This window comes from Kribbella amoyensis (assembly GCF_007828865.1).
GTDB classification, from domain to species: Bacteria; Actinomycetota; Actinomycetes; order Propionibacteriales; family Kribbellaceae; genus Kribbella; species Kribbella amoyensis.
Genome location: NZ_VIVK01000001.1, coordinates 1,581,913 through 1,637,225, shown reverse-complemented (window position 1 = coordinate 1,637,225; position 55,313 = coordinate 1,581,913). Strand labels below are relative to the sequence as shown.

The window sequence follows — 55,313 nt, the reverse complement described above, 5'->3', positions numbered from 1 at the left end:
TCGGGTCGTCCTCCAGACCACCGGCGACCGCCACCGCCGGCGCCAGGGCGAGCCCGACGGCCAGCACGCCGGCCACCACCCACCGAGCGACCGGCGCGGCGAGTACGCCCCGCGCTGCCTGGTGGCGCCGTCCAGTACTGGTCACTTCTTGTCCAAGGCGTAGAGGACCGAGCCGTGCACGACGATCGCGTGGTTGCCGGCGACGCCCCACGGCCGGGCGGTCTGCTCGGCCAGAGCGGTCGGCTTGCCGCCCGGTACCACGGCCGCCAGGCGATCGTTGAGCGTGCCGAAGATCGTCGTTCCGGTGATCGACAACGGCGAGAAGTCCTTCAGCGACGAGGTCTTCCGGCCGGTGAAGTCGATCAGGCACTCGCCGTACGCCGCGACCTTGCCGGCCTGGTCGGGCAGCCATTTGTAGTTCTGCGCCAGCCGGCCCTCGACCGCCGGGCAGGCGGCCACCACGGTCCCGTCGGCCGTGGACGTCACGGCGGGGATCACCTGGTCGGCCGTCTTGGTGTTCCAGAGGACCACGGCGCGGCCACGGCTGGCCAGCGCGATGTGGTTGATGCTGGTCCCACCCGCCGGCGGCTTCGGCGACAGGACGGCGAGCTTCTTGTCCTTCTGGCTCCAGTACAGCGGGCCGGCGTACCGGGCCAGCAGCGTCCGGTCGCCCTCGGCCAGCAGCAGCGTGGACAGCCGCGGCTGGTCCGTGACGGTGTGCAGCACGCCGCCGCTGATCACGCTGGCGCCGGCCTCACCACCGTTGAGCAGGATCAGCGGGGAGCCGCCGAAGAACTGGACCTCCGAGCCGTCCGGCAGCTCCAGCTCGGTCGGCTCGACGCCGTCGCCCGGCCAGTAGTACAGGCTCTTCGGCGCGGCGATCGCGAGCACCGGCTTCGAATCGATGGTGGTGTAGACCGGTGACAGCGAGTCCCTCGGCACCTTGTCCTGCCAACGCACCTTGCCCTCGCTGTCCAGCACCACCAGCTTGTCGTCCGGCGTGATGGCCGCGACCTCGCTGCCGTCCGGGGAGACCGCGGGGGCGGTGTCCTCCTTGATGTCGACGGTCCAGGTCGCGTTCGCCGACCAGCCCGGCGGGACCGGCCGGGCGACGAACTGGTCCGGCCCGATCTTCGGCGCGGGCAGTTCCGGCAACTTCCGGACGGTCGTCTTGGGCGGGTCCTTGGGACCGGTGTCGCGCAGGACCAGCAGATACAGCCCGGTGCCGAACACCAGCACGATCGCCACCCCGGCCGCCACGATGATCGGCCAGATCGGCTTCTGCTCCTTGGCCCTGACCTCGACGGCCTCGACCTGCCCGTCCGGGTGGATCACCAGCGGCCAGGAGCTGCCGTCCTCCTCGACCGCGGTCGCCTTCACCGCGCGGCCCAGCTGGCCCGCGCGCTCGGCAACCAGCGCGATCGCCGCCTGCCGGGGGTCGTGGTGGTTCACCGGGTGACTGCGCCCGGCGATCTTCACTTCGGCGTTGTGGTCGTCGTAGAGCCGGATCGTGACCTTCGGCCAGGACGGGATGCTTTTGTCAGCCACGGTCAGCCCCTCATCCCTGCCACGGAACTCCCTCGATCGACGGCCGGTCGGCCTCTCGTTCTAGCATGTCCTCGCCCGAAGCCATGCTGCCGCCCGGATGCATGCCAGTCCGCGAGCCGGGCACGGCTCGTCTGACCCCGACAAGGGGGTAGAAACATCCTCGCCTGTGGATGGGTCACGCCAGTACACCCGGATAGCGAGAGAATACTGAGGGCGACCGCCCGTGACACGCCGCGAGAGGAGGGCCGATGACGCAACCGCAGCAGAATCCGTGGACCCGGCAGCAGCAGCCGCAGAGTTCCGGACAGACACCGCAGCAGCCGCAGGCGGGCCCTCCTGGGCCGCCCGACGGCCCGCCGCGCGGTCCGTCGGCCCCACAGCACGGCGTCCCGGCTCCGGCCGAGGACCAGCGACTGCCCAAGTTCGCCATTCCCGCGGCCGACACCCTCTGGTGGGTGGGCGTGCACGGCGGGGCCGGCGAGACGACGATGTCGCAGTTGCTGCCCGGGACCAGGGCGGCCAACCACCGGTGGCCGATCCCGCCACCGCCGGTGCCGACGCCGATCGTGCTGGTCGCCAGGACCCACGGGTCCGGACTGCGGGCGGCGCAACGGGCCGCGATCGAGTGGGCCTCCGGTGTCGTCCAGGGCGTCGCGGTGCTGGGTCTCGTCCTGATCGCGGACGCTCCGGGCCGGCTGCCCCGGGTGCTCGACGACTTCGCCGACATCGTCGGCGGTGGGGTGCCCCGGGTCTGGGACATCCCGTGGATCGAGGAGTGGCGAAGGGGGGAGGACCCCACGCCCGAGAACACGCCCGACGAGGTGTTCGAAGTACTTGAATCCATCTACGCCCTGCGCGCGTCAAACCCCGCGGATCACCCCGCCCCATACTGAAAGGCACGAAAGTGTTCATGACCGCAAAACTCACCCACCTGATGGTCCCGCTGGCCTCCTTGCCACCCGAGGTGGACCGCAAGATCAGCACCGTGGTCGACTGGGTGACGCTCATCGCGATCTCCATCTGCATCCTCGGCGTCATCATCGCCGGCGCCATGATGGCGATCGGCCAGCGCCGCGGTGAGGGTGGCGAGCACGCTGCCCGGCTCGGCTGGGTGATGGCGGGCTGCATCGTCATCGGTACCGCCTCGGCCGTCGTCAACGCGCTGGTCTGATGCCCCGTGGCCTGGTTCAGTGGCCGGGACTCCTCCGCCGACGAGGGCGGTGACGACTCGGCAGAATCGCCGTGGCAGAGCCGCGGCTTCGTGGCGTCGGCGATCATCGTCGGCGCCGTGGTCGCCTGCCTGGCGATCTGGTTCGCGATCGGGCGGGGGGACGGGAACGATCCGTCCACCCGGCCGTCGGCGAGCCCCAGCGTCGTCGAACCGACCGACCCTCCCTCCGACGACCCCACTGAACCACCGGCCACGCCGGACCAGCCGACCACGCCGCCGTCCACCCGGCCACCCAGCAACAACAGCGCCGGCGGCTGCAAGGCGAAGAACCCGGACCAGCGGATCCCGCGGGTCGCGCCGCCGGCCGTCAGCTGGGACTTCGAGACCGACATGATGATCCCGCGCCAGGCCGTCGGCGGCCCGGCGATCACCGACGGCAGCGGGCTGCGGCACTGTTTCGCGCACTCGCCGACCGGCGCCGTGCTGGCCGCGATGGTCACGCTCGGTCAGATCCGCAACCCCGACCTGACCGAGACCGTGCTGCGGAACCGGATCGTCCCGGGCCCCGGCCGGACCAGAGCGCTGGCGGAGACGCGGTCGTCGCCGACCCCCCGTAACAGCCAGGAGAGCTCGCAGTTCACCGGATTCAAGGTGATCGACTATCTGCCGAACCGCGCGATCGTCTCGGTCGCCGTCAAGATCGACAGCGGCATCAAGGTGGCCGCGCTGCCGATCACGCTGCTGTGGACCGGCGGTGACTGGAAGCTTGTCCTGCAGAGCGACGGCAGCTTCAACGGCGAGGTCGCCCCGGACATCCTGCAGTCGCTCGAGGGCTACGTCCGGTTCGGGGGCGCGTGATGATCGTCCTCGGCTGTTCCTGGGCCCCGTGGGACTGGGGCGACTGCATCACCGAGTTCCTGGGCAAGGCGCTCAACGCCGTGACGGGCGGCATCTTCGGCTTCATCTTCGACGCCATCAAGTCGGTCGTGATCGCGGCCGTCGAGGCGGTGATGAAGGCGGTCGGCACGCTCTGGATCGACGTCGACACCCCGGGGTTCGGCGCCAACAGCGGGGTGATGTTCATCCAGCAGCACACCCTCTGGATCCTGATCTTCGTCGGCACCATCTCGGTGATCATCGGCGGCATCCGGATGGCCATCTCGCAGCGTGGCGAGCCCGCGCGCGACCTGCTGCGGAGCCTGATCACGATGGTCGTGGTGAGCGGTATGGCCGTCGCCTTCGCGTCCACCTTGATCGAGATCGCCGACATCTTCTCGGAATGGATCATCGACGCCGCCATCGGTGAGTCGAACTTCAGCGATCGGATCGGCTCGATCCTGGTCAACCCGCTGCGCACCGAGGGCGTCGGTCTGATGCTGGTGATCGTCATCGGCATCCTGATCGTGATCAGTTCGCTGGTCCAGCTGGCGCTGATGGTGATCCGGTACTCCATGCTCATCCTGCTGGTGGGCGTGCTGCCGCTGACCGCGGCCGCGACCAACACCGAGGCCGGGATGACCTGGTTCAAGCGGGCGGTGGCCTGGCTGGCCGGGTTCATCCTCTACAAACCCGTGGCGGCGCTGATCTGGGCCACCGCGATCAAGATGATCGGCACGCCGGAAAGCGCCGAGGGCGCGACGCTCGCGGTCATCACCGGTGTGGCGATGATGCTGCTCTCACTGGTCGCGTTGCCGGCGATCCTGCGCTTCGTGTCACCCAAGACGGGAGGCTGACGTGGTTCCGTTCCTGTGCGACGACGGTTGGCTGGACTGCATCAAGGACTTCCTCCTGGCCGCCCTGACCCCAGCAGTGGAGGCGTTGATTGCCTTGATCTTCGACCCGATCTTCGATGCACTCGCCGACGCGGTCGGCTCCGTGATGGGCGTGATCGGCTCCTTCTGGGTCTTCATTCCGACCCAGGCCATCGGTGACGAGAACGGTCAGCCGGCCAGCGACACGGTCGGCTGGATCTGGCAGCACACCAGCTGGATCGCGGTCTTCGCCGCGACCATCGGCGTGATCGTGGCCGGCGCGAACATGGCCTGGTCGCAGCGCGGCGAATCCGCCCGGGACCTGCTCCGCTCGCTGCTCACCCTGGCCGTCGCCGCCACCCTGGGGATCGCGGTCGCCCAGGTGCTGATCTCGGTCGGCGACATCTTCTCGTCCTGCATCGTCATCACGGCGATGGACCAGGACAGCGGAAGTGGCTGGACGGACGGCTGCCAGAACATCACGGGCGCGCAGAACGCCAACTCCGAAGCTTTCGGCCGGGCCATGCTCGCGATGCTGGCCCTGTCCGCCAGCGCGGGACCGATGGGCATCGGGCTGATGATCACCATCGCGATCCTGGCGCTGCTGGCCGGGGTGATCCAAGTGGTCCTGATGGTGGTGCGGACGGCCATGCTCATCCTGTTGATGGGCGTGCTGCCGATCGCCGCCTCGGCGACCAACACCGAGATGGGCAAGGACTGGTTCAAGCGGGTCGTCGGCTGGCTGGTCGCCTTCATCCTGTACAAACCGGTCGCCGCGCTGATCTACGCGACCGGGATCCGGCTCACCGGCGCGGCCTGGGAGGACGACCAGAGGGACGTCCCGCTGAACTGGACCGGCGGGTCGGAGGAGCCGGGCTGGCAGATCATGAACATGGTCACCGGGATCACCCTGCTCGTCCTCGCGTTGTTCGCGATGCCGGCGTTGATGCGGTTCATCACGCCGCTGGTCGCAGCGACCGCCGGGTCGGCCGGCGCCGGTGCGCTCGCCGCCAAGATGGTCGGCGCGGACAAGATCGCGGACAAGGTGAGCGACTCGGCCGAGAGCCAGAGCGACGGCCCGTCCGGCTCCCGCAACGTCCCCAGACCCTCGCAGAGCTCCAGCCCGAGTGGCTCCCAAGGCAGCAACCAGCCCACCGGTAGCGGCCCCGCAGGAGGTGGCGGAGGCAGTGGCGGCGCCGGCGGTGGAGCTGGCGGCGGTGCCGGTGGTGGCGCTGGTGGCGGTGCCGGCGCAGGAGCCGGAGCAGGCGCTGGTGGAGGCGGAGCTGCGGCCGGTGGTGCGGCGGCCGGTGGTGGAGCTGCCGCGGGCGGCGGAGCCGCAGCTGGCGGTGCGGCGGCCGGTGGTGGTGCGGCGGCCGGTGGTGGTGCCGTGGCCGCTGGTTCCGCTGCGGGACCGGTCGGACTCGCCGTGGTGGGCACCGCCATGGCCATCAAGAAGGGTGTCGACCTGACCAAGGACGCCGCGGCCGCCGGCGCCTCCGAGACGGTCGACAACGACGAGATGGATAAGGGACCAAGTGGCAGCAACTGACGGGGTACGGAGCGCACCCAGGACCTACGGCAACTGGCGGGCCCCGGCGTCGGCCGGCATCGCCGGGATGGGGACGCTGGGGACCGCCATCATGATGGGTGGTCTCGTGATCACCCTGATCGCGACGCTGGTCAGCGGACCGCTGGGCGCGCTCGTGTCGCTGCTCATCGTCGGTGGCTGCCTGTTGCTGCTGATGACCAAGGACAAGCACGGACACTCGTCCCTGCAGAGGCTCTCGACCCGGATTGGATGGCAGCGAGCGAAGATGGCCAAGCACAACATCTATCGGTCCGGCCCGCTCGGACGCACGGCGTGGGGCAAGTTCCAGCTGCCCGGCATGCTGGCCGCGTCGCAGCTGAGCGAGTTCCAGGACTCGTACGGCCGGCCGTTCGCGCTGTTGTTCTACCCGAGCACCCGGCACTTCACCGTCGTCATCAACGCGGAGCCGGACGGCGCCTCGCTGGTCGACGAGGACCAGGTGGACGTGTGGGTGGCGCACTGGGGTCAGTGGCTCGCCTCGCTCGGCCACGAGCCCGGCATCATCGCCGCCTCGGTGACGGTCGAGACCGCGCCCGACACCGGCATCCGGCTTCGCCGCGAGGTCGGCCAGAACATGCAGGACGGGACCCCGCCGATCGCCCGGGCGATGCTGTCCGAGGTGATCCAGACGTACCCGGAGGGCTCGGCGCTGGTGTCCGCCCGGGTCGCGCTCACCTTCCGCGGCGTCGACCGGAACGGCAAGCGGCGCAAGGAGGAGGACATGGGCCGCGAGCTCGCCTCCCGGCTGCCGGCGCTGACCCAGAGCCTGAACTCCACCGGTGCGGGCGCCGCCCGGCCGGTCACCGCGCAGGAGCTGTGCGAGTCGGTCCGGATCGCGTACGACCCGGCCGCCGCGGTGCTGATCGACGAGGCCCGGGGCCAGGGCATGCCGCCCGAGCTGCAGTGGACCGACGTCGGCCCGTCCGCGGCCCAGGCGTTCTGGGACAAGTACCGGCACGACAGCGCGTGGTCGATGACCTGGCAGATGACCCAGGCGCCGCGCGGTGAGGTGTTCTCGTCGGTGCTGTCCCAGCTGGTCGGCCCGCACCCGGACATCGACCGGAAGCGGGTCACGCTGCTGTACCGCCCGCTGGACGCGGCCACCGCGGCCCGGATGGTGGAGTCCGACAAGCGCAACGCGTCGTTCCGCGCGACCGCCTCGACCCGGCCGTCGGCGCGCTCGATGGCCGAGGCCCGCGCGGCCGACCGGACCGCGCAGGAGGAGGCCCGCGGCGCCGGTCTGGTGAACTTCGGCATGGTGGTCACCGGCACGGTGATGACCGCCGAGCAGCTGCCCGACATGGTCGCCGCGATCGACAACCTGGGCGCCACCGCCCGCGTACTGCTCCGCCCGGCCTACGGATCCCAGGACTCGGCCTTCGCCGCCGCGCTGCCGCTCGGCATCGTGGTGCAGAGCCACCTGTCGGTTCCGGCCGGGCTCAGGGAGGCGCTGTGAGCCGGAGGGAGCCGCGATGAGCAAGAAGCAGAAGAAGCCGGTCGACACGAAGCGGGGCGGCAAGCGGCCGATGCCGCGCGGCTGGCCGGGTCCGGCCGGCGGGTACAACACCTACCTGCAGGCCCCCGCCGAGTGGCGCGGTACGACGGTCCAGGTGTGCGGCATGTGGCCGTTCGCGGCCGGGACCGGCAGCCCGATGGTGGGCGTCCCGATCGGCCGGAACATCCTCTCCGGCGCGACCATGTGCTGCGACCCGATCAGCTGGTTCATGCGGGCCAAGCTGATCTCGAACCCGTCCATGTTCGTGCTCGGCAAGCCGGGTCTGGGCAAGTCGACGATCACCCGGCGGATGGCGCTCGGCCTGGCCGGGTACGGCATCCAGCCGCTCGTCCTCGGCGACCTCAAGCCCGACTACAAGGACCTGATCGAGGCCCTCGGCGGCCAGGTGATCCAGCTCGGTCGTGGCCGTGGGCACCTGAACGTGCTCGACCCCGGCGAGTCCCGCGAGGCCGCGCTGCGGCTGACCGGGTCGGCCCGGCAGGCGATCCAGGCCGACGCGCACGGCCGTCGGCAGACGATGGTGTCGGCGCTGATCTCGATCATGCGCTCCGCGCCGCCGACGGACCGCGAGGAGACGATCATCGACGAGGCCCTCAAGGTCCTCGACGAGCGGCACGACGGGACGCCGGTCCTGCGTGACCTGCTCAAGGTGATCCAGGACGCGCCGGACCGGGTCCGCGACGTCGCCCTCGACCGCGGCAGCCTGGAGCGGTACCGGCAGATCACCGAGGGCCTGGAGGCCTCGCTGATCGGTCTGGTCGGCGGCGGCCGGCTCGGTGAGATCTTCTCCGAGCAGACCGACCAGCCGATGAAGATGGACCGCCCGGTCGTCTTCGACGTGTCCAACATCGACGACTCCGAGACGAACCTGCAGGCCGCCGTCCTGCTCGCCTGCTGGTCGTACGGGTTCGGCGCGGTCGCGGTCTCGCAGGCGCTCGCCGACGCGGGCCTGGAGCCCCGGCGGCACTACTTCGTCATCCTCGACGAGCTCTGGCGGGTCCTCCGGGCCGGCCGCGGCCTGGTCGACCGGGTCGACGCGCTGACCCGGCTGAACCGGCAACGCGGTGTCGGGATGGCGATGATCTCGCACACCATGTCCGACCTGCTGGCGCTCGAACATCCCGAGGACCGGATGAAGGCGAAGGGTTTCGTCGAGCGGTCCGGGATGGTGATCTGCGGTGGTCTGCCGCGCGCCGAGATGGAGAACCTGACCGCCGTCGTGCCGCTGTCCGGTGAGGAGCAGAACATGCTCATCGGCTGGCAGGACCCGCCGGCCTGGGACCCGGCCACCGGCGAGGAGGCCGCGCCACCCGGCCGAGGCAACTTCCTGGTCAAGGTCGGCGGCCGGCCGGGGATCCCGGTGCACGTCGGGCTGACCACGGTCGAGCGCGAGATCAACGACACCAACAAGCTCTGGAAGACCGGCGCCGACGGCCAGCCGCTCAAGGTCGAGGTCGCCGCCGACGGGACCGAGGAGGTCGTCGCGGAGTACTCCTTCGACGACCCGGCCATGCTCCCGCCGCCCGACCCGACCACGCGAGTCGTGGCCCGCACCGGAGTTGAGGACTAAGTGCACACCGGGGCCGAGGCACCGACTCCGAACGGAGGACAGTAATGGCACAAGGCAGGAAGAGCACCGGTCCGGGCGGCTTGTCCGCCGAGGCCGTGCTGGTGTTCGCCGGCATCGGGCTGATCGTCGTCGTACTCGGCGGGGTCTGGTCGTCGATGACGGTCGCCGCCGGCATCAACGACACCCGGCCGATCTCCGGCAACCCGGTCACCGCGCTGATCGACCTGATCGAGGGCACGACCTCCTGGTCCGGCGCCGCCACCGGCATGCTGATCCTGGAGCTGCTGATCGTCGGCGGCCTGGTCGCGCTCGGGTTCTTCCTGGTCCGCAAGCTGCGCGGCAAGGGCAGCCGGGTGGACAAGTCCGCCCTGTTGATGTCGAAGCGCGACGACATCTACAAGCTGACCCGCGACGGGGCCCAGCAGATCGCCAACCGGCTCGGCGCCGGCCAGGCCGGTCCGGGGGTGCTGATCGGCCGCACCGTCCGGGACAACCTCGAGGTGTTCGGGTCCTGGGAGGACATGCACGTCGACATCTGGGGCCCGCGAACCGGTAAGACCACCTCGCGCGCCGTCCCGGCCATCCTGGACGCCCCGGGCGCCGTGATCGCCACCTCGAACAAGCGCGACATCGTCGACGCGACCCGGGAGCCGCGTTCGAAGTACGGGCCGGTCTGGGTGTTCGACCCGCAGGAGGTCTGCTCCGAGGAGCCGAACTGGTGGTGGAACCCGCTCACCTACATCACCGACGAGGTGAAGGCCCGCCAGCTCGCCGAGCACTTCGTCGCCTCGCAGCGGTCCGAGAACGCCCGGACCGACGCGTTCTTCGACTCGGCCGGTACCGACCTGCTGGCCGGCCTGCTGCTCGCCGCGGCGGTCGCCAAGCGGCCGATCACCCAGGTGTACACCTGGCTCGCCGACCAGCGGAACGACGAGCCCGAGCGGATCCTGCGCAACACCCCGGGGCTGCAGCTGTCCGCGGACGCGCTGGCCGGTGTCATCAACGCGCCGGACAAGCAGCGCGCTGGTGTGTACGGCACCGCGCAGCAGAGCGCGCAGTTCCTGATCAACCGCAAGGTCACCCGCTGGGTCACCCCGCAGGGGCAGAACGACACCCGCCCGCAGTTCAACCCGCACCAGTTCGTCCGCGACGGCGGCACGCTGTACAGCCTGTCGAAGGAAGGCGCCGGTACGGCGGGCCCGCTGGTCACCGCGCTGACCGTGTCCGTCGTCGAGGCGGCCGAGGACTACGCCAAGACCTGCCCGCTCGGCCGGATGCCCAGCCCGCTCGTCGGAGTACTGGACGAGGCGGCGAACGTCTGCCGCTGGAAGGACCTGCCGGACCTCTACAGCCACTTCGGCTCCCGCGGCATCATCCTGATGACGATCCTGCAGTCCTGGGCGCAGGGGATGGAGTGCTGGGGCGAGCGCGGCATGGAGAAGCTGTGGTCCGCGGCCAACATCCGCGTGTACGGCGGCGGTGTCTCCGACGCGAACTTCCTCGAGCGGCTGAGCAAGCTGATCGGCGACTACGACATCATGTCCAACTCGGTCTCCTACAACAAAGGCGAGCGCGGGACCAGCAGGCAGACCCAGCGGCACCACATCATGGAGGTCTCCGACCTGGCCTCGATGCCGGCCGGCCGTGCTGTCGTGTTCCCGTCCGGGATCCCCGCGACCATGATCAAGACGGTGCCGTGGATGGCCCGTCCGGACGCGGCCGCGGTGAAGGCGTCGTTCGCGCGGTACGATCCCGGCGCGATGACCCAGTCCACGACACCGGCCGGTGCGAACGCCTGGGTGGCCGCGGGTCGCGGGCAGGCCCCGGCCCCGGAGCAGCCGCGGTCGCAGGTGCCGGTGTGGGAGCAGACGGAGGAGCAGCGTCGTGGATGGTGAGCAGGAGCTGTTCTACCCGCACGTCGCCGCGTTCGTCGAGGACCGGCTCGTGTACCTGTACTCCCGCCGGCTCGGCCAGCAGTTCGTCTGGTGCCCGGAGTGGTACCGGCACGCCGAGGCGCTGAGCCGGCTCGACTCGATCTGGCGGGCCTGGGAGCACCTCCGGCTCGACCCGGCGACCGGGATGTCGGTCTGGTGGCGCGACCACGCGGATCCGCACATGATGGCGTTGCTCGACCCGGACGGCCCGTTCGCCGCCTGCCGCGGTCAGCACACCGACTACCCGATCCCGCCGCTGCCGGTGGAGGAGCCGCCCGCCGGGCTGTTCTTCGACCAGCGCCAACCGAACCTGCGCGGGATCTAGGGCAGCTCCAGCACGGCCGCGAGGCGGTGGAGCTGGTGATCGAGGTGGCCCGCGAACTGGGTCACCGTGTTGGTGAACTGGCCGAACAACTCCAGGCTCACCAGGCCGCACAGCGACGAGTACGCGAGCAGCCCGCGGGCGAGGACCTCGGGCGGGAGCTCGCCGGGGAGCGATCCACGGAGCCGGGCCAGCTCGCGGTGCAAGGCGGCCGTCATCGGTGGATCGTCCGGTGACGGCTTCAGTCCGGCGTCGGCGAGCAGGCGGAGCAGAAGCAGCGGTACCCGGCTCCCCGCCGCCGTGGTGCGCTCCGGCGGCGCGTGGTACCCGGGGACGGGGCTGCCGTACAACAACGTCCACTCGGCCGGGTTCGCGACGGCCCAGCGGCGGACCGCGCGACCGAAGCTGAGCCAGCGTCGTCGGTAGTCGTCGCGCGGGCACCGGGCCTCGGCCGCCTCCACGGCGTCCGCGAAGGCGTTGTAGGACTCGGCGATCAGCAGGGTCAGCAGCTCGTCGCGACTCGGCACGTACCGGTAGATCGCGGACGACACCAGGCCGAGGTCGCGGGCGATCGCCCGGAGCGACAGGCCCGCACTGCCCTCGGTCACCAGCTGCTCGTGGGCGAGCCGGAGGATCTCGGCCATCGTCTGCTCGTGCGCGAGCTGCCGCGGAGTCGGTGCCATACGGATCACTCTAACTGATTCAGAGAGCAGTGCTCTTGCTTTGCCGTGGTGATCTGCGCATACTGGCAGCAAGAGAGAGCAGTGCTCTCGCAAATTCGGAGGAGTGAGGCGGATGTACGAGCTGTGGCGCTGGAGCAACCTCGGGCTGGCGTTCCTGCTGGAACTGGCCGGGCTCAGCATTTTCGCGTTCTGGGGCTGGCGGGTGGTGGACGGTCTGCCGGCGAAGCTGTTGCTCGCTGTCGGGCTGCCGCTCGTGGCCGCGGTGATCTGGGGATTCTTCGCCGCGCCGACCGCGACGCACGGCAACCCGGTCCTGACCGCGGTCGTGAAGGTCGCCTTCTTCGGCCTGGCCGGGCTGGCGTTGTGGAGCGTCGACCACCGGGTCCTCGGCGTCGCGTTCGTCGCGGTGGTCGCGATCAACCTGGCGATCATCCACACCGGACAGCTGGCTCCGGACCCGGCGCAGCACCACGTCGCCGAGGCCTGATCCCGGGGGGGGGGGGGGGTCGCCGGGTTCTACTCGCCGATGCCCCAGTCGCGGAGCGCCTTCGTCTTGGGCTTGCGCTGCTTGATGTTCTTGAGGTTCTTGCGAGCCTTCGGGGCCGGCTGCGGTGGGTTGCGGACCGCCTCCGCGGCCGGCGGCTGCTCCGGTACCTGGACCTGGGCCGCCTCCTGGCGCTGCTCGCGCGCGTCCGCCCCGAACGAGTCGGCGGTGGCGTCGTCGTAGTTCGCGCGGCTGGTCTCGCGTCGCGCCGAGGCCCGGTACCGATCGGCGTCGGCCCGGTCGGTGTTCGCCTGCGGGTCGTCGCGACCGGCGGCACCGGCGTCCAGCGACGCGGCCCGGCTACGGTCCTCGCGGGCGAGTCCGCGTTCGGCGTCCGCGTGCCGACGGAAGTTGTCGCGGGACAGCTCGTAGCTGTGCGCGAGCCGGAGCGCCTCGGTGACCTCGGCCTCGGCCCGGTTCACGTCGTGGCGATGACGGGTATCCTGCCGCTCCCGCGCGGACCGCGAGTCCTGCTCGAGGTCCTCACGATGACGCTGCCGGTCCCGGTCGTACTCCGCGTCCGCCTCGTCCTCGTCGTCGACGGCCAGCTCGCGGGTGTCGGTCAGGGCGGCCTGGGCCACCCACTCCTTCGCCCGGCTGTCCTCGCCGGCACCGCGGTCACCGAGCGCGTCGTCGCCTTCCGCGCGCTCGTCCGGCCCGAGGTCGGCAACCTGCTCGTCGTCGTCCGTGTCGGCCATCCGGCTCCTTCCGTCGAGCCCACCATGCCGTACCAGCAGGTCAGCCGGACAGCCCTGGCCCGGCTGGTGGTCAGCGGACGGCGCCGGTGACCATCCAGGCGTCCCGGCGTTCGCGGACCAGCAGGGTGAGGAGCCGGGCGAGCATGTACCCACCGAAGGCCCACCACAACGCGACCACGCCCCCGTCGAGCCAGAGCACGCTCAGCGCGAGCGGTACGAACAGGATCAGCGCGATGATCCCGGCCACCGCGAGGTACGGTCCGTCGCCCGCGCCGATCAGGACGCCGTCGAGCACGAACACGACCCCGTTGACCGGCTGCCAGAGCGCCGCGACGAGCAGGATCGCGGCCAGCGTCTCCCGGACCGCCGGGTCCTCGGTGAACCACGGCACGTAGATCCAGTGCAGACCCCACAGCGCGATCCCACCGACGAGCCCGGACCACAGTCCCCACCACATCATCCGCCGGGTGATCGTCCGGGTGCCCTCGACGTCACCCGCGCCCAGCGCCCGCCCGGTCAACGCCTGCGCTGCGATCGCGATCGCGTCCAGCGCCAGCGCGAGCAACGACCAGAGCGTGAACGCGACCTGGTGCGCCGCGACCGACGTCGTACCGATCGACGTCGCGACGAAGGTGGTGAGCACGATGCCGACCCGGAGCGTCAACGTGCGGACGAAGAGCGGTACGCCGGACTGCGCGGAGGCGAGGATCCCGGGCCGGTCCGGGCGGAGCTTGGCCCCGTCCCGGCGCGCCCCGCGGACCACCACGACGACCAGGGCGACCCCGGCCGCGGTCTGGGCGAGGACGGTCCCCATGGCCGAGCCGGCGATGTCGAGGTCGAGCCCGTAGACCAGGAGCAGGTTGAGCGCGATGTTGAGCAGGTTGGCCGCGATCGCGACGACCATCGGGGTCCGGGTGTCCTGCAGGCCGCGCAGTACGCCGGTCGCCGCGAGCAGCAGCAGCATCGACGGGATGCCCAGGCAGCTGATCCGCAGATACGTGGTCGCGTGGCCGGCGACATCGGGGGACGGGTCGAACGCGCCGATCGCGGCCGGCGCGAGGGCGAGACCGGCCAGGGCGAGGACGAGACCGAGCAGCAGGGCGAGCCACAGTCCGTCGATGCCCTGGGCAAGCGCTCCGCGGTGGTCGCCGGCCCCGATCCGCCGGGCCACGGCCGAGGTGGTGCCGTACGCCAGGAAGACGCAGACGCCGACGAGGGTCTGCAGGATCGTCCCGGCGACGCCGAGCGCGGCGAGCTGCGGGGTACCGAGGTGGCCGACGATGGCGGAGTCGGCGAGCAGCATCAGCGGTTCGGAGACGAGTGCGAAGAACGCGGGCACCGCCAGCCGGAGGATCTCCCGGTCCTGGTCCTTCACGCGGTGGCCGCCCTCCCGGCCGCCGGGTTCGTCCCCGGGTTTGTCCCCAGGGTTTTCCACAGCCCGGTCGATACTGGGGAAACCGCTCGGTGTCCGCTGGCCGGTGGAAAACCGTCCGGCCTGTCGGTGCGGCAGGCTGTCGACGGGGTGGTAATGGGCATGACGCTCATTGTGCCTGGCATCGGCTGTGCACAGCGCACCGGACCGAACCGTCTCGAATGTTTTTCTTCTCCACAGTTGTGAACACGAGAAACCGCAGGTCAGAGCGTGGTCGGGGAAACTTCTCCCCAGTTGTCCACAGGGATGTACCCAACCTGTGCACACCAGATCGCGGAGTTTCCCACAGGCGATCCACAGCCCCTGTGGACGGCTGGCTTCCGGCAACCGGGGTGACCGGCGTACGGTCGCGGGACCGATGTCGTCCGCCCGCAGTCTCGGGGGCGAGTCCGCCTGCGGACGGGGTCGGGAAACTGTCGGCAGCCCCGGGTATCATTCGATCAGGTGTTCGAATGGTGGGCCACGTCGGGAGGCGGGGGCGCAGGGGTCGCGGCGGACGAGGAGGTCGGACGAGTGAGCGTGGCGGAGTTCCGCGGCGGATCGGGCGGCGGGCAGGAAGAGCGCGACCCGCAGATGGGGTTCGACCGCACGCCACCGCAGGACCTGGCGGCCGAGCAGTGCGTGCTCGGCGCGATGCTGCTCAGCAAGGACGCCATCGCCGACTGCATCGAGACGGTGCGCGGTACCGACTTCTACCGGCCCGCCCACGAGGTCGTCTACGACGCCATCACCGACCTGTACGCCCGCGGTGAGCCGGCCGACGCGATCACCGTCGCCGCCGAGCTCACCCGCCGCGGCGAGATCGCCCGCCTCGGCGGCGCGCCGTACCTGCACACCCTGGTCGCCTCCGTCCCGCTCGCCGCGAACGCCGGCTACTACGCGAACATCGTCCGCGAGAAGGCGATCCTGCGCCGCCTGGTCGAGGCCGGCACCAAGATCGTCCAGCTCGGCTACGCCGGCGAGGGCGAGGTGGACGACGTCGTCGACCACGCCCAGGCCGAGATCTACCAGGTCACCGAGAAGCGCACCACCGAGGACTACGCCCCCCTGAAAGACATCATGGAGGGCGCCCTCGACGAGATCGAGGCGATCGACTCCCGCGGCGACGCCATGGTCGGCGTCCCCACCGGCTTCACCGACCTCGACGAACTCACCAACGGCCTCCACCCCGGCCAGATGATCATCGTCGCCGCCCGCCCCGCGATGGGAAAATCGACGCTGGGATTGGATTTTGCGCGGTCGGCTTCGATTCGGCATGGGTTGACTTCCTGCATCTTCTCGCTGGAGATGAGCCGGAACGAGATCACCATGCGGTTGTTGTCGGCCGAGGCGAAGGTGCCGTTGCACCACATGCGCAACGGCAAGATGACTGACGAGGACTGGGCCCGGCTGGCCCGGAAGATGGGCGAGGTGTCGGAGGCGCCGCTGTTCATCGACGACTCGCCGAACCTCACCATGATGGAGATCCGCGCCAAGGCCCGCCGGCTCAAGCAGCGTCACGATCTCCGGCTGATCGTGATCGACTACCTCCAGCTGATGACCTCGGGCAAGAAGGTCGAGTCCCGGCAGCTCGAAGTCTCCGAGTTCTCCCGCTCCATCAAGCTCCTCGCCAAGGAGCTCGAGCTCCCCGTCGTCGCGATCTGCCAGCTGAACCGAGGCTCCGAGCAACGCTCCGACAAACGCCCGATGGCCTCCGACCTCCGCGAGTCGGGCTGCCTGACCGCGGACACCCGGCTGATGCGGGCCGACACCGGCGCCGAAGTCTCGCTGGGGGAGTTGCTGGCCGAAGACGCCCGGGACATTCCGGTCTGGTCCCTCGACGACCGCCTGAAGCTCGTACCGCGGACTCTCACGCACGCCTTTCCGAGCGGGGTGAAGGAGGTGTTCCGGCTCAAGCTGGCCTCCGGCCGCGAGATCAAGGCGACCGCGAACCACCCGTTCCTCACGTACGACGGCTGGAAGCCTCTCGGTGAGCTCCGGCCGGGCGCACGGCTGGGCTCGCTCCGGCATGTCCCGCCCCCGCTGGACCTGAAGCCCTGGGACGAGGACGAGGTCGTCCTGCTGGCCCATCTCCTCGGTGACGGCTCGTTCGTGAAGCGCCAGCCGATCCGGTACGCGAGCATCGAAGAGCACAACCTGGCGGCGGTGACCGAGGCGGCCCGTCGCCGGTTCGGGATCACCGGCGTCCGGGACGACGACGACGCCGCTCGGGTCACCACCCTGCGCCTCCCCGCGCCGTACCGACTGGCGCGCGGCAAGCGGAATCCGGTCGCCGCCTGGCTGGACGGGCTCGGGTTGTTCGGTCTGCGCAGCCACGAGAAGTTCGTGCCCGCCGGCGTCTTCGGACTGCCGAAGGAGCAGGTCGGCACCTTCATCCGGCACCTGTGGGCGACGGACGGATCGGTGTGCTGGGACGAGGCGAACGGTCAGGGCCGGATCTACTACGCGTCCACCAGCCGCCGACTTGTCGACGACCTGGCCAGGTTGTTGCTGCGGTTCAACATCTTCAGCCGGATCAAGGTCGCGAAGAAGACCGGCTACCGCGACTCGTACCACCTCCACATCTACGGCGTGGAGAACCAGCTCCGCTTCTGCGACGAGATCGGCGTCCACGGCCTCCGTGGCCTCAAGGTGGTCGAGGTGGCGACCGCGCTGCGCGGCGTCCGGGCGAACACGAACGCCGACACGATCCCGAGGGAAGTGTGGTCACAGGTTCGCGCGGTGCTGACCGAGCGGAAGACGACCCACCGCGAGTTCGCCGCGGCGATGGGGACGCAGTTCTGCGGCTCCACGCTGTGGAAGCACTCGCCGAGTCGCCAGCGGCTCGCGAAGGTCGCCGACGTGCTCGACCACGCCGACCTCGAAGTGCTCGCGACCAACGACATCTTCTGGGACACCATCACCGGTATCGAGAGCCTCGGCGAGCAAGAGGTCTACGACGCCACTGTCCTCGGCACCCACAACTTCGTTGCCGAGGGCATCGCAACCCACAACTCCCTCGAACAGGACGCCGACGTTGTTCTCCTGTTGCATCGGGAGGATGCGTACGAGCGGGAGTCGACGCGGCCGGGTGAGGCGGACTTCATCGTGGCCAAGCACCGTAACGGCCCGACCGCGGACGTGGTCGTCGCCTTCCAGGGCCACTACTCGCGCTTCGTCGACATGGCCCACGACGGCTGACGTCCCGGCCCAGGGGTCAGGCCTTCTTCCACTCGGTGGCGGAGAGGGATTCTTGGGCGAGGAGGCGGAGGCTGGTGATCAGGGTTTCGCCGAGGATGGTGCCGATGACGACGCTTTCGGCGATCTGGTCGGGGGTTCGGCGGGTGGTGACGGCCTGGATCTCGAGGGCGGTGAACTTCTCGACGGCTTCCGCGTAGGCGTCGAGCAGGGGGATCAGGTGGTCCTGGCCCAGTGCTTCGAAGGCGGCGACCGTGTCGGCCAGGGTCGTGAGGGCGGGCGCGTCGGGTTCGACGGTCCAGCCGCGGGATTCGAGCAGGGCCTGGACGCGGGCGGTTGCCGCTGAGCTCGGCGCCGGGGATGCCGGTGGGGTGCGGGTGATCGCGCGGTGGGCGCGGCCGATCTGGTCGTGCAGGGGGAGGTCTTCGGAATCCAGGCCGGCGATCACGTCCTTGACCTGGGCGATCGGGACCTTGCCGAGGTCGACCAGGGCACGGATGAGCCGCAGTCGGCGGAGGTGCTGGTCGCCGTAGCTGGCCTGGTTCGGGCTGGTCCGTTCGCCCGGTGGGAGCAGGTTCTCCCGGAGGTAGTACTTGATCGTCGGGACGGGGACGCCCGACTGCCGGCTCAGTTCAGCGATGCGCATCGGCCCTTGCCCTTCCTTGACTTCGGGTGGACAGTAGCACTATCCATTAACGGATAGCTTCACTATCCACTCGAAGGAGGGGTTGTCATGATCGTCGCCGTCCTGGTGCTCGGCACGGTGATACTGCGAGGGCTCGGTGCGCTCGGCGTCCGGCGGTTCGCGAGTTGGCCGGTGAGCGCGGCGCACGGGTTGGCGTTGATGCTCGTGCTCACGGCGAGCGCGCACTTCGTCCCGGCCGGCGTCACCGTGATGCCGAACCACGCGGACATGGTCCGGATCGTGCCGCTGTTCGTGCCGTACGCCGATGCGGTCGTCTACCTGACCGGGGTCCTCGAACTGCTCGGCGCGATCGGCCTGGTCGTGTCCGCGACGCGATGGGCGGCCGGGTGGTCGCTGGCCGCGCTGTTCGTGGCGTTGCTGCCGGCCAACGTGTACGAGGCGGTCGAGCACATCGAGTTCGCCAACGGAGCACAGGCGACACCGTTGTGGCAGCGAATTCCCGAGCAGGTCCTCTACATCGCGGTGGCCGTCTGGGTCGCCCGATCGGCCGACCGTACTGCGCTCCGTCCCCGCGTCCCGGCGCGACCGACCGATGTTCCCCACCCCGCCGACCACTCCTGAAGGAGCAAGAAACTCCATGACCGCATTGAGCGACCCGTCCCGGATCATCGCGGGCGTCATCCTGTTGACCATCGTGACGATCCAGGCCGGCGGGTACTTCATGACCAAGATCGTCCGGGGTCAGGTGCCGATGACGGACTTCCAGAAGTCGTTCGCTCGAGCCGGGCACGCACATGCCGGCGTCCTGGTGATCCTGAGTCTGGTCGGGCTGTTGTACGTCGACTCGACCGGGCTGAGCGGATTCTGGGTGTGGGTCGGCCGCCTCGCGTTGCCGGTCGCGGCGATCCTGATGTCCGGCGGATTCTTCGCCTCGTCGGCCGGGAAGGACCGTACTCGGCCGAACCAGTTCCTCTGGATCCTCTGGCTCGGCGCCGCCGCCCTCGCCGTCGGCGTCCTGACCCTCGGCATCGGCCTCATCACCGCCTGAGCGTCGGGCCCAACGGACGCTCAGGGACCGCGTCGGCGGACCGGGTGATCGCGTAGGTGGCGCCGAAGCCTTCGGCGCGGATCACGATCCGGCCGTCGACCGCGTGGGCCGCGTACTCGAGGTTGTTCGCGATCACCTCGATGCTGAGGGCGTCGGCGAGAACACCTCCTCCGTCGTGGATCAGGTGGGGGAGACGTGGCCCGCAAACTGCTTGCTGGAGGCAACTGGCAGTCCGCTGGACGACGAGGCGAGTGAGCGGGCCGAGTTCGGCGGGGCGCTCGGAGACCAGGGCGATGGTCACCGGCGTCCCCGGGGGAGCCGAGCGCACCGCATCCTCGACGGCGGTCAGGCGATTGAGCCCGAGGACGACGAACAGCCCGTCCGGCATGACGCCTGGAGGTGGCACAAACACCTCGTTGGCCGGCCGGACCGGGGGAGTCGCCGGAGGCGGCTGCCACTGGTCGGGCAGATCCAGGTCGGCCAGCTCCTCGCAAGATCGGATGACGTCGAGTGGCTGGACAAACCCTGGGGCCGCGGTGACGAGCTGGTCGGCGCCGTGAAGCGTGGCGAGGACGAGCTTCGCGAGGCGTACCCGGCGGCCGGACGCGCCCGCGTCCTCCAATGCGAGGGCGAGCAGGATCGCGCTCAGCTCCAGGAGTTGGGCGTACTGCGTGCGCGTGTCCCCGTCGCCGACAAGCTGCGGGACCAGGTCGGCCGACAACCTGTCCCACCGTGAGATCGGCCGATCCAACCAGGCCGTCGCAAAGCCGCGCACCACCTCGGCCGGCCCGCCTCCCACCGGCGAGGCTCGTCGGGCCCGTCCAGGGCTGTCGGCGGCTTCCGCGAGCGCGGCGTAGTACAAGGCTCGTTTGCTCGGGAAGTTCGAGTACACCGCACCCCTGGTGAGGTCGGCGCGGGCGGCGATGCGGTCGATCTTGGCGGTGTCGTACCCATGCTCGGTGAACTCCGCCTGGGCCGCGCTCAGAAGGCGGGCACGAGTGAGCGCCTGGGCCTCGGCCCGGGTCAGCGGCATCGGTGGCCTCGCACAGGCCCAGCGTATTTCAGATGTTGCTATCATCCAAATGATCACATCATCTGAAAGGTGGATCCGTGGGGCAGTTGAAGTGCACGTTCTGCGGCAAGAGTCAGCAGCAGGTCAACAAGCTGATCGCCGGTCCCACCCCGCTGTGCATCTGCGACGGCTGCGTCGAGCTGTGCAACGAGCTGATCGCGGACGAGGACCTGGCCGACGACCTGGACGACCTCGACGAGGGGGCGCCGAAGCTGCGGAAGCCGCGGGAGATCCACGCCTTCCTGGACCAGTACGTGGTCGGCCAGGAGCAGGCGAAGAAGTCGCTGGCCGTGGCCGTCTACAACCACTACAAGCGCATCCCGGACCGGCGGCCGCGCTCCGAGCCGGTCGAGGTCGGCAAGTCGAACGTGCTGCTCATCGGCCCGACCGGGTCCGGCAAGACGTATCTCGCGCAGACCATGGCCCGGATGCTCGACGTCCCGTTCGCACTTGCGGACGCAACCGCGCTGACCGAGGCCGGGTATGTCGGCGAGGACGTCGAGAACATCCTGCTCAAGCTGATCCAGGCGGCCGACCACGACGTGAAGAAGGCCGAGCGCGGCATCGTCTACATCGACGAGATCGACAAGGTCGCCCGCAAGAGCGAGAACCCGTCGATCACCCGGGACGTCTCCGGCGAGGGCGTCCAGCAGGCGCTGCTCAAGATCCTCGAAGGGACCGTCGCGTCGGTCCCGCCGCAGGGTGGCCGCAAGCATCCGCAGCAGGAGTTCATCCAGCTCGACACCACCAACGTGCTCTTCATCCTTAGCGGTGCCTTCGACGGGCTGGACCGGATCGTCGAGCAGCGGACCCGGCCGAGCAGTGTCGGGTTCGGCGCGCGCCCTGGCGAGGTCCGGCCGCCCGAGGTGACGCCGCCGGACCTGGTGAAGTACGGATTGATCCCCGAGTTCGTCGGGCGGCTCCCGGTGCTCACCACGGTGGCTCCGCTGGACCGGGACGCGTTGATCAGCATTCTGACCGAGCCGCGGAACGCCCTCGTCAAGCAGTACAGAAAACTGCTCGAACTGGACGGAGTCGAGCTGGAGTTCACCGACGACGCGGTCGCCGCGATCGCGGAGCTGGCGCTGATGCGGCAGACCGGTGCCCGGGGTCTGCGGGCGATCCTCGAGGAGATCCTGCAGACGCTGATGTACGAGGTCCCGAGTCGCGACGACGTGAGCCGCGTGGTGATCGACGAGCCCACCGTCCGCGAGAACGTGAACCCGACCCTCGTACCGCGAGGCCGCCGGCGCGCCGAACCAGAGGGCAGGTCCGCGTGATCAGAGTGCGACGGTGACGTCGATCTCGACGAGCTGGCCCGGGAAGCCGAGCTGGGCGACCCCGAGCAAGGTACTGGCGGTGCTGAAGGCCAGGCCGAGCGACGAGTCGTTCAGCTGGGTCCAGACCGCGGCCAGGTCGTCGCGGTCGGCGCTCGCCACGTAGATCACCGTCCGCACGACGTCGTCGGGTTTCGCGTTCACCGAGGCGAGGGCGAGCAGGATGTTGTCGATCACCTGCGCGGTCTGCCCGGAGAGCCCGCCGGGCGCGAGCTCGCCCGATTCCTGCAGCGGGCACTGGCCGGCCAGGAAGACGAGCTGCCCGGCTTCGACCTTGGTCACGTGGTGGTAGCCCGGCGTCGCGTGCAGCCCGGCCGGATTGCTCCGTTCGATCGTCACACCCTGAGCCAACGGCACAACGCCACCGCCGGTCAATCGGATTTGAACCGCCGCACGAACCGTTTCTGCCAGGGCGTCTCCACCGCGTGCCGGTCGTAGTGCTCGCGAACGTATGCGACAGCCCGCTCAGCCGGTACGCCGTCGAGCACCGCCAAGCACGCCAACGCCGTACCGGTCCGCCCGCGCCCACCACCGCAGGCGAACTCGACCCGCTCGGACCCCGCCCGCTCCAGCGCCTCCGCGAAGACCACGCGCGCCGCCGAACCGTCAGCGGGCAACCGGAAGTCGGGCCACCGCACCCACGTACTCTCCCAGCTGACCGCGGGTGGTTCCTTACCGAGCAGATAGACCCCGTACTCCGGATCCGGTCCCGTCGGCAGCGGATTGCGCAGGCCTCGCCCCCGGATCCGCCGGCCCGACGGCAACTCCAGTACGCCGGGATCCCCGGAACTCCACGTCACCCGGATCACCCTAAGGCCCCGGACAGAGGGATCCGTCCGGGGCCGGGTGCGTAGTACGTGTCGAGCCGAGTGGCCGTACTACGGGTTCAGCCGCTCCTCGGTCGAGGAGGAGAAGACGTGCAGCTTGTCGGGCTGGGGAGCGAGGTGCAGGATCTCGCCCTTGTCGCCGTGGGTGCGGGTGGTGATCCGGGCGATCACCTGGTCGTCGGTGTGGTCCGCCGTGCCGTAGAGGTATGCGTCGGAGCCGAGTTCCTCGATCACGGAGACCCGGACCGGCAGGCCGTCGTCGGCGAGGTGGAACGCCTCCGGGCGGATGCCGAGCGTCAGGGTCTCGTCGTCACCCGCCTTCGCCAGCAGGCTGCGCTCGATCGGGACCAGGTAGTCGCCGATCTTGGCGCCGCCGTCGACGATCCGCGCCTCGATCAGGTTCATCGCGGGGGAGCCGATGAACCCGGCGACGAACTTGTTCCGTGGGGCGTCGTAGAGGTTCAGCGGGGTGTCGACCTGCTGGAGCTGCCCGTCCTTGAGGACCGCGACCCGGTCGCCCATCGTCATTGCCTCGATCTGGTCGTGGGTGACGTACACCGTGGTCACGCCGAGCCGGTGCTGCAGTTCGGCGATCTGGGTGCGGGTCTGGACCCGGAGCTTGGCGTCGAGGTTCGACAGCGGTTCGTCCATCAGGAACACGTGCGGGTTGCGGACGATCGCGCGGCCCATCGCGACGCGCTGGCGCTGACCGCCGGACAAGGCCTTCGGCTTGCGTTCGAGATACTCCTCCAGGCCGAGCAGCTTGGCCGCTTCCTGGACGCGCTGGTTCCGCTCGTCCTTGGACAGGCCCTGCATCTTCAGCGCGAAGCCCATGTTGTCGGCGACCGACATGTGCGGGTAGAGCGCGTAGTTCTGGAACACCATCGCGATGTCGCGGTCCTTCGGCGGCCGGTCGGTCACGTCCCGGTCGCCGATGAAGATCGCGCCGTCGTTGACCTCCTCGAGGCCGGCCAGCATGCGCAACGCGGTGGACTTGCCGGAGCCGGACGGGCCGACGAGCACCATGAACTCGCCGTCCTCGATGTCCAGGTCCAGCCGGTCCACAGCGGGGAGCTCGGTCCCGGGGTAGATCCGGGTCGCGCCCTTGTAGGAAACAGTCGCCATCTCGCGTCCTTCCGTCCTTCGCCGGCAGGTACGTGCCGGACGATCCGTAGCAAAGGCCCCCAGGGATGTGGGTGTCTGCGAGTTTTGGTGATCCATCACCAAAGCCGACCGACACAACGCCGCCGACCCCTCCCGCATTCCGGCGCGAGATTCCGGGCGAGAACTTAGAAGTACGTCCCACCCGGGCGGATCGCGTCCGCGACCAGGTCGAGCAGTGCGGCGACGGCGCGGCTCGGCGGCCGTCCGCTCGACGTCACCGTCGACAACGTCCAGCTCAGGTTCCCGTCGGCCAGCGGCAGCCTGGTCACGCCGGCGACGGACTGCCGCTCCAGCTCCGGGACGACGGCGACGCCCAGCCCGGCCCGGACGTACTCGGGCACCGTGGTCAGGTCCGGCACCTCGACCTGGACCCGCCGGGGATGACCGGCCAGGTCGAACGCCCGGTCCACCGTGGTCCGGTTGCCGAATCCGTGCAGCATGTCGACGAACCGCTCACCCGCCAGCTCAGCCAGCTCGACCGACTCCCGGGTCGCGAGCCGATGCGTCGACGGCACCAGGGCGACGAACGGTACCGTCGCCAGCTCGCGCGCGGTGAGGCCGGCCATCTCCGCCCGGCCGAGCCCGACCAGCGCGACGTCCAGGCGGCCGTGCCGGACGTCGTCGGCGAGCCCGCTGGACCCGGTCGGCGAGGTGGTGACCTGGACGTCGACGAGCGGATACCGCTGGTGGAACGCGCCGAGCAGGGCGGCCAGGTCGACCAGGCCGAGCCGGGTCATCGTCCCGATCCGCAGACTGCCGCGCAGACCGGTCGACGCCTCCTCGACGACGGACCGAGCTCGGTCCAGCGCCTCCAGGGCCGCCTTGGCCTCTGGGAGCAACGCCTGTCCGGCCGCGGTCAGCGTGACCCGCCGGGTCGACCGGTCGAACAACGTCGTCTTCAGGTCCGCCTCCAGCGTGCGGATCGCGGCCGAGACGGTGGACTGGACCGTGACGAGCCGCTGGGCCGCGCGGGTGAAGCTCAGCTCCTCGGCGACCGCGACGAAGTACTCCAGCTGTCTCGAGTCCACGGGACGAATTATCGCGATCGGCGATCAGAGCGTGCAAGAAGATTCGTTGGACTCGATAGATCTCCGGGGTCACCCTGGCCTTATGACAACACTGACCGACCCCGGTGAGGCGACCGTGACCGGGAGAAGGATGCGGTTCGCCCACGGCACCGGCTTCTGGGTGATCGCCGCCGCGTTCCTGATCACGATGGCGTTCTCCACCGTGCCGACCCCGCTCTACGCGCTGTACCAGCGGCGCGACGGGTTCCCGACCTTCCTCATCACGGTGATCTTCGCGGCGTACGCGGTCGGGGTGATGGCGAGTCTGTACCTGGCCGGTCACGTCAGCGACTGGCTCGGGCGGCGCCGGGTCGCGCTGCTCGCCGTCCTGGCCGAGGTCCTTGCCGCCGTGATCTTCCTGCTCTGGTCCGCGGTCCCCGGGCTGCTGCTCGCGCGGTTCATCTGCGGTGTCGGTGTCGGCGTGCTCACCGCGACCGCGACCGCGCATCTGTCCGAGCTGCGGCAGATCGCCCGGCCCGAGGAGGACGGCAGCCGGTCGGCGTTGATCTCCAGCATGGTCAACCTCGGCGGTCTCGCCTTCGGTCCGCTGATCGGCGGGCTGCTCGCCGAGTACGGGACGCGGCCGCTCGAACGGCCGTACGAGGTGTTCCTGGTGTTGTTGCTGCTCAGTGCCGTCGGGATCGCGCTGGTGCCGGAGACCGTGGAGCGGTGGGAGACGCGTCCGGCGTACCGGCCGCAGCGGGTGGCGTTGCCGGCCGACGCGAAGCCGTTGTTCTTCGCCTCGGCGATCGGCGCGTTCGCGGCGTTCGCGATCTTCGGGCTGTTCACGTCGCTCGCCCCGACCTTCCTGGCCGGGGTCCTGCACCACTCGTCCCGGTTGCTGGCCGGTGTCGTCACCTTCGCGGTGTTCGTCGCGGGCGCGCTCAGCCAGGCCGTCTTCGTCCGGCTCACCCGGCGGCACCAGCTCCGGATCGGCCTGGCCGCGATGTCGCTCGGCCTGGCCGGGATCGCGGTCGGCGGACTGATCCCGAGCCTGCCGCTGTTCGTCGCCGGTGGTGTCGTGGCCGGGGCCGGCGTGGGCCTCGTCTTCCGGGCCGCCGTCGCGACCGCGGCTCAGCTCGCCGACCCGGGGTCCCGCGGCGAGGTCCTGGCCGCGCTGTTCCTGATCGCGTACGCCGGGCTGGTGATCCCGGTCCTGCTGATCGGTCTGGGGATCGCGTTGTTGCCGGCCGAGGTGGCGCTGCTGATCTTCTCCGCGCTGATCCTGGTCCTGGTGAACGTGGCCGGAGTCCGCATGGTCCGCGCGAACACCGCCGGATAGCGTGCGGGCATGACCTTTGTGACGGTGGGCGGACTGCGGACGTACCAGGCGCGACCCACTACCGGCCGGGGCGGGCACGGGATGTTGCTGCTGCCGATGATCACCGGGATCGGCGAGCAACTGCGGGCCTGGGCCGACGAGCTGGCTGAGCGGGGGATCACCGCGCTGGTGTGGGACCCGTTCGACGGGCGCAGTACGGACAACTCGTCCCGCGAGGAGCTGTCCGAGCTGCTGCGCGGGCTCGACGACGACGAGGTGTTGCGGGACCAGACGACGCTGCTCGACCACCTGTTCGGCGAGCTCGAGTGCGGCAGCGCGGGCGTGATCGGCTGGTGTCTCGGTGGCCGGTTCGCCTTGTTGCTCGCGGCAAGGGAGCACCGGCTCGCGAGCGTCACCGCGTTCCACCCGACGGTGCCGTCCCGGCTCGCCGCCAACCACTCGTACGACGCGATCGCCGACGCGGCCGCGATCACGGCGCCGGTGATGGTGGTCTACCCGAGTGCCGACACGGTCGTCCCGGTGGCGGACTTCGAGGCGTTGCAGACGTCGCTGCAGTCCCGGCCGACGGGGGCCACGATCAGCCAGTTCTTCCCCGGCGCGGACCACGGGTTCTCGGACCGGTCGCGGCACGACAAGGAGGTCAACGCGGACGCGTTCCGGTTGTCCTGGCCGGTCGCGCTCGCGTTCGTCGAGGCGTCAGGCGGCTGACGTCCGCCGGTGTGCGGTGGGACTGAGACCGCGGATCCGCTTGAAGGCGACCGAGAGCGCGAAGGAGTTCGCGTACCCGACCTTGTGCGCGATCGTCTCGACCGTGTCGTTGGTCTCCCGCAGCAGGTCGGCGGCCAGCGTGATCCGCCAGCCGGTCAGGTACGCCATCGGGGCCTCGCCGACGAGCGCGGTGAACCGGCGGGCCAGGCTCGCCCGCGAGATGCCGGTCCTGTTCGCCAGCTCAACGACGCTCCACGGGTACGCCGGTTCGTCGTGCAGCATCCGCAGGGCGGGCCCCACGACCGGGTCGCTCTGTGCCTGGTACCACCCGGGCGCGTGCGACTCCGGCCGGGCGAACCACGCCCGCAACGTGGTGATCAGGGCCAGGTCGAGCCAGCGGTCGAGCACGCTCTGCTGCCCTGGCTGGTCGCGCTGGATCTCCCCGAGGACCAGGTCCATCACGTGTCCGGCGACGTCGGCCGCGGGGACGACGAGGACGGGCGGGAGCGCGGCCAGCAACCGGCGGCTGACGTCGCCGGCGAGCTGATAGGTGCCGCTGACCACCATCACCTCGCCCTCGGGCCGCCCGCCGTGGGTCCGGACGCCGAGCCGGGCGCTGTAGTCGACAGGGGCCCCGGGCAACGGTTCGCACAGGCCGCCGGGGTGGATCCGCAGGTTCGGCACGGTCTCCGGCGTGTCCGCGACGACGTACGGCTGGGGGCCGCGGAAGACAGCGACGTCCCGCTCCGCCAGCCGGACCGGCTCGGCGCCGGCCTGCATGATCCAGCCCGAACCACGGACCAGCGTGGCCAGCGCGAGCGGCGATTCGTCGACGATCTCCAGCCCCCAGGGCGGGTCCAGGATGGTCAGGTTGAACACCCCGCCGCGGGCCCGGGTGCCGGCCAGCAGATCGTCGAGCACGTCCATGACCCTGATCCTACGCTGAGACGGAGAAACATGAAGGTGTGCCGTACAACCATGGTTAGTCTCACCCGTCCGCGATGAACTGAAGCCATGACGAACACAGAGATTCTCATCCTGGGTGGTAAGGGCAAGACCGGGCGCCGCGTGGCCGAGCAGCTTCAGGCCCGTGACGTCGCGGTCCGGCTGGCTTCGCGATCGAGCGAGCAGCGCTTCGACTGGTACGACGAGAGCACTTGGTCCGGCGCCGTCGCCGGGATCGACACGGCGTATCTCGCGCCGCCGGTCGGTCCGACCGGGTTGGAGCAGGCCGGCCGCTTCGTGAAGCAGGCGGCGACCGAGGGACTGCGGCGCCTGGTGCTGCTGTCCGGCCGCGGCGTCGGCAGCCCGGGCCGCGAGTTCGCGGTCTACGACAGCGGCCTCGAACTGGAGCAGGCCGTGCAGAGCAGCGGCGTCGACTGGACGATCGTGCGGCCGGCCTGGTTCATGCAGAACTTCAGCGAGGACTTCATGTACGACTACGTGGCGGCGGGCGAGCTCCGGGTCTCCGCGGGCACCGGCTCGGAGGCGTGGATCGACACCGACGACATCGGCGACGTGGTGGTCGCCACGTTGCTGGACGAGCGTCACACCGGCGAGACGTACTCGCTGTCCGGCCCGGCCCTGCTCACCATGGCCGACATCGCGGCCGAGCTGTCCACCGTGCTCGACCGGCCGATCAGCTACGTCGACCTCGACCCGGAGGAGCACGTCGCCGAGCTGGTCCAGTTCGGCCTTCCGCAGGAGGACGCGGAGTCGGTCCGCGACCTGTTCGCGGTGATCCGCAACCACCGGTCCGAGTACCTCTCCGACGGAGTCGAGCAGGTCCTCGGCCGGGCGCCCCGTAACTTCGGCGACTGGCTCCGGACCACGGCCGCGGCGGGGGTGTGGGCGTGACGCTCACCCGGATCCTCACCTTCGCCGGGCTGACCGGGACGGCGTTGATGGGCGGCCTGTTCTTCGCCTTCGGTACCTCGGTGATGAGCTCGCTCGAACGCCTCCCGGCCGGTCAGGGCGCGACCGCGATGAACCTGATCAACGTCCGGATCCAGAACCCGCTGTTCCTGCTGATCTTCATGGGCACCGCGCTGGTCTGCCTGGTGCTCGGGATCGTCGCCCTGGTCCAGGACACCCCGGGCAAATGGTGGCTGGTCGCGGGCTCGGCGCTGTACCTGGTCGGCGTGATCGTGCTCAGCTTCGCCGTCAACATCCCCCTGAACGACCAGCTCGCCGCCGTGGACCCGGCCACGGCGGCGGGGGCCACCGAGTGGTCGAACTACCTGGCCAAGTGGAACCCGGCCAACAACCTCCGCGCGATCGCCTGCACGCTGGGCGTGGTCGCCTTCGGGCTGGGGTTGCTGTCCGGCGGTTCGGTCGAAGCGGTGCCGCCGCCGCAGGGGAACCACTACGGTGGTGCTCTTCCGACCGGTGGAGCGACGCCATGGAACAACTCCTGAAGGTGGGTCACATCGACCTCTGCCTCGAAACGTTCGGTGCGCCGGACGCCCCGCCGATCCTGCTGATCCACGGGGCGTCCGCCGCGATGGACTTCTGGGAGACCGAGTTCTGCGAGCGCCTCGCCGCCGGTCCGCGGTACGTGGTCCGTTACGACCACCGCGACACGGGGCGCTCGGTGCACTATCCCGCTGGCCAACCCGGGTACACCGGCCCGGACCTGGTCCACGATCCGCTCGGGATCCTGGACGCGCTCGGGATCGAGAAGGCGCACGTGGTCGGTCTGTCGATGGGCGGCGGGATCGCCCAGCGGCTCGCGGCCGACCACGCCGACCGGCTCCGGACCGTCACCCTGATCGCCACCAGCCCGCTCGGCGACGACCTGCCGGCACCGGCCGACCGGATCCGGGCAGCCTTCGCCGCGGATGCGCCGCCCACCGACTGGTCCGACCCGGCGGCGGCGTTGGATGCGCTCGTCGCGGAAGAACGGCTCTACGGTGGCACCCACCCGTACGACGAACCCGCCCGCCGCGTGTTGCTCCAGCACATGCTGGACCGCACCCACGACGTCGAGGCGGCGATGACGAACCACTGGATCCTCGAGGACGACAGCGCCCCGCTCCGTCCGCAGCTCCCCGGGATCACCGTGCCGACGCTGGTCCTGCACGGCACCGAGGACCCGCTGCTCCCGCCGGCCCACGGCGAGGCGCTGGCCCGGGAGATCCCCGGGGCTCGGCTGGTCCTGCTCGAAAGCGCCGGGCACGAACTGCCCCGGCCGGTCTGGGACGTGGCGGTTCCGGCGATCCTGGAGCACACACGGAACTGATACAAAACTTGTGCGCCGGGTACCGTCGAGAGCGTGATCACCATCGAGCGAGCAGTCACCGTGGACCGGCCGGTCGACACCGTCTTCCGCTATCTGTCCGACTTCGAGACCGCGGTCGAGTGGGACCCCGGTACCGTGTCGATGGCCCGGCTGGAGGGCGACGGCGGACCCGGGACCCGGTACCGGAACGTCTCGTCGTTCAACGGCCGGGAGACCGAGCTGGAGTACGTCGTCCAGCAGCTGGAGCCGGGCCGGGTGTTCCAGGTCCGCGGGTCCAACAAGACCGTCGTCGCGCTCGACACGATGACGTTCCGGCAGGTCGAGGGCGGCACTGAGGTCACCTATCGCGCCGAGTTCCAGTTCAAGGGCGTGGCCCGCTTGGTGGAGCCGCTGTTCAAGGGGCAGTTCACCAAGCTCGGTGACGAGGCCGAGCAGGGCCTGAAGGAGAACCTCGGCAAGTTGTAGGTAGAGCTGGCTCCACCACCAGGCCGGGCCTGGGCGGGATGGTCCGGGATGGCCGCTCCGGAAAGGGTTGAGGGACTACGTCACCCGTACCGGAGGTTCCCCGATGAAGCGTCTGTTGTCCGCCCTGCTGGTCGCCGCGTTGTTGCCCATCACAACGGCAACGGCAACCGCAACGGCAACCGCAACCGCGACCGCCGCCCCGACGAAGGCGCCACCCGATCCGGTGCCGGTCCTGAACCGGGCCGCGGTCCCGCTCAGGACGACCGAGCCGGGTGGGAGCCTGCGCGACCTGCGTCCGTTGAGCGCGATGGTCGGTGGTGCGCGGGTCGTCGGGGTGGGCGAGGCGACCCACAGTTCGCACGAGTTCTTCACGCTCAAGCACCGGGTGTTCCGCGCGCTGGTCGAGCAGAAGGGGTTCACCACCTTCGCTCTCGAGGCCAGCTGGAGCACCGGGCTGCTGCTCGACCGGTACGTGGTGACCGGGACCGGTGATCCGCGCGAGATCATGCGCCGCGAGTTCCAGGACGCGTACCGGTTCTGGAACGTCGAGGAGTACCTGGACCTGATCGAGTGGATGCGCTCGTACAACCGCACCCACACCCGCAAACTCCGTTTCGTCGGCGACGACCTCGGCTACGTCGGCCCGGCCACGATCGACCGCGTCACCGCGTACGCGGCAAAGACCCGCCCGGCTGTCGTCCCAGAGCTCGAGCGCCTGTACGCGGGGATCCCCGCCGACGCGGAGGTCGCTCGCTGGACCGCGCAGTACTGGGCGAAGTCGCAGGCCGAGCGGCAGCGGATCGCGACCGACGCCGCGCGCGCCGCGGACCTGGTGAGGACGTTGCCGGCTGGTCCCGAGCGGGTCTGGGCCGAGCAGCACGCGCAGGTGGTGTGGCAGGTGGCGAAGTTCTTCTCGTTCGACGTCGAGGACCCGGCCGTACTGCCGCAGGCGATGCGGTTCCGCGACGAGACGATGGCGGCGAACGTCGCCTGGTGGACCCGGACCACGGGCGGCAAGGTCGTCCTGTCCGCGCACAACGGCCACATCGCGTACAAGTCGTCGGTGCCGGCCGAGTACCCGAAGCTGCAGGGCGAGTTCCTGCGCGAGACGCTCGGTCGTGGCTACGTGAACGTCGGGCTCAGCTTCGACCACGGGTCGTTCAACGCGATCGACACGGCCGACGGCAAGATGCGGACGTTCACCGTCCCGAGCGCCCCGGCCGGCAACACCGAGCACACCCTCGACCGGGTCCGCCACGACGACTACCTGCTCGACCTCAGAAACTTGCCGCACGCAACGAAGTCCTGGCTCGAGGTGGCCCGGCCCACGCGTGACATCGGCACCGCGTACCCCTGGCCGGACAGCCAGGTCGCACTCGGCGACTCGTACGACCTGCTCATCCACCTCAACGAGGTCAGCGCGGCCCGTCTCCGCTGAACGACAAAGGGTGCCCGCCGGCGACGGCGGGCACCCTTCGTGGTCAGTCGGCCGAGCGGAGCATCGTCCGGATGCCGACCGTCAGACCGACGGCCGCGGTGACGAGGGCGGCGACCCAACCCCACAGCACCGTCGTCGAGAACACGTCGCCGGAGAACAGCGTCCGCTCCGCGTCGACCAGGTACGACAGCGGGTTGAACTTCGACGCGGCCCGCATCCAGCCCGGCCCCGTCTCCAGCGGGAGCAGCATCCCGGACAGGATCATCAGCGGGAACAGGAAGGTCTGCTGCACCATCCAGAACATCCAGTCCTGCTTGCGCACCGCGATCGCCAGCGCGTAGCTGAACGAGCCCAGCCCGATCCCGAAGACGGCCAGCAACGCCAGTCCCACGACGGCTCCGTCCAGGTGCAGGTCGAAGCCGAACGGCACCATCACCGCGATCACGATCACCGCCTGGCCGAACAGCGGCACCATCTCCTTCAGCGCGCGCCCGATCAGCAGCGACGACCGGGACAGCGGCGTCACCAGCATCCGCTCGTGCGCGCCGGTCTGGAACTCGAACAACAGGTTCGCGCCGGTCGCCGAAGTCCCGAACAAGGTCGTCATCACCAGGATCGCGGGGACGAACCACTGCCACACCCCGCCGTCGAGCGAGCCGCCCAGCGACCCGGACAACAGCGGACCGAACAGGGCCAGGAAGATCAGCGGCTGGACCATGCCGAACAACAGCGAGAACGGATCGCGGACGACCGGCTTGAGCTCGCGCACCATCACGATCCGGATGTCGCGGAGCAGGTTGCGGCGGACCGGCTCGGTGGTCCGCTGGGTCACGGCGGGGACTGTCAGGGTGGTCATGCTGCGGCCTTTCCGTTCGCGTCGGCCTCGCGCAGGCTGCGGCCGGTGAGGTTGAGGAAGACGTCGTCGAGGGTCGGGCGGTGCACCTGCGCCGCCGCCACCGGTACGCCGGACTGCTGGGCGGCGACGATCAACGCCGGCAACGCGGCCGGCCCGTCGGCCACCCGGAGCGTGAGCGTGTCGTGGTCCGCCGCGATATCCGTTGCACCGGGCAACTTCTCGGCCAGGACCCGGAGCCTCGGCTGGTCGGCGGGTGCGACGGTCAGCCGGAGCTTGTCACCGGCCAGCTTGGACTTCAGCGCGTCCGCGGTGTCGTCGGCGATCACCTCGCCGTGGTCCACCACGACCACCCGCTCGGCCATCGAGTCGGCCTCGTCCAGGTAGTGCGTGGTGAGCACGATCGTCATCTCGTACTCGGCCCGCATCCGCAGGATGTGGTCCCACAGGTTCGCCCGGTTCTGCGGGTCGAGGCCGGTCGACGGCTCGTCCAGGAAGAGCAGCCCGGGCGCGTGCACCAGACCCATCGCCACGTCGAGGCGGCGGCGCTGACCGCCGGACAGGTCGGACACCTTGCGCTGGGCGAGGTCGGTCAGTTCGAGGTTGTCCAGCAGATCGGCGGCCCGGCGCTTGGCGGCCCGCCGGTCGAGACCGTAGATGACGCCCTGGCCGGCCAGCTCGTCGCCGACCCGCTGGGCGTGCCCGGCCCCGTTGCCCTGGCCGACGTACCCGATCCGGCGGCGGACCTCGGCCGGGTCCGCGGTCACGTCGTACCCCGCGACCGTGGCGGTGCCGGCGGTCGGGGCGATCAGGGTGGTGAGCATCCGCAGGGTCGTGGTCTTGCCGGCGCCGTTCGGACCGAGCACGGCGACGAGTTCGCCGGGTTGCACGTCCAGGCTGATGCCGCGGACCGCGTGCACGGTCTCGGTACGGCTCACCACGAAGTCCTTGGTGAGCGCTCGGGTGCTGATCACGGGGATCTCTCCTTCTGCTGTCGGGCTGTCGGGTCCGACATTTCCAGCAGAACAGGACAGGTTCTGGCCTCTATCTCTGCCAATCTGGAGCCATGTCCGAAACCTCGGCTCGACTCCTGGCGCTGTTGTCCCTGCTGCAGGCCCGCCGCGACTGGCCGGGTGCCCTGCTCGCCGATCGGCTCGAAGTGAGCCCGCGAACGGTCCGCCGGGACGTGGACCGGCTCCGCGACCTCGGCTATCCGGTCCGCGCGACGAAGGGCCCGGACGGTGGGTACCGGCTGGACGCCGGGGCCGACCTGCCACCGCTGCTCTTCGACGACGACCAGGCGATCGCCGTCGCGGTCGCGCTGCAGACCGCGACCACCACGGTCACCGGGATCGAGGAGGGTGCGCTCCGGGCGCTCGCCACCGTGCGCCAGGTGATGCCGGCCCGGCTGCGGCAACGCGTCGACGCCCTCCAGGTCACCACGGTCGACCGGTACGCCGGGTCCCGCCGGGCCAAGGTGAACTCCGAGCACCTGATCGCGATCGGTACCGCGGTCCGGGCCCACGAGGTGCTGCGGTTCGACTACGCCTCACCCGGTGCCGACGCGGACGAGTGGCGGCCACCGCGCCGGGTCGAGCCGCACCACCTGGTCACCTGGGGCGGCCGGTGGTACCTGGTCGGCTGGGACCTGGAGCGGGACGACTGGCGGACCTTCCGGGTGGACCGGATGCTGCCGAAGACGCCGACCGGGCCGCGGTTCACCCCGCGCGAACTGCCCGCACCCGACGTCGCGACGTACATCTCGTCCCGGTTCGCCGGCCAGACCCAGTTCCCGTGCCGCGGTGAGGCGATCCTGCAGGCGAAGGCGTCCGACATCGTCCGCTGGGCCGGCCGCGAGGCGATCGTCGAGGAGCTCACCCCGACGAGTTGCCGGCTGATCCTGTCCGCCTGGTCCTGGACCGGCCTGGCCGCGACCTTCGGCATGTTCGAGTCCGACCTGGAGTTCGTCGGCCCACCCGAGCTGCTCGAAGCCGCGCACCACCTGGCCGCCCGCTACACCGCGGCGGCCTCCTGACGGTCAGTACAGGATCGGGTTGAGCGGCGACGAGACGGTGTCACCGGGTTGGTTGCCGGGGAGCCAGGCGGCGAGGTCGGCCTTCTGCTCGCTGTTGACCGGCTCGGAGACGACCATGTCGGCGTCGACGTAGATGACCGTCATCACCCGGCGCGGGGTCCCGGTCCGGTTCTCGTGGGCGTGGTGGAAGGTCCAGCCGAGGTGGTAGCTGACCTCGCCGAGCTCGTACGGGCCGACGTGCTCGGGGAAGTCCTGGTCGGCGAGCGCCTGCTGCAGGACCGCCTCGGACTCGTCGCTGATCGGCAGGTCGCGGCCGTGCTCGAAGGTATGGCTGCCGGCCGCGAACGCGAGCGGGCCCATCTCCATCGGTGTCTCCTGCAGGGGGATCCACACCGTCACGCAGCGGTCGGTCGAGAACGGCCAGTAGTACTGGTCCGCGTGCCACGGCGTGACCCCGCCGCCGGACTCCTTGTACAGCGCCTGGTCGTGGTACAGCCGGACCGAGCGGACGCCGAGCAACTGCGCCGCGATCCGCGCCAGCCGCGGTGACGACACGAACTCCAGTACCCGCTCGCTGTCCTGCCACAGGTTCGTCACCTGCAGGAACGCCTTGCCGTAGGTGTCCCGCTCGGCCATCGGCAGGTGCTGGGTGTTCAGCTCGATCACCTTGCCGGTGATCTCCGGTTCGTACGCCGCCACGGTCGCCGGGCTGAGCACGTTCTTCAGCTTGACGAACCCGTGCTCCGTGAAGTGCGCGATCGCCGCGCCGTCGAGGGCGTAGTCGGTCTCGAGGTCACTGCCGGCCAGAGTCATCACACCAGGGTCCCGGTGATGTCCAGCGCTGTAAAGATCAGTGAGCGATCAACTTTCAGCGATCCGAGAACCGCTCCAGCGCGGCCCGCACCAGCTCGCCCGTGGAGGCTCCGCCGAGACCGTGACCCTCCTGTTCGACCAGGTGGAGCTCGGCTTCCGGCCAGGCCCGCGCCATCCGCCAGGCCGTCTCGACCGGGCTGCTGACGTCGAGCCGGCCGTGGACCAGCACGCCCGGGATCCCTGCCAGCTTGCCCGCGTCCCGGACCAGTTGCCCCTCTTCCAACCAGGCCGCGTGCCCCCAGTAGTGGGTGACCAGCCGCGCGAATCGCAGCCGGAACACGGGGTCGTCGTACCGCGGGTCCGGCTTGTGCCCGCCGTAAGTGGAGACGTGCACGTCCTCCCACGTACACCAGTCCCGCGCCGCCTTCTCGCGGATCGCGGGATCCGGGTCGTGCAGGAGCTTGCTGTACGCAAGGGCCAGGTTCCCGTCCCGCTCCGACTCCGGTACGCCGTCCCGGAATCGCTCCCACTCCTCCGGGAACACGCGGCCCATCTCCCGCGTCACCCACTCGACCTCGCGCCGCGTCGTGTTGGTGATGCTGAACAGGACGATCTCGGACACCGAACCCGGATGCCGTTCTGCGTACGCGAGACCGAGCGTCGCACCCCACGATCCACCGAGCAGCAGCCACTTCTCGATGCCGAGGTGGATCCGCAGCTTCTCCAGGTCCGCGATCAGGTGGGCCGTGGTGTTCGTCCTGAGATCCGCGTCCGGCTCGGCGGCGTCCGGCAGGCTTCGCCCACAGCCGCGCTGGTCGAGCAGGACCACTCGGTACTTGGTCAGGTCGAAGTACCGCACCCAGAACGGGCCCGCGCCGGACCCGGGTCCGCCGTGCACGACGACCGCCGGTTTCCCGTTCGGATTGCCGCAGGTCTCCCAGTGGACGAGCTGCCCGTCGCCGACGTCGAGGTGCCCGCGGTCGTACGGCTCGGTCTCCTGGCCCATGCGATGCCTCCAGCAACGAGGTAAATGTAACAGCGCTGTTAGAGTGTACGCATGGACGACGCGATCGGCACCCGGTTACGGCACGTGCTGGAGCTGCTCGACGGTGACGTGGCCAAGGTGTACGTCGACCTCGGGCTGCCCGGGTACCGGCCGCGGTTCTCGCCGATCGTCCGGGCCCTCGTTGCCGGTGGCCCGTTGTCGGTCCGTGAGCTGGCGACCGCGGTCGGGGTCACGCACTCGGCCGCGAGCCAGACCGTCGCCCAGCTGACGAAGGCGGGCCTGGTCACGCAGCAGCCCGGTGAGCGGGATGCCCGTCAACGCGTCGTGCACCTCACCGGCAAGGCGCGCGAACTCCTGCCGGTGATCGAGGCCGAGTGGAAGGCGACCAGCGCGGCGATGGCCGGACTGGACGCGGAGTTGTCGGCGCCGCTCGGGAAGGTGCTGGCCGAGATCGTCGAGGCAGTCGGCCGCCGACCGTTCCGCGAGCGGATCGCCGACCAGGCCGGTGAATCGCTCGGACTGCCGCCGAGCTGAGGCTGCCGTTAGCCCCAGCCTGAGTGAGGCCTGCGGGATCCGTCAGGCCGCGTCGTGGAAGACGAGGCCGAGCGTGTGCCGGATCCCCGACCGTACGGTGCTCACGCCGTGCCGGACCGGCGCCGCCGACCAGCCGCGCGCCGATTCCACCGGCCGGTCCCGCGTGGTGAAGATCAGCCCGTGTCCCTGCGGCAACGACGTCACGGTGCCCCGCGACTGGGCCCGCGGCCGCTGCTCGACCAGCAGGAACTCGCCGCCCTCGTGGTCCACGCCCGGCCGGTCCAACCCGATCACCACCTGCAGCGGGAACACCAGGTCGCCGTACAAGTCACGGTGCAACGCGTTCCAGTCGCCGCCGCGGTACCGGAGCAGGATCGGGGTCGGCCGCGTCTGCCCGGCCTGATGACACATCTCCAGCCACTCGGCCAGCGTGTCCGGCCACGGTGCCGGCTGCCCGAGTCGCTCGGCCCAGTCGCGGGCGACCGGCAGCAGGTGCGGGTAGAACCACTCCCGCAGCTTGCCGACCACCTCGGGCAGTGGATGGGCGAAGTACCGGTACTGTCCCGAGCCGAAGCGGTGCCGCTGCATGTCGACCGTGCTCCGGAACCGGTCCACCTGGTCGTACAGGCCGGAGATCTCCTGGCATTGTTCAGCGGTCAGGACGCGAGGGGTGAGCGCGCATCCGACCGCGTCGAGCTCTGCCGTCAACGCGTTCCAGTCGAAGGTCATACCGGTGGAACGGTCCGGCGGCTCAGAGTGTGAGGACGCCGGTGTACGTCAGCGCGAAGGTGCCGCACGGGATCAGGAAGAGGCCGGCGAGAACGATCACCGGGCCGAACGTCATCCGCGGCGTGATCAGCCGGTGGTACGCCAGCACGAGGACGGGCACCATCACGACCTCCAGTACCAGCATGCCCCGCGGGATCACGTGGTCGAGCGCCGCGAGCAGGACCGACAACCCGGCCGCCGCGATCCAGGCCGCGAACCCGAGCCGGTACGTCGCCCGCTCACCGAGCCGGACCGCGATCGTCCGGTACCCCGCGGCGCGATCCGCGGTCACGTCGGCGAGCGTGGTCGGCAGGTAGAGCGCGGCCGCGGCCAGGGTGCCCTGCAACGCCATCACCCACGGGAAGTCGCTGAGATCCGGAGTCACCGCGGCCCAGCCCGCCAACGGCCCGAACGCACCGAGCGCCAGCGAGTTCACCGCGACGTCGAACCCGGCCCGCGTCTTCAGCCGGACCGGCGGCACGCTGTACGCCCAGCCGAGCACCAACGCGAGGACGACGCCGAGCGTGAACACCCAGCCGACCAGCAGGCCCACCACGATCGCCGTGGCGCCCGCGGCGACGGACAGCTGCTTGGCCGCGGTCAGCGTCACCCGCCCGTCGAGCAACGGCGACTTCGACTTCCGCGGATTGAGCAGGTCGCCGGGCAGGTCGTACGCGTCGTTGATCGCGAGCACGGCGAGCCAGAGCAGAGGACCCATCACGACGGCACCGAGCAGGAGCCGCGGCCAGAGGTCCGCCGGGGGCACCAGGCTGCGCGTCGCCAGCAGGATGCCCACCGAGTACGGGACGACCGAGACGATCCAGAACGCCGGCCGCCCTACCGCGAGCACGTCCCTCAGCTTGGGACGAGCCCGAACCGCCACCAGTGTGGTCACGGCTCCACACTCCTCCTCGGCGGCGGGCCGGGCTTCACTCCAGCGGGTGAATCAGCTCACCCCGCAGGCGGAATGTGAGCAACGGAACCCCGCTCCAGCGCGACCCAGACCGACCCGTCCGCGGCGAGCGCGAGCCCGTGCGGTTCGGACCCGTCGCCCAGGGCAACGGTGCGGACGACCGTGCCGGTCGCGTCCAGGCGGACCAGTTCGCCCGATCCCCACAACGTCACCCAGCAACCGCCGTCCGGTGTCGCCGCGACCGCGTGCGGCTTGGACGCCCGGTCCGGCAACGGGAACTCCTCGATCTTGCCGTCCCGGTCGATCCGCCCGACCTGCCCGGCGAGGATCTCCACGAACCAGACAGCGTCCGGACCGGCGCTGATCCCGACCGGACCAGCGGCCTCGGTCGGCAAGGGGTACGTCGTCGCCACGCCGTCGGTGGTCAACCGGCCGATCGCGTTCGCGGCGTTGAGGGTGAACCACAGCTCCTCGCCGTCGCTGGTGATCATCGCCGGGAATCCGCCCGTCGTCCCGATCTCGTACTGCGTGACCGCGCCGGCCGCATCCACCTTGCCGATCAGGTCCGCGTCCATCACGGTGAACCAGACCCCGCCCGGTCCCGCTGAAACGCCGTACGGCGAGCCGCCTTCGACCGCGATCGTGGTGACCTCGTCGCCGGCGATCCGGCCGAGCTTGTTGTCGCCGCTGCGGGTGAACCAGATCGCGTCGTCCGGTCCGACGGCGAGCACACTCGGCCGGCACTCGGGCGCGCCCAGGTCGAAGCGGTGCGCGTCGCCGTCGACGAGGCGGGCGACGGCGCCGGCGTGGACCAGGGTCGTCCACACCTCGTCGCCGCGCACCACCACGCCGTACGGTCCCTCTCCGGCCGTGGTGAGGGTGAACTCAGTGGCTGACAAGGGCTTCCTCCTTGATCTCGTGGATCTCGCCGCGCCAGCGGGAGACGAACCTGCGATCGTGACTGACCACGACGAGCGCGCCGTCGTACGTGTCCAGGGCGGCCTCGAGTTCCTCGACGAGGACCAGGGACAGGTGGTTCGTCGGCTCGTCGAGCAGCAACGCGTCGTACCTTGCCGTCAGCAACCTGGCGAGGGCGAGCCGGCGCCGTTGCCCGGTCGACAACTGGCCGATCCGGGTCGGCAACTGCTCCTGCCGGAACAAGCCGAGCCCGGCCGCCCCGGGATGCCTCGCGAGCGCCGATCGTAGGGTCTCGTCCGGCTTGGTCTCGGTCACTTCCTGGGGCAGGTACCCGACGGCGCCGCGGCGGTCGACGTACCCGGTGTCCGGTGCGAGGTCGCCCGCGAGGACGTCGAGCAGCGTGGACTTACCGATGCCGTTGGGTCCGGTGATCAGGATCCGGCTGCTCGCGTCGATCTCCAGGGACTGGGGGTGCAGCCTGTGCCCGACGGAGACCCCGACGGCGTCGAGGATCACGCCCGCCTGCCGGGTCCCGGTCCGGAGCGAGGCCCGGAACTCCAGCGGCTTCGCCGGGACGGGAGGCGGGTCGGCCTCCAACCGGCGGAGGCGCTCCTTGGCGTTGCGGATCTTGCTCCGCTCGGCCTCGTTCACCCGGCCGGTCGCCCGGTCGTACGCGACCTTGTTGTTGTCCTTCATGGGCTTCCCGTACGCGACCCGGTCCGCGGTGGTCCGGACCGTGGCCCGCATCGCGGTGACGTCGTCCTCCCAGGTCTGCCGGGTCTGCGCGATCCGGGCCCGCTCGGCCGCCTTCTCGACCAGATAGCCCTCGTACCCGGTGCCGTACCGGGTGACGCGATGCGTGTCACCGTCCACCTCGAACAACGTGGACGCCGTGCGCTCCAGGAACGCGCGATCGTGCGATACCACGACCGTCGTCCCGCGCCGGGAGCGGAGGTGGTTCTCCAGCCAGGTGGACGCGGCGACGTCGAGGTGGTTGGTGGGTTCGTCGAGCAACAGCACCTCGGGCGAGGCGGCCAGCACCGCGGCCAGGTGCAGCCGGGCGAGTTCGCCGCCGGACAACTCGGCCAGCCGCCGGGTCGACGGGATCCGGTTCAGCCCGAGCCCGTACGTCGCCCGGGCGAGCCGCGCGTCCGCGTCGTACCCCTCGCGGGCCTCGAAGGCGTTCTGCAGGTCGCCGTACTCGTCGAGCACGCCGAGGTTGCCCTCGGCAAGGAGTAGTTCGAGCTCGCGCAACCGCCGTTCGAGCTGCCGGAGCTCGGCGAGCGCGTGATCGGCGACCGCGGCGACGTCGAGGTGCAGGGGCAACGGGTTGTCCTGGGCCAGGAACCCGATCCCCGCGCCGGCGACCGTGACGGTGCCGTCGTCGGGTGCTTCGACGCCGGCGAGCAACCGGAGCAACGTCGACTTGCCCGAACCGTTCTCACCGATCAGGCCGCTGATCCGGCCGGGCGGGAACGCGCAGTAGACGTCGTCGAGGACGAGGCGGTGGTCGTACGACTTGGTGACGTGGTGCAGGGAGAGCTGGGCAGACATGGGTGTACCTCCTGACACGCGGGGTCTGTTCGGACGGTGGCTGGTGGACCACCGGAACGGCGGCGGGTCAGAGGATCACTGAGCTTCTCCCTTAATGCGACGAATGTTGCGTTAAGATGATTGCATGACCACTGCGTCGAGGGCAACCCGGAATGCCACGAGTCGTCCTGGCGGCCGTAGTGCGCGGGTCCGTGACCAGGTGCTGGAGGCCGTGCAGGCGGAGCTCGCCGACACGGGGTACGACGGGCTGACGATCGACGGGGTCGCCGCCCGGTCGGGGGTGCACCGGACCACGATCTACCGGCGCTGGAAGACGGTCGCCGGGTTGCTCGTCGACCTGCTGGAGGCGGGCGTGGACGACACCTGGGCGCCGGCGGACACGGGTTCGCTGGAGGCAGATCTGGTGGCGCTGAACCGCGAGGTCCGGGAGGCGTTGTCGGGCGATTCGTCGGTCACCCTGGCCGTGATCGCGGCGTCGTTCCGTACTCCGGAGGCCGCCGAGGCGCTCACCCGGTTCTGGGACGACCGGTACGAGCGCAGCGCCGTCGTGGTCGAGCGGGCGATCACGCGAGGCGAGGTACCGGGCGATACCGCGGCCGCGCGGGTGGTGATGGCGGCGACGTCACCGCTGTACCACCAGCTGGTCCTCCGACGATCGCGGATGAGCCGGGCGGAGGCTGACCAGTACGCGAGAGATTCCGCCGCTGCCGCCATCGCGGGGTTGTTGCGGCACTAGTCTGCCTCTACACCGTTGAAGGAGGAGCAGTGTCTGGACGTCTGACGGACGAGGTCGTACTGGTCACCGGAGCAGCCCGCGGAATCGGCCGCGCGGTCGCCCTCAAGGCCGCCGAGGAGGGTGCCGCCGTGGCCCTGCTCGACGTCCTCGAAGACGAACTCGCCACCACGACCGCCGACCTGAAAGCCACCGGCGCCCGGGTCCACGCCGCCGTCGGCGACATCACCGACGAGTCCGCCGTCCGTACCGCCGTCGACGCGATCGTCGCCGACCTCGGCCCGGTCACCGTCCTGGTCAACAACGCCGGCAAGAACGCGTACGCCGACGCGACCAAGATGACCGTCGAGGAATGGGACAGCGTCTTCGACGTCGACCTGAAGGGCGCCTGGCTGATGGCCCGCCAGGTGTTGCCGTCGATGATCGCCGACCGGCACGGCGCGATCGTCAACATCGCCTCCATCCACTCCAGCCTGACCACCGCCGGCATGTTCCCGTACGCCGCGGCGAAGTCCGGCCTGGTCGGCATGACCCGCTCCCTGGCCCTCGACGTGGCACCCCACAACGTCCGCGTGAACGCGGTCAGCCCCGGCTACATCGGCACCGACCTGCTGGAAGAGTTCTTCGACACGATTCCGGGCGAACGCGAGAAGGCCCTGAGCGTCCATCCGCTGGGGCGCATCGGGACGCCGGAGAACGTGGCAGAGGTCGTGTGCTTCCTCGCCTCGGAGGCCGCGTCGTACGTAACGGGCGCCAACTGGTCCGTCGACGGCGGCCTGGGCGTCCGGTACGCGTAGAAACGCCCACCCCACCCCACCCCACCCCCACCCCACCCCAAGCCACCGGCTCCCGCGTCTTTGTGTGCGGCTCAGTCAGTTTCGGGCCGGAGAAGTAGCTGGACGGCGCACAAGGTCGAACGGCTGGCCCACCTTGTGCGCGACCCAGCCGGATTCCGACCCCGCAAATAACTGGGCCGTGCTCAAAGATGGCCTGCCGCGTCGGATCAGCGGCGCCTCGTGCTCAGCTGGGGTTGTAGGCGCAGGAGGCGGTCAGGTCGGCCGGTTCCTCGGTCGGCGTCGGTCTCAAAGTCGGTTGGACTGTTGGCTTGACCGCGGTGGGTGGGTTCAGCGCGGTCTTCACGATCGCTCTCATGCCTGCGTAGTTCGGGTTGCGGCCGTTGGGGAAGTTCTTCTTCTTGTCGAGATCGACGTTCTTGATCTTCGCCGACTTCACCTTCTGGCCCAGGGCGACGAAGTTCGCCAGCTGCTCCTGCGGTACGTCCGTGCGGATCAGCTGCTCACCCGCCGCCGCGATCTCCTGGTAGTTCGTTAGCACGTTCTGCGGAGTCGCTCGTTCGACGATGGCCTTGATCGTGCAGCGCTGGCGGGCTTGGCGGGCGAGGTCGGCGCCCGGTACGCGGTAGCGGCCTCGGGCGAACCAGAGGGCGTCGAAGCCTTGGAGTTTGCGGTTGGGGCCTGGTTGGAGGTACCGGCCGGGCGGGATGTTCTTGTCGTCGTCACCGCCGACCGGGACCGGGTAGTTGATGTTCACCGTGATGCCGCCGAGGGCGGCGACCATCTTCTCGAAGCCGGAGAGGTTGATCTGCAGGTAGTAGTGCAGCTTGAGCCCGAGAGCTTCGCCGACCGAGAGTTTGAGGACGTCGGCGCCGGGGTTGTCGGAGGGCTCCAGCAGGTTGCCGTAGTCGCGCGGGACGTTCTTGTACATCGCGTCCAGGTAGAACTCGGACTGCTCCTTGTCCGCCGGGACGGCCGGGTTCCAGAAGCCGGTGGGGAACTTGTCGTGCAGCGGGGTGCCCTTCGGGAACGGCATCCGCATGAAGTTGCGGGTGAGCGAGATCAGGGCCGTGTCGCCGGTCCGGGTGTCGATGCTGGCCACGATCACCGTGTCGGTCCTGGTCCCGGGGCGGCCCTCCGCGTCGTCGGCGCCGAGCAGGAGCAGGTTGAGGCGCGGGAGGTCGGCCCACGGGTCCTTGCGGTCGAGCTGCGGCTTGGTCCCGCTCTTCGAGTCGCCGTCCGCGAAAACCTTGGTGACCAGGTTGCGCTGGGCGACCAGGTTCTGTGTACCGACCGCCGAGCCGGCCGCGATCGCGAAACAGACCAGCCCGATCACCGCCGAGCCGAACAGCCGTGGCCCGATGCCGCTCGGGACCGGGCGGAGCAGCTTGTACGACGTGACGAGAACGGTGACCCAGGCGAGACCGAGCCCGATCAGGCCGAGGATCATCCCGAGCAGCACGTCCGGATCGAGGGCCCAGCTGATCAGGTCCTCGCGCCGGACGAGACCGACGTACGCCGCGCTGCCGAGCAGGCCCAGCCAGGTGACCAGGACGAGTGTGCCCAGTCGCCGGCGCCCCGCCACCAGGTACGCCGTACCGGGGAGCAGGGCGCCGGCGATCGCGAGACCCAACGCGCCGAGAGTCGTCCGGCGCCGCGTGGTCCCGTCGGTGCGGGGCCGGGCTCGTCGGGCTCTGCGCGCGGTCGGGGACATGACTCCCTCTGGGTCGAAGCGAGGCGGGCGGACGTCTCCCCTGTCGACGTCCACCGGGTTCGATTCCTTGACCGGGCAGAAAGTTCGGCAGAATGTCGCGGTGACCGAGATCGAGGTACGCCGCGCTGGACCGGACGACGCGCCGGCCCTGGTCCGGCTCCGCGGGCTGATGCTCGAGGCGATGGGCCAGGACCTCGGCGGACCGGACGCACCGTGGCGCGACGTGGCACTGCGGTACTTCACCGACCAGCTGAGCTCGCCCGCCTCCTTCGCGGCCTTCGTCGCCGACGACCCGGAAGCCGGCGTGGTCGCGAACGCGGCCGGCCACGTCACCGTCCACCCACCTGGTCCGAAGGACCCGACCACCCTGCGCGGCGCCCTGTACAACGTCAGCACCGAGCCGGCCTTCCGCCGCCGCGGCCTGGCCCGCGCCTGCGTCACCGCCCTGCTCGACTGGTACCGCGACGAGACCGGCGTCGGCCAGGTCGAACTCCACGCCACCGAAGAGGGCGCCGAGCTGTATCACTCCCTCGGCTTCGTCGACAGCCGGTACTCGACCCAACGCCTCCACGTCCCGCGCTGATCTCGGTCAGGACCACCAGCGGTTCGTGGTCCGGGTATCGCGGAGGGCGTTGGTCGCGCAGTGGACCTCGCCGCCGCCCAGGTGGGCCCAGAAGAAGTCCTCGACCCAGTGGACGCGCACGCCGGCCTTGGCGAGGGCGATCTCGGTGGCCGCGCGGAAGATGTCCTGGCCGTGGACCGTTGGGCCGTGCGGGTCCGGGGCGGCGAACTGGCGCTCGGTTAAGGAGACGCCGTTCACGACATCGGGGGTGAGTGCGCGGAGTCCGCCGAGCTGCTCCTGCTTCTCGAAGAACACCGGCAGCCGGACCAGGTCCGACGATCGGAGGCCGGTTGCCCGCAGCAAAATCCTGACCTGGTCGTCGATGTGCCGGGCCGCCTCCGCGTTGGCCGTGAGGCGCTTGCTGTCGGCAAGGATCTCGTCGACCGTCGGCTTGCGCGGCGCATTGGTGTCCGCGAACAGCCGCACGCTCCCGGCTCCCTTGCGATGCGCGTCCTCGAGCAACCGGACGGCGGATCGCGGGTCGGCCACCGCCAAGGTCCAGCCGCGCTCGTTGTCGGCGCGGACCACGTGGACCGTCTCGTCGACGTGCCCGACCAGGAGCCAGGACGTGTCGATCCGGACCGGCGGCTGGTATCCCTGCTCGCTGACCAGCTTGAGGAACCCGGGATCCGGCTTCCGCCCCGACGTCGGGTCCGCGCAGATCGCGGAAGATCAGCCGGCCCGCGGGTCGCGGCGTCGCCACCGGCTTTCCGTCGGGGCCTGGGAACTCCCACACGTTCCCCGAGCGGATCAGGACGCGCATGGTCTGGCTGCCTCCGAGAGCGGGCATGCTCGCGGTCGCCGGTTCGAACGTGTCCTGCACCCACATGTCCTTCCAGTCCAGCTCTGTGCCGCGCAGGTACTTCGTCCGGGCGCCCGCGGATCGCGTGGCCTGGCCCAACGTCCGCGCGAACGCCTCCCACTCACCCGGGACCCCGTCGGGATACGGCAACGAACCACCTGACCACCCGGGACCGTCGTTCGGCTGCCCGGCCAGTACCGTCTCCGCTCGCTGCAGGTCGTTCTGCAGCATCAACGGCGCGACCCGGAGCCGGACGACGTCGGTACTGGTCCGCCCGTGGTCCGCGACCGTCAACGTGACCGTGATCTGCCCGTCCCACTTCGCCGGATCGCGAACGACGTCCCGTCCTTCCAGCCCGAGCCGTGCTCCGCGCCGCAGTTCGTCGCTGCCCAACGTCGTCACCGGTTTCCCACCGGCGAACACGCGTGCCTTGTCGGCCGGGCTCACCGTGACCGACCCGGTCGCCCGGTCGCTGAGGTTGCGCTGGGCAACGATCTTCAGAGGTGCGAGATCAGCCAGGTCACGGCCCCCGTTGATCCGTTCGTCGGCAGCGTCGTTGCAGGCGGCGAGCTTGCGGTCGACCTCGGCCCCGATCGCGTCCAGGTCCGCCGGGGCGACCTCGCACCGCCGTTCGTCGTCGTCCAGGTTCGCGAGGAAGATCGCGCCGCGCTTGGCGTCCCAGCGGTCCTCGCCTGATGCGTCCGCAGATGTGAGCACCCCGTCCCGGTTCACGTCCGCGAGCAGATCCGCCTGCACTCCGGCCTGTACCCCACTGCTCCACGCGACCAGCGCCGGTGTGGACGAGGCGAGCAACGTGAGCACCCCCAGCCCCGCGGTCCACCGTCTCATCGTCGTCTCCTTTTTGATACGCCTGTGCTGTTTCGTCAAACTAACACGGTCGTACCAAATCCGGCAGGCGGAGCCGCGATCTCCACCCGTGGGCGGATTCGGATCGCCGAGAAGGGATACGGGGTGTGCAGGCAAGTAGCAGGTGAGGACGCGCTCAGCGGGAGTGCGGTGAGGAGCCTGACTGATGCGCAAGCTGAGGATTACTGCCGTGGTACTCGTGGCGGTGATCGCGACGGGGGCGCTGTACCAGCTCCCGGCCGGGCCGTTCGCCCACCGCGAGTTCCCCGAGCGCCCGATCGCGCAGGCGCCCGCACTGGCTGAGCCTCCGCAGGCCGTCCAGGGTGAAGCCACCGGCGAACCGACCGCGCGGACGTCGGCCTCCGTCCCGACCGAGCCGCGGATCGCCTACCCCGATCGCGGGCCTGGAACGTACGCCGTCCTTCCGGGTGATCCGGCGACACTCGGCCGGAGTGGACGAATGATGACGTACCAGTTCGTGGTGGAAGGCGGCATCACCGGACTCGACCGATCGGCCGTCGCCCGCTTCGTCCGGGAGACCTATGCCGCCCCGGACGGCTGGACCGCGGGTGGACGATGGCGGTTCCGGCAGGTGGGACCGGGTCAGGCGGCCGCATTCCAGCTGATGTTCGTCACGCCGGGCACGCGCGATCGGTTGTGCGGCGGGGGCTACGACCACTACACGAGCTGCCGCATCGGTAAGCGGGTGGTGCTCAACATCGCCCGCTGGGTCCAAGGCGTTCCCGGGTACGGGGCTCCGCTCGCGGTCTACCGGCAGTACATGGTGAGCCACGAGACCGGCCATCGCCTCGGCGAAGCCCACGAACTCTGCCCCGGCCCGGGCCGGCCGGCGCCGGTGATGCAGCAACAGACCCTCGGCCTGCACGGCTGCACCGCCAACGCCTGGCCGTACCGCTCCGGCCGGCGGTACGAAGGCCGCCTCGGCAAGTACGACGACTCCGTACCGACGAGCTGACCGCGGTCCCTACTGCTGGATCACGGACAGGACGTTGCCGGCCGGGTCCTTGAACCAGGCGATCGGCGGCCCCTCGCCCCGGTGGACCCCGGTGGCGTCCTGCTCGAGACCGTAGTTCTCGAAGGTGATGCCGCGAGCGGTCAGTTCACTGACGGCCGCGTCGATGTCGGACACCGGGAAGTTCAGGATGGTGAACTCGGCGGGGACGTGATCGGTCTTCGGGTAGACGAGCACCGGGATACCGCCGGCGATGTTCAGGCTGAGCATCCCGTGCTCCTCGGACACGTCCAGCCCGAGCTGGTCGGCGTAGAAGGTACGGGCTGCCGCGATGTCGTTCACGGAGAAGCCGCTGAAGGCTCTCGTCTTGGTGAACATGGTGATCTCCTCTGTCTCGCAGGTGTTGTCACCCGGGACGTCGGGACCGGCTCGCCCGCTTCGACAGTCAGTTGTGCAGGATCGCCTGCGGGACCACGTCGGTCACGGCCGCGCTGACGGCCGCGGTCTCCAGGCCGTCGGCGACGGTGTGCAGCAGGCGGACGAGCTGGGCGGCGTCGGCCGGGCCGAGGATGCCGGTGATGACGTCGAGCACGCGGACGGTGAGTCCGTCGAGCTGGGACAGCCGGGCCTGGCCGAGCGAGGTGACGGCCAGCGCCGGCTCGGTCCGGACCAGGCCGAGGCCGGCCAGCTCGGCGATCGCGAGCTCCGCCTCGCCGGGCGTGGTGCCGACCTGCTCGGCGACCCCGATCGCCGTGTCCCGGCCGTTGGAGATCGCGCTCAGCACCAGCGCGGCCGGCATCTTGATCCCGACCGCGTCCTGGAGGCCGAGGATGAGCGGGTGGGCGTGGCCGCGGACCCGCTCGACCGCGTCGAGGAGCCGGAGCGCGTCGCTGATGTCACCGATCAGGTGCTCGGTCTGGACCGTCGCGATCCCGGTCGGTGGCGTGATCCGCTCGGGGACGGCGAGGGCCCTGGTTCCAGCGTCTTCGATGGTCACGCGTCCAGCCTACGGAGTTCGCCTGGCGAATCGGCGTGTCGTTCCTGAGGAAACCCTGTGAATCGAGAAGGGAACAGGTGTTCGGACCGGCCGGCTGTAAAACCTCTGTTTCCAAAGAATTAATCGGCACGAAAACCGTGACCTCGCGTCCGGTTCTTCCGTTGCTTCTGACGTGACGGTGAACACACGGCGCATCGTCACCGCGCTCGCTCCGCGTCCTTGACGCCGACCCTTACCGCGAACTGCCAGGAGGACCAGTGACAACCGCCACCGCGACCCAGACGTCCGAGCGCCGACGCGTCCGAGTCTGGTTCGGTGAGCACGTGATCGCCGACTACAACGCCGAGCCGGCGTTGGCCGAGCGGTACGCACACGCCATGAGCCGCCGGTTCGCCGGGCTCCGGGTCACCAACGACCCGATGCCGGTGACCGACCGACTCCCCGACCCCCTGCCCGGCGAGCGCATGTGGGACGTAGCACCCCGCTGACCACCCGGTCGCCTCCATCGAGGCACCAGGCCAGTGCACAACTGGTCGGCGGCAGGCAGGCGCCGGCATTCTGCCCCCTGCCTGCCGCCAACTTCTCTCCCTGAATGCGCCTGATTTCTGTCCCCAGCGAAACTGAGAAATTCTCGGGTCTGCGGATTCCCTGGTGCCGCAGCGCCGTGAATGGAGCGTCCGCGCCGGTTCTGCCTTCCTCGGCCCCCGGTGCGGACGCTTTCCTTCGCCGGACCTTCCGGCTGATCTTCCGGTGATGTCGAGAGCGGCCGGACGCTTCCGACGTAGCGGGCGTGAGCCGAGCAGCGGCTCCTGACCCGGAGGTGGATCGCGATGACCCGACCCGTTCTGAACAGCATGTTGCTCGGCAGCACCGACCCGGACCGGCTCAAGACCTGGTACCGCGACGCGTTCCAGGCCAAGGTCGACGGGTACGGCAATCTCGACCTCGGCGGTTTCGGTCTGGTGATCGAGCACCGGGACGACGTCGCCGCGCGGGCCGTCGAGCCCGGCCGGTTCATCGTGAACTTCGCCGTCGACGACATCCACGCTGCCGCCGGCCACCTGCGGACCTTCGACGTCACCTGGCTGGTCGAACCGGAGGACCGCGGCATCGGCGTCTTCGCGACCCTGCTCGACCCGGACGGCAACTACGTCCAGCTGATCCAGATGAAACCGGAGTACTACGCCAACCGCTGACCGGGCCCGGTTGTCGGTCGGATCGGGGAGGCTGGAATCCAGAGCGCGGTCGAGGAGGTCCAAGGTGATCGAGGAGTTCCACATCGACGTGCCGCAGGCCGACCTGGACGACCTGCGGGACCGGCTCGTCCGGGCCCGGTTGCCGCGTGTCCTCCCCGAGACGGCCCAGCGGATCGGCGACCCCAGAGCCGGCGCCGACTGGGATCGCGGCGTCCCGGTCGGGTACCTCCAGCGCGTGGTCCGGTACTGGCTCGACCAGTACGACTGGCGCGTCTGGGAGGCCCGGCTGAACGCGTTCCCGCAGTACACGACCGTGATCGACCGTCAGCGGATCCATTTCGTGCACGCCCGGTCACCCGAGCCGGACGCGCTCCCACTCGTCCTCACCCACGGCTGGCCGGGGTCGGTCGCGGAGTTCCTCGACGTCCTCGGCCCGCTCACCGACCCACGGGCGTACGGCGCGGACCCGGCCGACGCCTTCCACGTCGTGGCCCCCTCGGTCCCCGGCCACGGGTACTCGGTCCCGCTCACCGAGTCCGGCTGGGACCACGTTCGCATCGCCCGCGCCTGGATCGAGCTGATGCGCCGTCTCGGGTATCCCCGGTACGGCGCCCAGGGCGGTGACACCGGATCCGTGGTGTCGCCGTTGGTCGGCCGGATCGTGCCGGACCGGGTCGTCGGCGTCCATCTCAACGGTGGGCTCGCGTTCCCGGACGCGCGACCGGGCGACCTGGACGACCTCGATCAGCGGGACCAGGCCAAGCTCGACTTCGCCCGGACCGTCCGCGCGACCGGCACGGGCTACGCCGAACTGCAGGCGACCAAGCCGCAGACGGTCTCGTACGCGCTGGCCGATTCGCCGATCGGCCAGCTCGCCTGGATCCTGGAGAAGTTCCACGACTGGACCGATCCGGCCCGCCCGCTCCCCGAGGACGCGGTACCGCTGGACCACCTGCTCACCGACGTGAGTCTGTACTGGTTCACGAACACGGCCGCCACCTCGGCCAACCTGTACTACGAGAACCGGCACGCGTCCGAGTTCCCGGGCCCGTCGACCGTGCCGACCGGGGTCGCCGTGTTCCCGACCGACCCGGCGATGCGTCACCTGCTCGAACGGGAGCACACGATCACGCACTGGGCCGAGTACGACCGAGGCGGCCATTTCGCGACCCTCGAAGCACCCGAGCTCCTGGTCGACGACGTCCGCGCGTTCTTCCGGCCGCTGCGATGAGGTGTCCTCACTGGGACCAGAAGGCGCGGATCGCGGCCTCCGGATAGACGGTCTCGCAGGGGATCCCGTTGCCGTCGGCATCCATACGGCCCGGCATCCCGAACGACCACCAGTACGCGACCGCCTCGCCGTACGGTGCGCCGCGGTCGAGGAGGTCACGGCAGAAGAGGCCCGCCGGGACGCCGCTCGCCGCGGTCGGTTCGCGGCCGTTCCAGTACGCGCCTACCTCGCTGCGCGGGTACACGGTCTCGCACGGAATACCGTTGCGGTCGGCATCCATTCGGTTGGACTGACCGTGCAGCCGCCAGTAGTTGACCGCGGCGGCGTAGCCGTACCCACCTACCTGCAGGTCCTTGCAGTACAGCCCGTCCGGCAACAACCGGACGTCCCCGGTCGCTTTGGGTTTGGCCTGCGCGGCCGGCGGCGTACTCCGCGGCGCCACGGTCACCGTCCGGACCGGGGCGATCGGCGCGGTCTTCGGGGCGGTCGTCATCCGATCGGCGTTGTGCGCCTGCTCCAGATTGAGGTTGATCAGCCAGGCCAGCAGCACGATGACGACACCCACCGCCATCCCGGAGACCAGGGCCACCGCGGCTCCGGCCGGCTGCCGAGGCCCCCGAACACGCTGCCGTCGTCGGTCCATGACGATTTCCCCCCACCTTCATTCAAACTCCGCCGTGGCGGCGTGTAAATGGGGTGCCGCGGCGGCGGCAACGGTTCACCGGGAGAACACCTCACGGCCATCGGGATTCGCGATGATCCCGGCGTTTCCGCCAGCCGAGAGGACGCACGATGGGACACTCCCACGACCACGGCCCTGAGCACGGCCACGGGCACGGCCACGGGCACGGACATGGTCACGGTCACGACCACGATCACCACCACCCGAACACCGAGCTGGACGCCGCGACGCTGGCCGCGCTGGACGAGTCGATCCCGGACACGGACCTCTCACCGGCCGAGGTGAGCCGTCGCTCGCTGCTGCGCTCGGCCGGCATCCTCGGTGGAACGGCCGCGCTCGCCGTCACCGGTACGCAGGTCGCCGCCGCGACCCCGACGGCGCCGAGCGGACCGGGGGCGGGCCGGCTGTTCCAGCAGGGCAAGCGGCCGAACGTCTGGCTGGCCGGCGACCACCACATTCACACCCAGCTCAGCTCCGACGGCATGTACCGGGTGATCGACCAGGCCCGGCACGCCGCGGCGTACGGGCTGGACTGGCTCGTCATCACCGACCACGGCGGCGCCACCCACGCCCGGATCGGCGTCGACCTGGTGAACCCGCAGATCAAGGCGGCCCGGGCCGAGCTGAAGGACACGCTGATCTTCCAGGGCCTGGAGTGGAACATCCCGGCCGCCGAGCACGGCACCGTCTTCGTCGCCCCGGGCAGCCGCGAGGTCGAGGTGCTGAAGCAGTTCGAGAACAGCTACGACGGCTCGGTCCGGAACGCCTCCGGGAACTCCCCGGCGAACGAGGCGCTGGCGGTGTCCGGGATCCAGTGGCTCGGCCGGCAGGTGGACCGGCGCCGCGTCCAGGACGCGCTGTTCCTCGCGAACCACCCGGCCCGCAACGGCATCGACAGCCCGCACGAGATCCGCAACTGGCGCGACGCGGACCCGCGGATCGCGGTCGGCTTCGAGGGCGCCCCCGGGCACCAGGCAGCCGGGCTGCCGGCCCCGATCGGCGGCGCGTCGGCCCGGGGGTACTACGGCAACGCGCCGGGCGCGAACTCGTTCCCGGGGTACCCGGCCGAGTCCTACCGGACCTGGGGCGGGTTCGACTGGATGACCTCGACGGTCGGTGGTCTGTGGGACAGCCTGCTCGCCGAGGGCAAACCGTGGTGGATCAGCGCGAACTCCGACTCGCACGTGAACTGGAACGAGACCTCGCGGCGCCCGGACGGATCCAGTCAGCAGCAGTTCGACCGTGACGGCCGGTACATGGACCCCGTCCACGGCAACGCGATCAACCGGACCGCGGGCGACTTCTGGCCCGGGTACTACAGCCGCACCCACGTCGGTGCCGACCGGCGGGACTACGGCGCCCTGATGGCGGGGCTGCGGGCCGGCCGGATGTGGGTCGACCACGGCATGCTGGCCGGCGGCGTCGAGGTCGAGGTCCGCGAGTCCGGCCACCGGTACGGCGAGTCGCTCGGCGGCGCGCTCGTGGTCCGTCGCGGCCGTCCGGTCGAGTTGGTCGTCCGGATCACCGCGCAGACGATGCCGAACTGGGCGAACTTCGTCCCCGCGCTGAACCGGGTCGACGCGATCCGCGGCGCGGTCAAGGGCGCCGTGGCCGATCGGGACACGTTCACCGCGCCCGACACCAAGGTGATCCGGCAGTGGGACACGTCGGGCCGGCGCGGCACGTACGAGCTGGTGCTGCCGCTCGGTGCCGCGGAGGAGCCGTTCTACGTCCGCGTCCGTGGGACCGACGGCAACCGCAGCCAGCCCGGGTACCTCGGCGCCGCGGTGGACCCGGCCGGTCCGCAGCTGGACGTGGTCGGTGACGCGGACCCGTGGGTCGACCTGTGGTTCTACACGAACCCGATCTGGGTGCTGCCGAAGAAGTGATCGTCGCGATCGACGCGGACAGCCGCGACGCCGTCGAGGCCGAGCACCTCCTGCACGAGCTGCTCGGCCCGGTGCGTACGCCGGTCGTCGCCGGGACCCACGTGGTCCGCGGCGGCGACCGGCCGCACCTGGCCGTCTCGGTCAGCAGTACGGCGGACCTGAGCGAGCTCGTCCGGACCTGGTGCGAAGGGCGCGCGGCCGGATTCGCGATCACCCGGCCGGGTGCGTCCGGGCCGGAACTGGCTGGTCCGAGCACCCTGGTCCGCGGCGCGTACGTGGCCGCGATCGAGTGCGCCCTCGGTACCGCGGGCCGGCTGGTCCGCTGGCCCGGTCAGGACAACGCCCACGGCATCCTCACCGTGGCGGACCTCCGCGCCGACTGCGGAATCGACGAAGTGGAAGCTCTCGGCGGACTCTCGATCGACGACAGCACCCGCGTCGACACCCGCGACTACCTCCGGCCGATCCGCCGGACCGGCCGCACCGTCCTCCAGGTCCAGCCGGCAGCCGAAGGCCTCCTCATCCCCTTCGAGGCCGAGCACCAGCAGAAGTGCTGCACCGACCACTGACCACTCAGTGGCGGACGTCCCAGGCGTCGGAGTTGCGGAGGACTTCGGGGAGGTCGCCGATGACGCCCAGGCGTTGGGTGCAGCGGGTGAGGGCTACGTAGAGGTCGCGGAGACCTCGGGGTGACTCGAGCAGGATGCCCTCGGGGTCGACCACCAGGACAGAGTCGAACTCCAGCCCCTTCGCGCCCGCCACCGTCAGGACCGTGACGTCGCGCAGGTCGCCGACCGCCTCCTGGACCAGCTCGAGCCGGGTCCGTGACGTGATCACGCCGACCTGCCCGTGCTGCTGCTCCTCGGCGGCGACCTTGCTCACGTACGCCGCCTGGTCGGCCGGAACCACGTCCACGTGCCACGGCTTCACCCCCGTGGACCGGACCGACTCGGGCGCCTTCGCCGTCGGGTCGACCTGGGCCAGGACGTGTCCGGCGAGCTCCATCACCTCGGCCGGGGTCCGGTAGTTCATCGTCAGCTCGGCCAGCCGCCAGCGGTCGCCGAAGGTCGACTCCAGCGCCTGCCGCCAGCTCGTCCCGCCGCCGGCCGCACCGGTCTGGGCGACGTCACCGACCAGCGTCATCGACCGCAGCGGGCAACGCCGCGCGATCGCACGCCACGCCATCGGCG

The 55,313-nt window shown here is 70.2% G+C and carries 59 protein-coding genes and 1 pseudogene (2 of these 60 only partly in view); 33 read left to right on the top strand and 27 right to left on the bottom strand.

Annotation, left to right across the window (positions count from 1 at the left end):
- Together FB561_RS07880 and FB561_RS07875 are read right to left on the bottom strand one after the other, a co-directional pair.
- On the bottom strand, positions 1–145 hold the start of the coding sequence (locus tag FB561_RS07880) for a hypothetical protein (protein WP_145804538.1). It extends 155 nt beyond the left edge of the window; the window shows 145 of its 300 coding nt (coding positions 1–145); the start codon lies at positions 143–145; the stop codon falls past the left edge of the window.
- The gene (locus FB561_RS07875) at positions 142–1,548 is read right to left on the bottom strand and encodes a hypothetical protein (RefSeq protein WP_238334701.1); all 1,407 of its coding nucleotides are present in this window, start codon (positions 1,546–1,548) and stop codon (positions 142–144) included. The genes FB561_RS07880 and FB561_RS07875 overlap by 4 nt, the downstream gene beginning before the upstream one ends.
- A 248-nt stretch (positions 1,549–1,796) precedes the next feature.
- Between FB561_RS07875 and FB561_RS07870 the strand changes: the two genes are divergently transcribed.
- The 9 genes from FB561_RS07870 to FB561_RS07830 are packed head-to-tail and all read left to right on the top strand — an operon-like array spanning position 1,797 to position 11,403.
- Complete coding sequence (locus FB561_RS07870) at positions 1,797–2,441, top strand: DUF6668 family protein (protein ID WP_145804534.1); 645 nt, start codon at positions 1,797–1,799, stop codon at positions 2,439–2,441.
- 17 nt (positions 2,442–2,458) lie between these two features.
- Entirely contained in the window at positions 2,459–2,719 is a 261-nt protein-coding gene (locus tag FB561_RS07865) for a TrbC/VirB2 family protein (RefSeq protein ID WP_145804532.1), read from the top strand.
- 6 nt (positions 2,720–2,725) lie between these two features.
- Positions 2,726–3,577 (top strand): DUF8175 domain-containg protein, encoded by an 852-nt coding sequence (locus tag FB561_RS07860; protein ID WP_145804530.1) that lies wholly within the window; start codon positions 2,726–2,728, stop codon positions 3,575–3,577.
- A complete protein-coding gene (locus FB561_RS07855; RefSeq protein WP_145804528.1) occupies positions 3,577–4,452 on the top strand; it encodes a TrbL/VirB6 family protein in 876 nt (291 codons plus the stop codon). Before FB561_RS07860 ends, FB561_RS07855 begins: the two co-directional genes overlap by 1 nt.
- 1 nt (position 4,453) lies before the next feature.
- A complete protein-coding gene (locus tag FB561_RS07850) occupies positions 4,454–6,019 on the top strand; it encodes a TrbL/VirB6 family protein (RefSeq protein ID WP_145804526.1) in 1,566 nt (521 codons plus the stop codon).
- A complete protein-coding gene (locus FB561_RS07845; protein WP_145804523.1) occupies positions 6,006–7,514 on the top strand; it encodes an SCO6880 family protein in 1,509 nt (502 codons plus the stop codon). The genes FB561_RS07850 and FB561_RS07845 overlap by 14 nt, the downstream gene beginning before the upstream one ends.
- A 16-nt stretch (positions 7,515–7,530) precedes the next feature.
- The gene (locus tag FB561_RS07840) at positions 7,531–9,144 is read left to right on the top strand and encodes an ATP/GTP-binding protein (RefSeq protein ID WP_145804521.1); all 1,614 of its coding nucleotides are present in this window, start codon (positions 7,531–7,533) and stop codon (positions 9,142–9,144) included.
- Positions 9,145–9,188: 44 nt separating this feature from the next.
- Positions 9,189–11,039, top strand: coding sequence for a type IV secretory system conjugative DNA transfer family protein (locus FB561_RS07835; protein ID WP_145804519.1), 1,851 nt, complete (start codon positions 9,189–9,191; stop codon positions 11,037–11,039).
- Complete coding sequence (locus FB561_RS07830; RefSeq protein WP_145804516.1) at positions 11,029–11,403, top strand: DUF4913 domain-containing protein; 375 nt, start codon at positions 11,029–11,031, stop codon at positions 11,401–11,403. Before FB561_RS07835 ends, FB561_RS07830 begins: the two co-directional genes overlap by 11 nt.
- Here FB561_RS07830 and FB561_RS07825 read toward each other — a convergent pair.
- On the bottom strand, positions 11,400–12,083 hold the full coding sequence (locus FB561_RS07825; RefSeq protein WP_145804514.1) for a TetR/AcrR family transcriptional regulator: 684 nt from the start codon (positions 12,081–12,083) through the stop codon (positions 11,400–11,402). The genes FB561_RS07830 and FB561_RS07825 overlap by 4 nt on opposite strands.
- Positions 12,084–12,195: 112 nt before the next feature.
- On the opposite strand from FB561_RS07825, the gene FB561_RS07820 reads away from it, so the two are divergent.
- Positions 12,196–12,570, top strand: a complete 375-nt coding sequence (locus FB561_RS07820; protein ID WP_145804512.1) for a YrdB family protein — start codon at positions 12,196–12,198, stop codon at positions 12,568–12,570.
- A 29-nt stretch (positions 12,571–12,599) separates the two neighbouring features.
- Here the strand turns inward: FB561_RS07820 and FB561_RS07815 are convergent, their stop codons facing one another.
- Together FB561_RS07815 and FB561_RS07810 are read right to left on the bottom strand one after the other, a co-directional pair.
- Complete coding sequence (locus tag FB561_RS07815; RefSeq protein ID WP_145804510.1) at positions 12,600–13,325, bottom strand: hypothetical protein; 726 nt, start codon at positions 13,323–13,325, stop codon at positions 12,600–12,602.
- 70 nt (positions 13,326–13,395) lie between these two features.
- Positions 13,396–14,700 carry an MATE family efflux transporter gene (locus FB561_RS07810; protein ID WP_145804508.1) on the bottom strand — a complete coding sequence of 435 codons (1,305 nt, stop codon included), beginning with the start codon at positions 14,698–14,700 and terminating at the stop codon, positions 13,396–13,398.
- Between the two features lie 576 nt (positions 14,701–15,276).
- Between FB561_RS07810 and FB561_RS07805 the strand changes: the two genes are divergently transcribed.
- Complete coding sequence (locus FB561_RS07805; protein ID WP_272952577.1) at positions 15,277–17,937, top strand: replicative DNA helicase; 2,661 nt, start codon at positions 15,277–15,279, stop codon at positions 17,935–17,937.
- A 16-nt stretch (positions 17,938–17,953) separates the two neighbouring features.
- On the opposite strand, the gene FB561_RS07800 is transcribed toward FB561_RS07805, so the two are convergent.
- A complete protein-coding gene (locus FB561_RS07800; RefSeq protein WP_145804504.1) occupies positions 17,954–18,580 on the bottom strand; it encodes a MerR family transcriptional regulator in 627 nt (208 codons plus the stop codon).
- A gap of 87 nt (positions 18,581–18,667) precedes the next feature.
- Here FB561_RS07800 and FB561_RS07795 point away from each other — a divergent pair, with 87 nt between their 5' ends.
- A complete protein-coding gene (locus FB561_RS07795; RefSeq protein WP_145804502.1) occupies positions 18,668–19,201 on the top strand; it encodes a DoxX family protein in 534 nt (177 codons plus the stop codon).
- 16 nt (positions 19,202–19,217) lie between these two features.
- Complete coding sequence (locus tag FB561_RS07790) at positions 19,218–19,628, top strand: hypothetical protein (RefSeq protein ID WP_145804500.1); 411 nt, start codon at positions 19,218–19,220, stop codon at positions 19,626–19,628.
- On the opposite strand, the gene FB561_RS07785 is transcribed toward FB561_RS07790, so the two are convergent.
- Positions 19,618–20,661 (bottom strand): TetR/AcrR family transcriptional regulator, encoded by a 1,044-nt coding sequence (locus FB561_RS07785; RefSeq protein ID WP_202880563.1) that lies wholly within the window; start codon positions 20,659–20,661, stop codon positions 19,618–19,620. The two genes, FB561_RS07790 and FB561_RS07785, sit on opposite strands and share 11 nt — an antisense overlap.
- A 62-nt stretch (positions 20,662–20,723) precedes the next feature.
- Between FB561_RS07785 and clpX the strand changes: the two genes are divergently transcribed.
- Positions 20,724–21,980, top strand: a complete 1,257-nt coding sequence (clpX, locus tag FB561_RS07780; protein WP_145804496.1) for an ATP-dependent Clp protease ATP-binding subunit ClpX — start codon at positions 20,724–20,726, stop codon at positions 21,978–21,980.
- Here the strand turns inward: clpX and FB561_RS07775 are convergent, their stop codons facing one another.
- From FB561_RS07775 to FB561_RS07760, 4 genes are all read right to left on the bottom strand, one after another.
- Positions 21,981–22,376 carry a RidA family protein gene (locus tag FB561_RS07775; protein WP_145804494.1) on the bottom strand — a complete coding sequence of 132 codons (396 nt, stop codon included), beginning with the start codon at positions 22,374–22,376 and terminating at the stop codon, positions 21,981–21,983.
- A 32-nt stretch (positions 22,377–22,408) separates the two neighbouring features.
- Complete coding sequence (locus FB561_RS07770) at positions 22,409–22,837, bottom strand: protein-tyrosine phosphatase family protein (protein ID WP_202880562.1); 429 nt, start codon at positions 22,835–22,837, stop codon at positions 22,409–22,411.
- Positions 22,838–22,915: 78 nt separating this feature from the next.
- Positions 22,916–23,989: an ABC transporter ATP-binding protein gene (locus FB561_RS07765; RefSeq protein ID WP_145804492.1), complete on the bottom strand. Its 1,074-nt coding sequence runs from the start codon at positions 23,987–23,989 to the stop codon at positions 22,916–22,918.
- A 164-nt stretch (positions 23,990–24,153) separates the two neighbouring features.
- Complete coding sequence (locus FB561_RS07760) at positions 24,154–25,056, bottom strand: LysR family transcriptional regulator (protein WP_145804490.1); 903 nt, start codon at positions 25,054–25,056, stop codon at positions 24,154–24,156.
- A gap of 82 nt (positions 25,057–25,138) precedes the next feature.
- Between FB561_RS07760 and FB561_RS07755 the strand changes: the two genes are divergently transcribed.
- Both FB561_RS07755 and FB561_RS07750 read left to right on the top strand, forming a co-directional pair.
- On the top strand, positions 25,139–26,377 hold the full coding sequence (locus FB561_RS07755) for an MFS transporter (RefSeq protein WP_145804488.1): 1,239 nt from the start codon (positions 25,139–25,141) through the stop codon (positions 26,375–26,377).
- Positions 26,378–26,386: 9 nt separating this feature from the next.
- On the top strand, positions 26,387–27,085 hold the full coding sequence (locus FB561_RS07750; RefSeq protein ID WP_145804486.1) for a dienelactone hydrolase family protein: 699 nt from the start codon (positions 26,387–26,389) through the stop codon (positions 27,083–27,085).
- On the opposite strand, the gene FB561_RS07745 is transcribed toward FB561_RS07750, so the two are convergent.
- Positions 27,074–28,012 (bottom strand): AraC family transcriptional regulator, encoded by a 939-nt coding sequence (locus FB561_RS07745; protein WP_145804484.1) that lies wholly within the window; start codon positions 28,010–28,012, stop codon positions 27,074–27,076. The two genes, FB561_RS07750 and FB561_RS07745, sit on opposite strands and share 12 nt — an antisense overlap.
- 87 nt (positions 28,013–28,099) lie before the next feature.
- Between FB561_RS07745 and FB561_RS07740 the strand changes: the two genes are divergently transcribed.
- From FB561_RS07740 to FB561_RS07720, 5 genes are all read left to right on the top strand, one after another.
- Entirely contained in the window at positions 28,100–28,942 is an 843-nt protein-coding gene (locus FB561_RS07740) for an NAD(P)H-binding protein (protein WP_145804482.1), read from the top strand.
- Entirely contained in the window at positions 28,939–29,502 is a 564-nt protein-coding gene (locus FB561_RS07735) for an anthrone oxygenase family protein (protein ID WP_145804480.1), read from the top strand. The genes FB561_RS07740 and FB561_RS07735 overlap by 4 nt, the downstream gene beginning before the upstream one ends.
- Positions 29,487–30,326 carry an alpha/beta fold hydrolase gene (locus FB561_RS07730; protein ID WP_145804478.1) on the top strand — a complete coding sequence of 280 codons (840 nt, stop codon included), beginning with the start codon at positions 29,487–29,489 and terminating at the stop codon, positions 30,324–30,326. Before FB561_RS07735 ends, FB561_RS07730 begins: the two co-directional genes overlap by 16 nt.
- 33 nt (positions 30,327–30,359) lie before the next feature.
- The gene (locus tag FB561_RS07725) at positions 30,360–30,791 is read left to right on the top strand and encodes an SRPBCC family protein (RefSeq protein ID WP_202880561.1); all 432 of its coding nucleotides are present in this window, start codon (positions 30,360–30,362) and stop codon (positions 30,789–30,791) included.
- A gap of 103 nt (positions 30,792–30,894) precedes the next feature.
- Complete coding sequence (locus tag FB561_RS07720; protein ID WP_145804476.1) at positions 30,895–32,229, top strand: erythromycin esterase family protein; 1,335 nt, start codon at positions 30,895–30,897, stop codon at positions 32,227–32,229.
- A gap of 43 nt (positions 32,230–32,272) precedes the next feature.
- Here the strand turns inward: FB561_RS07720 and FB561_RS07715 are convergent, their stop codons facing one another.
- Both FB561_RS07715 and FB561_RS07710 read right to left on the bottom strand, forming a co-directional pair.
- Entirely contained in the window at positions 32,273–33,085 is an 813-nt protein-coding gene (locus tag FB561_RS07715) for an ABC transporter permease (protein WP_145804475.1), read from the bottom strand.
- Positions 33,082–34,056, bottom strand: a complete 975-nt coding sequence (locus FB561_RS07710; protein ID WP_145804473.1) for an ATP-binding cassette domain-containing protein — start codon at positions 34,054–34,056, stop codon at positions 33,082–33,084. Before FB561_RS07710 ends, FB561_RS07715 begins: the two co-directional genes overlap by 4 nt.
- 92 nt (positions 34,057–34,148) lie before the next feature.
- Here FB561_RS07710 and FB561_RS07705 point away from each other — a divergent pair, with 92 nt between their 5' ends.
- A complete protein-coding gene (locus FB561_RS07705; protein ID WP_145804471.1) occupies positions 34,149–35,117 on the top strand; it encodes a helix-turn-helix transcriptional regulator in 969 nt (322 codons plus the stop codon).
- 3 nt (positions 35,118–35,120) lie between these two features.
- Here FB561_RS07705 and FB561_RS07700 read toward each other — a convergent pair whose 3' ends face one another.
- Positions 35,121–35,930 carry a phytanoyl-CoA dioxygenase family protein gene (locus FB561_RS07700; RefSeq protein WP_145804468.1) on the bottom strand — a complete coding sequence of 270 codons (810 nt, stop codon included), beginning with the start codon at positions 35,928–35,930 and terminating at the stop codon, positions 35,121–35,123.
- 55 nt (positions 35,931–35,985) lie between these two features.
- Positions 35,986–36,936, bottom strand: a complete 951-nt coding sequence (pip, locus tag FB561_RS07695; protein WP_145804467.1) for a prolyl aminopeptidase — start codon at positions 36,934–36,936, stop codon at positions 35,986–35,988.
- A gap of 51 nt (positions 36,937–36,987) precedes the next feature.
- Here pip and FB561_RS07690 point away from each other — a divergent pair, with 51 nt between their 5' ends.
- The gene (locus tag FB561_RS07690; RefSeq protein ID WP_145804465.1) at positions 36,988–37,470 is read left to right on the top strand and encodes a MarR family winged helix-turn-helix transcriptional regulator; all 483 of its coding nucleotides are present in this window, start codon (positions 36,988–36,990) and stop codon (positions 37,468–37,470) included.
- A gap of 42 nt (positions 37,471–37,512) precedes the next feature.
- Here the strand turns inward: FB561_RS07690 and FB561_RS07685 are convergent, their stop codons facing one another.
- Genes FB561_RS07685 through FB561_RS07670 form a run of 4 tightly spaced genes read right to left on the bottom strand, consistent with a single transcriptional unit; the run spans position 37,513 to position 41,623 of the window.
- Entirely contained in the window at positions 37,513–38,199 is a 687-nt protein-coding gene (locus FB561_RS07685) for a 2OG-Fe(II) oxygenase (protein ID WP_145804463.1), read from the bottom strand.
- Between the two features lie 22 nt (positions 38,200–38,221).
- Complete coding sequence (locus tag FB561_RS07680) at positions 38,222–39,133, bottom strand: UbiA prenyltransferase family protein (protein WP_145804461.1); 912 nt, start codon at positions 39,131–39,133, stop codon at positions 38,222–38,224.
- A 56-nt stretch (positions 39,134–39,189) separates the two neighbouring features.
- Positions 39,190–40,050, bottom strand: a complete 861-nt coding sequence (locus FB561_RS07675; RefSeq protein ID WP_145804459.1) for a Vgb family protein — start codon at positions 40,048–40,050, stop codon at positions 39,190–39,192.
- Positions 40,037–41,623, bottom strand: coding sequence for an ABC-F family ATP-binding cassette domain-containing protein (locus FB561_RS07670; RefSeq protein ID WP_145804457.1), 1,587 nt, complete (start codon positions 41,621–41,623; stop codon positions 40,037–40,039). The genes FB561_RS07675 and FB561_RS07670 overlap by 14 nt, the downstream gene beginning before the upstream one ends.
- A gap of 124 nt (positions 41,624–41,747) precedes the next feature.
- Here FB561_RS07670 and FB561_RS07665 point away from each other — a divergent pair, with 124 nt between their 5' ends.
- Entirely contained in the window at positions 41,748–42,359 is a 612-nt protein-coding gene (locus FB561_RS07665; RefSeq protein ID WP_145804454.1) for a TetR/AcrR family transcriptional regulator, read from the top strand.
- Positions 42,360–42,388: 29 nt separating this feature from the next.
- The gene (locus tag FB561_RS07660; RefSeq protein ID WP_145804452.1) at positions 42,389–43,153 is read left to right on the top strand and encodes an SDR family NAD(P)-dependent oxidoreductase; all 765 of its coding nucleotides are present in this window, start codon (positions 42,389–42,391) and stop codon (positions 43,151–43,153) included.
- Positions 43,154–43,376: 223 nt separating this feature from the next.
- Here the strand turns inward: FB561_RS07660 and FB561_RS07655 are convergent, their stop codons facing one another.
- Positions 43,377–44,864: an LCP family protein gene (locus FB561_RS07655; protein WP_145804450.1), complete on the bottom strand. Its 1,488-nt coding sequence runs from the start codon at positions 44,862–44,864 to the stop codon at positions 43,377–43,379.
- A gap of 100 nt (positions 44,865–44,964) precedes the next feature.
- Here FB561_RS07655 and FB561_RS07650 point away from each other — a divergent pair, with 100 nt between their 5' ends.
- Positions 44,965–45,447, top strand: a complete 483-nt coding sequence (locus tag FB561_RS07650) for a GNAT family N-acetyltransferase (protein ID WP_238334699.1) — start codon at positions 44,965–44,967, stop codon at positions 45,445–45,447.
- 6 nt (positions 45,448–45,453) lie between these two features.
- Here FB561_RS07650 and FB561_RS07645 read toward each other — a convergent pair whose 3' ends face one another.
- On the bottom strand, positions 45,454–46,098 hold the full coding sequence (locus tag FB561_RS07645; protein ID WP_272952576.1) for a protein-arginine deiminase family protein: 645 nt from the start codon (positions 46,096–46,098) through the stop codon (positions 45,454–45,456).
- A 15-nt stretch (positions 46,099–46,113) separates the two neighbouring features.
- A pseudogene (locus FB561_RS39175) lies at positions 46,114–46,582 on the bottom strand (protein-arginine deiminase family protein); the annotation flags it as partial.
- Between FB561_RS39175 and FB561_RS38515 the strand changes: the two are divergent.
- Positions 46,565–46,984 carry a hypothetical protein gene (locus FB561_RS38515; protein WP_238334698.1) on the top strand — a complete coding sequence of 140 codons (420 nt, stop codon included), beginning with the start codon at positions 46,565–46,567 and terminating at the stop codon, positions 46,982–46,984. The pseudogene FB561_RS39175 and the gene FB561_RS38515 overlap by 18 nt on opposite strands.
- A 337-nt stretch (positions 46,985–47,321) precedes the next feature.
- Complete coding sequence (locus tag FB561_RS07635; RefSeq protein ID WP_145804443.1) at positions 47,322–48,131, top strand: DUF3152 domain-containing protein; 810 nt, start codon at positions 47,322–47,324, stop codon at positions 48,129–48,131.
- A 9-nt stretch (positions 48,132–48,140) separates the two neighbouring features.
- Here the strand turns inward: FB561_RS07635 and FB561_RS07630 are convergent, their stop codons facing one another.
- Together FB561_RS07630 and FB561_RS07625 are read right to left on the bottom strand one after the other, a co-directional pair.
- Entirely contained in the window at positions 48,141–48,506 is a 366-nt protein-coding gene (locus FB561_RS07630; RefSeq protein WP_145804442.1) for a VOC family protein, read from the bottom strand.
- A 67-nt stretch (positions 48,507–48,573) separates the two neighbouring features.
- Positions 48,574–49,125, bottom strand: coding sequence for a MarR family transcriptional regulator (locus FB561_RS07625; RefSeq protein WP_145804440.1), 552 nt, complete (start codon positions 49,123–49,125; stop codon positions 48,574–48,576).
- Positions 49,126–49,382: 257 nt separating this feature from the next.
- On the opposite strand from FB561_RS07625, the gene FB561_RS07620 reads away from it, so the two are divergent.
- From FB561_RS07620 to FB561_RS07610, 3 genes are all read left to right on the top strand, one after another.
- On the top strand, positions 49,383–49,613 hold the full coding sequence (locus FB561_RS07620) for a hypothetical protein (RefSeq protein WP_145804438.1): 231 nt from the start codon (positions 49,383–49,385) through the stop codon (positions 49,611–49,613).
- 342 nt (positions 49,614–49,955) lie between these two features.
- Positions 49,956–50,321: a VOC family protein gene (locus FB561_RS07615; protein ID WP_145804436.1), complete on the top strand. Its 366-nt coding sequence runs from the start codon at positions 49,956–49,958 to the stop codon at positions 50,319–50,321.
- Between the two features lie 64 nt (positions 50,322–50,385).
- Positions 50,386–51,552: an epoxide hydrolase family protein gene (locus tag FB561_RS07610; RefSeq protein ID WP_145804434.1), complete on the top strand. Its 1,167-nt coding sequence runs from the start codon at positions 50,386–50,388 to the stop codon at positions 51,550–51,552.
- Positions 51,553–51,559: 7 nt separating this feature from the next.
- On the opposite strand, the gene FB561_RS07605 is transcribed toward FB561_RS07610, so the two are convergent.
- Positions 51,560–52,195, bottom strand: a complete 636-nt coding sequence (locus tag FB561_RS07605; protein ID WP_145804432.1) for a hypothetical protein — start codon at positions 52,193–52,195, stop codon at positions 51,560–51,562.
- 149 nt (positions 52,196–52,344) lie between these two features.
- Between FB561_RS07605 and FB561_RS07600 the strand changes: the two genes are divergently transcribed.
- Positions 52,345–54,123: a PHP domain-containing protein gene (locus FB561_RS07600; protein ID WP_145804430.1), complete on the top strand. Its 1,779-nt coding sequence runs from the start codon at positions 52,345–52,347 to the stop codon at positions 54,121–54,123.
- A complete protein-coding gene (locus FB561_RS07595; protein WP_145812859.1) occupies positions 54,120–54,692 on the top strand; it encodes a hypothetical protein in 573 nt (190 codons plus the stop codon). The genes FB561_RS07600 and FB561_RS07595 overlap by 4 nt, the downstream gene beginning before the upstream one ends.
- Positions 54,693–54,696: 4 nt before the next feature.
- Here the strand turns inward: FB561_RS07595 and FB561_RS07590 are convergent, their stop codons facing one another.
- On the bottom strand, positions 54,697–55,313 hold the 3' end of the coding sequence (locus FB561_RS07590; RefSeq protein WP_238334697.1) for a HelD family protein. It continues 1,636 nt past the right edge of the window; the window shows 617 of its 2,253 coding nt (coding positions 1,637–2,253); its start codon lies beyond the right edge, outside the window; it ends in the stop codon at positions 54,697–54,699.

Excerpts from the sequence above, each read along its gene's own strand:
- FB561_RS07600 (WP_145804430.1), top strand. The coding sequence starts at position 52,345 with ATGGGACACTCCCACGACCACGGCCCTGAGCACGGCCACGGGCACGGC.
- FB561_RS07655 (WP_145804450.1), bottom strand. The coding sequence starts at position 44,864 with ATGTCCCCGACCGCGCGCAGAGCCCGACGAGCCCGGCCCCGCACCGAC.
- FB561_RS07785 (WP_202880563.1), bottom strand. The coding sequence starts at position 20,661 with ATGCCGCTGACCCGGGCCGAGGCCCAGGCGCTCACTCGTGCCCGCCTT.
- FB561_RS07840 (WP_145804521.1), top strand. The coding sequence starts at position 7,531 with ATGAGCAAGAAGCAGAAGAAGCCGGTCGACACGAAGCGGGGCGGCAAG.
- FB561_RS07740 (WP_145804482.1), top strand. The coding sequence starts at position 28,100 with ATGACGAACACAGAGATTCTCATCCTGGGTGGTAAGGGCAAGACCGGG.
- FB561_RS07665 (WP_145804454.1), top strand. The coding sequence starts at position 41,748 with ATGACCACTGCGTCGAGGGCAACCCGGAATGCCACGAGTCGTCCTGGC.
- FB561_RS07835 (WP_145804519.1), top strand. The coding sequence starts at position 9,189 with ATGGCACAAGGCAGGAAGAGCACCGGTCCGGGCGGCTTGTCCGCCGAG.
- FB561_RS07755 (WP_145804488.1), top strand. The coding sequence starts at position 25,139 with ATGACAACACTGACCGACCCCGGTGAGGCGACCGTGACCGGGAGAAGG.
- FB561_RS07690 (WP_145804465.1), top strand. The coding sequence starts at position 36,988 with ATGGACGACGCGATCGGCACCCGGTTACGGCACGTGCTGGAGCTGCTC.
- FB561_RS07700 (WP_145804468.1), bottom strand. The coding sequence starts at position 35,930 with ATGACTCTGGCCGGCAGTGACCTCGAGACCGACTACGCCCTCGACGGC.
- FB561_RS07825 (WP_145804514.1), bottom strand. The coding sequence starts at position 12,083 with ATGGCACCGACTCCGCGGCAGCTCGCGCACGAGCAGACGATGGCCGAG.
- FB561_RS07800 (WP_145804504.1), bottom strand. The coding sequence starts at position 18,580 with ATGCGCATCGCTGAACTGAGCCGGCAGTCGGGCGTCCCCGTCCCGACG.
- FB561_RS07730 (WP_145804478.1), top strand. The coding sequence starts at position 29,487 with ATGGAACAACTCCTGAAGGTGGGTCACATCGACCTCTGCCTCGAAACG.
- FB561_RS07820 (WP_145804512.1), top strand. The coding sequence starts at position 12,196 with ATGTACGAGCTGTGGCGCTGGAGCAACCTCGGGCTGGCGTTCCTGCTG.
- FB561_RS07855 (WP_145804528.1), top strand. The coding sequence starts at position 3,577 with ATGATCGTCCTCGGCTGTTCCTGGGCCCCGTGGGACTGGGGCGACTGC.
- FB561_RS07720 (WP_145804476.1), top strand. The coding sequence starts at position 30,895 with ATGAAGCGTCTGTTGTCCGCCCTGCTGGTCGCCGCGTTGTTGCCCATC.
- pip (WP_145804467.1), bottom strand. The coding sequence starts at position 36,936 with ATGGGCCAGGAGACCGAGCCGTACGACCGCGGGCACCTCGACGTCGGC.
- FB561_RS07635 (WP_145804443.1), top strand. The coding sequence starts at position 47,322 with ATGCGCAAGCTGAGGATTACTGCCGTGGTACTCGTGGCGGTGATCGCG.
- FB561_RS07605 (WP_145804432.1), bottom strand. The coding sequence starts at position 52,195 with ATGGACCGACGACGGCAGCGTGTTCGGGGGCCTCGGCAGCCGGCCGGA.
- FB561_RS07705 (WP_145804471.1), top strand. The coding sequence starts at position 34,149 with ATGTCCGAAACCTCGGCTCGACTCCTGGCGCTGTTGTCCCTGCTGCAG.
- FB561_RS07870 (WP_145804534.1), top strand. The coding sequence starts at position 1,797 with ATGACGCAACCGCAGCAGAATCCGTGGACCCGGCAGCAGCAGCCGCAG.
- FB561_RS07670 (WP_145804457.1), bottom strand. The coding sequence starts at position 41,623 with ATGTCTGCCCAGCTCTCCCTGCACCACGTCACCAAGTCGTACGACCAC.
- FB561_RS07795 (WP_145804502.1), top strand. The coding sequence starts at position 18,668 with ATGATCGTCGCCGTCCTGGTGCTCGGCACGGTGATACTGCGAGGGCTC.
- FB561_RS07715 (WP_145804475.1), bottom strand. The coding sequence starts at position 33,085 with ATGACCACCCTGACAGTCCCCGCCGTGACCCAGCGGACCACCGAGCCG.
- FB561_RS07790 (WP_145804500.1), top strand. The coding sequence starts at position 19,218 with ATGACCGCATTGAGCGACCCGTCCCGGATCATCGCGGGCGTCATCCTG.
- FB561_RS07615 (WP_145804436.1), top strand. The coding sequence starts at position 49,956 with ATGACCCGACCCGTTCTGAACAGCATGTTGCTCGGCAGCACCGACCCG.
- FB561_RS07630 (WP_145804442.1), bottom strand. The coding sequence starts at position 48,506 with ATGTTCACCAAGACGAGAGCCTTCAGCGGCTTCTCCGTGAACGACATC.
- FB561_RS07750 (WP_145804486.1), top strand. The coding sequence starts at position 26,387 with ATGACCTTTGTGACGGTGGGCGGACTGCGGACGTACCAGGCGCGACCC.
- FB561_RS07815 (WP_145804510.1), bottom strand. The coding sequence starts at position 13,325 with ATGGCCGACACGGACGACGACGAGCAGGTTGCCGACCTCGGGCCGGAC.
- FB561_RS07745 (WP_145804484.1), bottom strand. The coding sequence starts at position 28,012 with ATGGACGTGCTCGACGATCTGCTGGCCGGCACCCGGGCCCGCGGCGGG.
- FB561_RS07765 (WP_145804492.1), bottom strand. The coding sequence starts at position 23,989 with ATGGCGACTGTTTCCTACAAGGGCGCGACCCGGATCTACCCCGGGACC.
- FB561_RS07865 (WP_145804532.1), top strand. The coding sequence starts at position 2,459 with ATGACCGCAAAACTCACCCACCTGATGGTCCCGCTGGCCTCCTTGCCA.
- FB561_RS07685 (WP_145804463.1), bottom strand. The coding sequence starts at position 38,199 with ATGACCTTCGACTGGAACGCGTTGACGGCAGAGCTCGACGCGGTCGGA.